Source organism: Massilia sp. AB1 (assembly GCF_018119385.1).
Lineage (GTDB): Bacteria > Pseudomonadota > Gammaproteobacteria > Burkholderiales > Burkholderiaceae_D > Telluria.
The window spans coordinates 1-56,235 of record NZ_JAGKSG010000016.1; the positions used below are offsets into that span (position 1 = coordinate 1).

The 56,235-nt window shown below is 66.3% G+C and carries 53 protein-coding genes (1 of these 53 only partly in view); 32 read left to right on the forward strand and 21 right to left on the reverse strand.

All coding sequences use genetic code 11. The features are described 5' to 3' along the window. Positions 1 to 74 precede the first annotated feature (74 nt). The 3 genes from fusA to rpsL form a co-directional block, all read right to left on the reverse strand. Entirely contained in the window at positions 75 to 2,180 is a 2,106-nt protein-coding gene (gene fusA / locus J8847_RS11315; RefSeq protein WP_211524808.1) for an elongation factor G, read from the reverse strand. Positions 2,181 to 2,293: 113 nt separating this feature from the next. Further along, positions 2,294 to 2,764: a 30S ribosomal protein S7 gene (rpsG, locus tag J8847_RS11320; RefSeq protein ID WP_211524809.1), complete on the reverse strand. Its 471-nt coding sequence runs from the start codon at positions 2,762 to 2,764 to the stop codon at positions 2,294 to 2,296. Positions 2,765 to 2,885: 121 nt separating this feature from the next. Further along, entirely contained in the window at positions 2,886 to 3,269 is a 384-nt protein-coding gene (gene rpsL, locus J8847_RS11325; protein WP_036240557.1) for a 30S ribosomal protein S12, read from the reverse strand. Between the two features lie 374 nt (positions 3,270 to 3,643). Here rpsL and J8847_RS11330 point away from each other — a divergent pair, with 374 nt between their 5' ends. Then, complete coding sequence (locus J8847_RS11330) at positions 3,644 to 5,458, forward strand: phosphoethanolamine transferase (protein ID WP_211524810.1); 1,815 nt, start codon at positions 3,644 to 3,646, stop codon at positions 5,456 to 5,458. Positions 5,459 to 5,467: 9 nt separating this feature from the next. On the opposite strand, the gene J8847_RS11335 is transcribed toward J8847_RS11330, so the two are convergent. Then, positions 5,468 to 6,127, reverse strand: coding sequence for a hypothetical protein (locus J8847_RS11335; protein ID WP_211524811.1), 660 nt, complete (start codon positions 6,125 to 6,127; stop codon positions 5,468 to 5,470). A gap of 105 nt (positions 6,128 to 6,232) precedes the next feature. On the opposite strand from J8847_RS11335, the gene J8847_RS11340 reads away from it, so the two are divergent. Then, on the forward strand, positions 6,233 to 6,967 hold the full coding sequence (locus J8847_RS11340) for a YjjG family noncanonical pyrimidine nucleotidase (RefSeq protein ID WP_229512732.1): 735 nt from the start codon (positions 6,233 to 6,235) through the stop codon (positions 6,965 to 6,967). Positions 6,968 to 6,986: 19 nt separating this feature from the next. On the opposite strand, the gene J8847_RS11345 is transcribed toward J8847_RS11340, so the two are convergent. The 4 genes from J8847_RS11345 to J8847_RS11360 form a co-directional block, all read right to left on the reverse strand. Then, complete coding sequence (locus J8847_RS11345) at positions 6,987 to 7,886, reverse strand: DUF2145 domain-containing protein (RefSeq protein WP_211524812.1); 900 nt, start codon at positions 7,884 to 7,886, stop codon at positions 6,987 to 6,989. After that, on the reverse strand, positions 7,886 to 8,344 hold the full coding sequence (locus J8847_RS11350) for a hypothetical protein (protein WP_211524813.1): 459 nt from the start codon (positions 8,342 to 8,344) through the stop codon (positions 7,886 to 7,888). Before J8847_RS11350 ends, J8847_RS11345 begins: the two co-directional genes overlap by 1 nt. A 98-nt stretch (positions 8,345 to 8,442) precedes the next feature. Beyond that, complete coding sequence (locus J8847_RS11355; protein WP_229429486.1) at positions 8,443 to 8,916, reverse strand: RDD family protein; 474 nt, start codon at positions 8,914 to 8,916, stop codon at positions 8,443 to 8,445. Positions 8,917 to 8,965: 49 nt separating this feature from the next. Continuing rightward, positions 8,966 to 9,847, reverse strand: a complete 882-nt coding sequence (locus tag J8847_RS11360) for a LysR family transcriptional regulator (protein ID WP_211524815.1) — start codon at positions 9,845 to 9,847, stop codon at positions 8,966 to 8,968. Between the two features lie 105 nt (positions 9,848 to 9,952). Here J8847_RS11360 and metE point away from each other — a divergent pair, with 105 nt between their 5' ends. The 3 genes from metE to J8847_RS11375 all read left to right on the forward strand — a co-directional run bounded on the left by metE (position 9,953) and on the right by J8847_RS11375 (position 15,944). Next, positions 9,953 to 12,244, forward strand: coding sequence for a 5-methyltetrahydropteroyltriglutamate--homocysteine S-methyltransferase (gene metE, locus J8847_RS11365; RefSeq protein ID WP_211524816.1), 2,292 nt, complete (start codon positions 9,953 to 9,955; stop codon positions 12,242 to 12,244). 263 nt (positions 12,245 to 12,507) lie between these two features. After that, a complete protein-coding gene (locus tag J8847_RS11370; RefSeq protein WP_211524817.1) occupies positions 12,508 to 15,408 on the forward strand; it encodes a PAS domain S-box protein in 2,901 nt (966 codons plus the stop codon). After that, the gene (locus J8847_RS11375) at positions 15,405 to 15,944 is read left to right on the forward strand and encodes a DUF488 family protein (protein WP_211524818.1); all 540 of its coding nucleotides are present in this window, start codon (positions 15,405 to 15,407) and stop codon (positions 15,942 to 15,944) included. The genes J8847_RS11370 and J8847_RS11375 overlap by 4 nt, the downstream gene beginning before the upstream one ends. Before the next feature lies 1 nt (position 15,945). Here the strand turns inward: J8847_RS11375 and J8847_RS11380 are convergent, their stop codons facing one another. Next, entirely contained in the window at positions 15,946 to 16,845 is a 900-nt protein-coding gene (locus J8847_RS11380) for a LysR family transcriptional regulator (RefSeq protein ID WP_211524819.1), read from the reverse strand. A gap of 112 nt (positions 16,846 to 16,957) precedes the next feature. Between J8847_RS11380 and J8847_RS11385 the strand changes: the two genes are divergently transcribed. From J8847_RS11385 to J8847_RS11395, 3 genes are read left to right on the forward strand one after another with little or no spacing between them, the layout of a single operon-like run. Then, entirely contained in the window at positions 16,958 to 17,503 is a 546-nt protein-coding gene (locus J8847_RS11385; protein ID WP_211524820.1) for a carboxymuconolactone decarboxylase family protein, read from the forward strand. Between the two features lie 25 nt (positions 17,504 to 17,528). Next, a complete protein-coding gene (locus tag J8847_RS11390; protein WP_211524821.1) occupies positions 17,529 to 19,067 on the forward strand; it encodes a 2Fe-2S iron-sulfur cluster-binding protein in 1,539 nt (512 codons plus the stop codon). 17 nt (positions 19,068 to 19,084) lie between these two features. After that, positions 19,085 to 19,564, forward strand: a complete 480-nt coding sequence (locus J8847_RS11395; RefSeq protein WP_211524822.1) for a nuclear transport factor 2 family protein — start codon at positions 19,085 to 19,087, stop codon at positions 19,562 to 19,564. A 620-nt stretch (positions 19,565 to 20,184) separates the two neighbouring features. Here the strand turns inward: J8847_RS11395 and J8847_RS11400 are convergent. The 5 genes from J8847_RS11400 to J8847_RS11420 all read right to left on the reverse strand — a co-directional run bounded on the left by J8847_RS11400 (position 20,185) and on the right by J8847_RS11420 (position 23,733). Next, entirely contained in the window at positions 20,185 to 20,931 is a 747-nt protein-coding gene (locus tag J8847_RS11400; protein ID WP_211524823.1) for an ABC transporter ATP-binding protein, read from the reverse strand. After that, positions 20,921 to 21,679, reverse strand: coding sequence for an ABC transporter permease (locus J8847_RS11405; RefSeq protein WP_211524824.1), 759 nt, complete (start codon positions 21,677 to 21,679; stop codon positions 20,921 to 20,923). The genes J8847_RS11400 and J8847_RS11405 overlap by 11 nt, the downstream gene beginning before the upstream one ends. Then, positions 21,672 to 22,112: a hypothetical protein gene (locus tag J8847_RS11410; RefSeq protein WP_211524825.1), complete on the reverse strand. Its 441-nt coding sequence runs from the start codon at positions 22,110 to 22,112 to the stop codon at positions 21,672 to 21,674. The genes J8847_RS11405 and J8847_RS11410 overlap by 8 nt, the downstream gene beginning before the upstream one ends. A gap of 2 nt (positions 22,113 to 22,114) precedes the next feature. Continuing rightward, positions 22,115 to 22,612 carry an SCO family protein gene (locus tag J8847_RS11415; protein ID WP_373888740.1) on the reverse strand — a complete coding sequence of 166 codons (498 nt, stop codon included), beginning with the start codon at positions 22,610 to 22,612 and terminating at the stop codon, positions 22,115 to 22,117. A 77-nt stretch (positions 22,613 to 22,689) separates the two neighbouring features. Then, complete coding sequence (locus J8847_RS11420; protein WP_211524827.1) at positions 22,690 to 23,733, reverse strand: ABC transporter substrate-binding protein; 1,044 nt, start codon at positions 23,731 to 23,733, stop codon at positions 22,690 to 22,692. A 172-nt stretch (positions 23,734 to 23,905) separates the two neighbouring features. On the opposite strand from J8847_RS11420, the gene J8847_RS11425 reads away from it, so the two are divergent. The 9 genes from J8847_RS11425 (at position 23,906) to J8847_RS11465 (ending at position 32,253) form a co-directional block, all read left to right on the forward strand. Next, positions 23,906 to 24,973, forward strand: a complete 1,068-nt coding sequence (locus J8847_RS11425; protein WP_229512734.1) for a DUF5694 domain-containing protein — start codon at positions 23,906 to 23,908, stop codon at positions 24,971 to 24,973. A 174-nt stretch (positions 24,974 to 25,147) separates the two neighbouring features. Beyond that, complete coding sequence (locus tag J8847_RS11430) at positions 25,148 to 25,909, forward strand: GntR family transcriptional regulator (protein ID WP_211524828.1); 762 nt, start codon at positions 25,148 to 25,150, stop codon at positions 25,907 to 25,909. Position 25,910: 1 nt separating this feature from the next. After that, positions 25,911 to 27,644, forward strand: coding sequence for a fumarate reductase/succinate dehydrogenase flavoprotein subunit (locus tag J8847_RS11435; RefSeq protein WP_211524829.1), 1,734 nt, complete (start codon positions 25,911 to 25,913; stop codon positions 27,642 to 27,644). Positions 27,645 to 27,653: 9 nt separating this feature from the next. Continuing rightward, on the forward strand, positions 27,654 to 27,887 hold the full coding sequence (locus J8847_RS11440; protein WP_211524830.1) for a ferredoxin family protein: 234 nt from the start codon (positions 27,654 to 27,656) through the stop codon (positions 27,885 to 27,887). Between the two features lie 25 nt (positions 27,888 to 27,912). Next, positions 27,913 to 29,313, forward strand: a complete 1,401-nt coding sequence (locus J8847_RS11445; protein WP_211524831.1) for an ABC transporter substrate-binding protein — start codon at positions 27,913 to 27,915, stop codon at positions 29,311 to 29,313. Between the two features lie 14 nt (positions 29,314 to 29,327). Beyond that, a complete protein-coding gene (locus tag J8847_RS11450) occupies positions 29,328 to 30,149 on the forward strand; it encodes an ABC transporter permease (RefSeq protein WP_211524832.1) in 822 nt (273 codons plus the stop codon). Further along, complete coding sequence (locus tag J8847_RS11455) at positions 30,146 to 31,012, forward strand: ABC transporter ATP-binding protein (RefSeq protein ID WP_211524833.1); 867 nt, start codon at positions 30,146 to 30,148, stop codon at positions 31,010 to 31,012. Before J8847_RS11450 ends, J8847_RS11455 begins: the two co-directional genes overlap by 4 nt. Before the next feature lie 9 nt (positions 31,013 to 31,021). Then, positions 31,022 to 31,969: a HEAT repeat domain-containing protein gene (locus J8847_RS11460; protein WP_211524834.1), complete on the forward strand. Its 948-nt coding sequence runs from the start codon at positions 31,022 to 31,024 to the stop codon at positions 31,967 to 31,969. Then, complete coding sequence (locus J8847_RS11465) at positions 31,966 to 32,253, forward strand: DUF971 domain-containing protein (RefSeq protein ID WP_211524835.1); 288 nt, start codon at positions 31,966 to 31,968, stop codon at positions 32,251 to 32,253. Before J8847_RS11460 ends, J8847_RS11465 begins: the two co-directional genes overlap by 4 nt. On the opposite strand, the gene leuD is transcribed toward J8847_RS11465, so the two are convergent. The 3 genes from leuD to J8847_RS11480 are packed head-to-tail and all read right to left on the reverse strand — an operon-like array spanning position 32,250 to position 35,274. Further along, positions 32,250 to 32,891 carry a 3-isopropylmalate dehydratase small subunit gene (leuD, locus tag J8847_RS11470; RefSeq protein ID WP_211524836.1) on the reverse strand — a complete coding sequence of 214 codons (642 nt, stop codon included), beginning with the start codon at positions 32,889 to 32,891 and terminating at the stop codon, positions 32,250 to 32,252. The genes J8847_RS11465 and leuD overlap by 4 nt on opposite strands. Next, complete coding sequence (gene leuC / locus J8847_RS11475; RefSeq protein ID WP_211524837.1) at positions 32,884 to 34,284, reverse strand: 3-isopropylmalate dehydratase large subunit; 1,401 nt, start codon at positions 34,282 to 34,284, stop codon at positions 32,884 to 32,886. Before leuC ends, leuD begins: the two co-directional genes overlap by 8 nt. An 18-nt stretch (positions 34,285 to 34,302) precedes the next feature. Beyond that, on the reverse strand, positions 34,303 to 35,274 hold the full coding sequence (locus tag J8847_RS11480) for a tripartite tricarboxylate transporter substrate binding protein (RefSeq protein WP_211524838.1): 972 nt from the start codon (positions 35,272 to 35,274) through the stop codon (positions 34,303 to 34,305). 108 nt (positions 35,275 to 35,382) lie between these two features. Here J8847_RS11480 and J8847_RS11485 point away from each other — a divergent pair, with 108 nt between their 5' ends. Further along, complete coding sequence (locus J8847_RS11485) at positions 35,383 to 36,318, forward strand: LysR family transcriptional regulator (RefSeq protein ID WP_211524839.1); 936 nt, start codon at positions 35,383 to 35,385, stop codon at positions 36,316 to 36,318. 85 nt (positions 36,319 to 36,403) lie between these two features. Here the strand turns inward: J8847_RS11485 and J8847_RS11490 are convergent, their stop codons facing one another. Continuing rightward, a complete protein-coding gene (locus J8847_RS11490) occupies positions 36,404 to 37,327 on the reverse strand; it encodes a LysR family transcriptional regulator (protein WP_211524840.1) in 924 nt (307 codons plus the stop codon). An 86-nt stretch (positions 37,328 to 37,413) separates the two neighbouring features. Between J8847_RS11490 and J8847_RS11495 the strand changes: the two genes are divergently transcribed. Continuing rightward, positions 37,414 to 38,580: a mandelate racemase/muconate lactonizing enzyme family protein gene (locus tag J8847_RS11495; RefSeq protein ID WP_211524841.1), complete on the forward strand. Its 1,167-nt coding sequence runs from the start codon at positions 37,414 to 37,416 to the stop codon at positions 38,578 to 38,580. On the opposite strand, the gene J8847_RS11500 is transcribed toward J8847_RS11495, so the two are convergent. Continuing rightward, positions 38,550 to 40,211 (reverse strand): hypothetical protein, encoded by a 1,662-nt coding sequence (locus tag J8847_RS11500; RefSeq protein ID WP_229512736.1) that lies wholly within the window; start codon positions 40,209 to 40,211, stop codon positions 38,550 to 38,552. The genes J8847_RS11495 and J8847_RS11500 overlap by 31 nt on opposite strands. Positions 40,212 to 40,393: 182 nt before the next feature. Here J8847_RS11500 and J8847_RS11505 point away from each other — a divergent pair, with 182 nt between their 5' ends. From J8847_RS11505 to J8847_RS11540, 8 genes are all read left to right on the forward strand, one after another. After that, positions 40,394 to 41,662, forward strand: a complete 1,269-nt coding sequence (locus J8847_RS11505; protein ID WP_211524842.1) for an efflux RND transporter periplasmic adaptor subunit — start codon at positions 40,394 to 40,396, stop codon at positions 41,660 to 41,662. Positions 41,663 to 41,690: 28 nt separating this feature from the next. After that, complete coding sequence (locus J8847_RS11510; protein WP_211524843.1) at positions 41,691 to 42,410, forward strand: ABC transporter ATP-binding protein; 720 nt, start codon at positions 41,691 to 41,693, stop codon at positions 42,408 to 42,410. 9 nt (positions 42,411 to 42,419) lie between these two features. Then, entirely contained in the window at positions 42,420 to 43,727 is a 1,308-nt protein-coding gene (locus tag J8847_RS11515) for an ABC transporter permease (RefSeq protein WP_211524844.1), read from the forward strand. 19 nt (positions 43,728 to 43,746) lie between these two features. Beyond that, entirely contained in the window at positions 43,747 to 44,979 is a 1,233-nt protein-coding gene (locus tag J8847_RS11520; RefSeq protein WP_211524845.1) for an ABC transporter permease, read from the forward strand. A 41-nt stretch (positions 44,980 to 45,020) separates the two neighbouring features. Further along, positions 45,021 to 46,355: a sigma-54 dependent transcriptional regulator gene (locus J8847_RS11525; RefSeq protein ID WP_211524846.1), complete on the forward strand. Its 1,335-nt coding sequence runs from the start codon at positions 45,021 to 45,023 to the stop codon at positions 46,353 to 46,355. Between the two features lie 7 nt (positions 46,356 to 46,362). After that, complete coding sequence (locus J8847_RS11530; RefSeq protein WP_211524847.1) at positions 46,363 to 47,724, forward strand: PAS domain-containing sensor histidine kinase; 1,362 nt, start codon at positions 46,363 to 46,365, stop codon at positions 47,722 to 47,724. After that, positions 47,718 to 48,317, forward strand: coding sequence for a glutathione S-transferase N-terminal domain-containing protein (locus J8847_RS11535; protein WP_211524848.1), 600 nt, complete (start codon positions 47,718 to 47,720; stop codon positions 48,315 to 48,317). The genes J8847_RS11530 and J8847_RS11535 overlap by 7 nt, the downstream gene beginning before the upstream one ends. Before the next feature lie 98 nt (positions 48,318 to 48,415). Next, complete coding sequence (locus tag J8847_RS11540) at positions 48,416 to 49,195, forward strand: spermidine synthase (RefSeq protein ID WP_211524849.1); 780 nt, start codon at positions 48,416 to 48,418, stop codon at positions 49,193 to 49,195. Here the strand turns inward: J8847_RS11540 and J8847_RS11545 are convergent. Further along, complete coding sequence (locus J8847_RS11545; RefSeq protein WP_211524850.1) at positions 49,155 to 49,706, reverse strand: hypothetical protein; 552 nt, start codon at positions 49,704 to 49,706, stop codon at positions 49,155 to 49,157. The genes J8847_RS11540 and J8847_RS11545 overlap by 41 nt on opposite strands. Before the next feature lie 3 nt (positions 49,707 to 49,709). After that, positions 49,710 to 50,036, reverse strand: a complete 327-nt coding sequence (locus J8847_RS11550) for a hypothetical protein (protein ID WP_211524851.1) — start codon at positions 50,034 to 50,036, stop codon at positions 49,710 to 49,712. Between the two features lie 297 nt (positions 50,037 to 50,333). On the opposite strand from J8847_RS11550, the gene J8847_RS11555 reads away from it, so the two are divergent. The 5 genes from J8847_RS11555 to J8847_RS11575 form a co-directional block, all read left to right on the forward strand. Continuing rightward, complete coding sequence (locus J8847_RS11555) at positions 50,334 to 52,754, forward strand: TonB-dependent siderophore receptor (protein ID WP_211524852.1); 2,421 nt, start codon at positions 50,334 to 50,336, stop codon at positions 52,752 to 52,754. A gap of 192 nt (positions 52,755 to 52,946) precedes the next feature. Further along, a complete protein-coding gene (locus J8847_RS11560) occupies positions 52,947 to 53,507 on the forward strand; it encodes a hypothetical protein (protein ID WP_229429484.1) in 561 nt (186 codons plus the stop codon). 17 nt (positions 53,508 to 53,524) lie between these two features. Next, entirely contained in the window at positions 53,525 to 53,920 is a 396-nt protein-coding gene (locus J8847_RS11565; protein WP_211524853.1) for a GFA family protein, read from the forward strand. Between the two features lie 128 nt (positions 53,921 to 54,048). Further along, positions 54,049 to 55,473, forward strand: coding sequence for an FAD-binding oxidoreductase (locus J8847_RS11570; RefSeq protein ID WP_211524854.1), 1,425 nt, complete (start codon positions 54,049 to 54,051; stop codon positions 55,471 to 55,473). After that, positions 55,470 to 56,235 carry the 5' portion of a class I SAM-dependent methyltransferase gene (locus J8847_RS11575; protein WP_211524855.1) on the forward strand. It continues 95 nt past the right edge of the window, so only the first 766 of its 861 coding nucleotides appear in the window; it begins with the start codon at positions 55,470 to 55,472; its stop codon lies off the right edge, out of view. Before J8847_RS11570 ends, J8847_RS11575 begins: the two co-directional genes overlap by 4 nt.

The window sequence follows — 56,235 nt, forward strand, 5'->3', positions numbered from 1 at the left end:
CTATTTTCCTTAAAAAGAAACGATTGTTTTTTTGATTGCGGGGGACAAGCTCATGCTTGCCCCCATTCTTTTAATTACTTGGCTTTCGCGGTGACGATGGCGTCGATCACATGCTTCGGTGCTTCAGCATAGTGCTTGAATTCCATCGTGTAGGTCGCACGGCCCTGGGTTGCCGAACGCAGCGAGGTCGAGTAACCGAACATTTCCGACAGCGGAACTTCGGCCTTGATGATCTTGCCGCCGCCGCCCGGGATTTCGTCCATGCCCTGCACCATACCGCGGCGGGACGACAGGTCGCCCATCACGGTACCGGCGTAGTCTTCCGGGGTCTCGACTTCCACGGCCATCATCGGCTCGAGGATGACCGGGTTGGCTTTACGGCAGCCATCCTTGAACGCCATCGAACCTGCCATGCGGAACGCGTTTTCGTTCGAGTCCACGTCGTGGTACGAACCGAAGGTCAGGGTGACCTTGACGTCCACGACCGGGTAGCCAGCCAGCACGCCGGTGGTCAGGGTCTCGCGCACACCCTTCTCGACTGCCGGGATGTATTCGCGCGGAACCACGCCGCCCTTGATGGCGTCGACGAATTCGAAGCCCTTGCCCGGCTCTTGCGGTTCGATCGACAGAACAGCGTGACCGTACTGACCGCGGCCGCCCGACTGCTTGACGAACTTGCCTTCGACGTCGGTGACTGCCTTGCGGATGGTTTCGCGGTAGGCAACCTGCGGCTTGCCGACGGTTGCTTCCACGCCGAATTCGCGCTTCATGCGGTCAACGATAATTTCCAGGTGCAGCTCGCCCATACCACCGATGATGGTCTGGCCCGATTCTTCGTCGGTACGCACGCGGAACGACGGGTCTTCCTGAGCCAGACGGTTCAGTGCCAGGCCCATCTTTTCCTGGTCAGCCTTGGTCTTCGGCTCGACAGCCTGCTGGATGACCGGCTCCGGGAACACCATCTTTTCGAGGATGATCGGTGCCGACGGATCGCACAGGGTTTCGCCGGTGGTCGCTTCCTTCAGGCCGACAGCAGCGGCGATGTCGCCTGCGCGGACTTCCTTGATCTCTTCGCGCTGGTTCGCGTGCATCTGCAGAATACGGCCGACGCGTTCCTTCTTGCCCTTGATCGGGTTGTAGACGGTGTCGCCCGAATTGATGACGCCCGAGTACACGCGGAAGAAGATCAGCTGGCCGACGAACGGGTCGGTCATGATCTTGAATGCCAGCGCAGCGAATTTCTCGTTGTCGTCGGCCTTACGGGTGACCGGCTGGTCGTCTTCGTCGGTGCCACCAACCGGCGGAATGTCGATCGGCGACGGCAGGTATTCGATGACCGCGTCCAGCATTGCCTGCACGCCCTTGTTCTTGAATGCGGTGCCGCACATCATCGGGACGATTTCGCCGTTGATGGTGCGATCGCGCAGCGCCTTCTTGATCTCGGCTTCCGACAGTTCGCCTTCTTCGAGGTACTTGTTCATCAGGTCTTCCGACGCTTCAGCGGCGGTTTCGACCAGCTTCTCGCGCCACTCGTTGGCCTGGTCCTGCAGTTCGGCCGGCACGTCGCGGTATTCGAACTTCATGCCCTGGGACGCGTCGTCCCAGAAGATCGCCTGCATCTTGACCAGGTCGACCACGCCCTTGAAGTTGTCTTCGGCGCCGATCGGGATCTGGATCGGGATCGGGTTGGCCTTCAGGCGAGCGCGCATCTGCTCGTAGACCTTGAAGAAGTTCGCACCGGTACGGTCCATCTTGTTGACGAAGGCCAGACGCGGAACCTTGTACTTGTTAGCCTGACGCCACACGGTTTCCGACTGCGGCTGCACGCCGCCCACTGCGCAGTAGACCATGCAAGCGCCGTCCAGGACGCGCATCGAACGCTCCACCTCGATGGTGAAGTCGACGTGGCCCGGGGTGTCGATGATGTTGAAGCGGTGCGGCTCGAAGTTGTTGGCCATACCCTTCCAGAAGCAGGTGGTCGCTGCCGAGGTAATGGTAATGCCGCGCTCTTGCTCCTGCTCCATCCAGTCCATGGTAGCGGCGCCGTCGTGCACTTCACCAATCTTGTGGTTCACGCCCGTGTAGAACAGGATACGCTCGGTGGTGGTGGTCTTGCCGGCGTCGATGTGAGCGGAAATACCGATATTGCGGTAGCGCTCAATGGGGGTAGTGCGTGCCATAATTTTTCCTAAATCTTTGAATGGACAAAACCGAGCAGCATTTTGAAATCAAAATGTGCCCGGCCTGAACAACGGATACTTGGCCGCACCCCCTTCGAGGTTTGGCCACTTGCTTAGAAGCGGAAGTGCGAGAACGCCTTGTTCGCTTCAGCCATGCGGTGCACTTCGTCACGGCGCTTCATCGCGCCGCCGCGGCCTTCCGCCGCTTCCATCAGTTCACCACCCAGGCGTTGCGGCATGGATTTTTCGCTGCGCTTGTTTGCGGCTTCGCGCAACCAACGCATGGACAGCGCCATACGACGAACCGGACGGACTTCCACTGGCACCTGGTAGTTGGCGCCGCCGACACGGCGGGATTTCACCTCGACCATCGGCTTGCAGTTGGCGATCGCGGTCGCGAACACTTCCAGCGGGTCCTTGCCCGACTTGGTCTGGATGTATTCGAACGCACCGTAGATGATGTTTTCTGCGACCGACTTCTTGCCGGACAGCATCAGAACGTTGACGAACTTGGCGACATCGGTGTTGCCGAATTTTGGATCCGGCAGAATCTCGCGCTTAGGTACTTCACGACGACGTGGCATTTCAATTCCTTCCTGTCTTCAGTTGAGTGCTTGTCGCACTCGCGAAAGGCCCTCATGACCCTTCACTTACTCGGCCTTCCGGCCGGCTCAACTTATCTAGTAAATGTGACTGGCTGATGAATTACTTCTTGGCAGCCTTGGCACGCTTGGCACCGTACTTCGAACGGGCCTGCTTACGGTCTTTCACGCCCTGGGTATCCAGTGCACCGCGGACCATGTGGTAACGCACACCCGGCAAGTCTTTCACACGGCCGCCGCGAATCAGCACGACCGAGTGTTCTTGCAGGTTGTGGCCTTCACCGCCGATGTACGAAATGACTTCGAAACCGTTGGTCAGGCGCACCTTGGCGACTTTACGAAGTGCCGAGTTCGGCTTCTTCGGCGTGGTGGTGTACACACGGGTGCACACGCCGCGCTTTTGCGGGCAGTTTTCCAGTGCCGGCGACTTGCTCTTCACAACCGCGGCTTCACGCGGCTTGCGAATCAGTTGATTGATGGTTGGCATCGTTCTTAATCCAACAAAGTACTACTACGTTGACGACCCGGGCCGGCACAAACTTGGCCCGGGGACTAAAACCTAGTCCCGTATCCTACAGACTGCAGAGGCGACGAAAGCCACTCACCGAAGGAGCGGCTGCGAATGCGTATACGATGTGCAGAATAAATTCGAGAACTCGCGAGTATAGACCCGATGGTCAAGCGGGTCAACCAATTTGCCGTCCCGCCAACCCGGCGGCGGCCCGCTGGGCGGTAAACCGTGGCAAATGTGGCATGCCAGCGACAAAGGGCTGTCGGCGTGGCATCAGGCTTGTCCGGTGGACATAGCCTTCCAAGAGATAAAGAAAGCATAATAGCCGACTTTCCGGCCTTTTCCAGTCGATGCGAACCCTGCTGCGCCCCGCTATTGTTTATCTGCTGCTGAGCTATACGGCGCTCTCGGCCGTGCCTTTTATCGCGCCGCTGATGGGCGCCCCGCTCGACGATCCCTGGCGCGTGGCCGGGATCGGCGTGTTCGGCTGGATCGCCGCCTGGGCCCTGTTCAAGCGGCCGGCTTACTTCCACTGGCTGCTGCTGCCGGCCTTCCTGGCCCTGCCGACCGAGCTCTACCTGCTGACCTATTACGGCCAGGGGATCTCGACCCACCACCTGGGCATCATCGCCGAGACCAGCCCCAGCGAAGCCTCGGAATTCCTGGGCGGCCAGGTGTGGCTGCTGGGCGCGGCGCTGCTGGCGGTGCTGGCCTGGTGGATCTCCACCTGGATAGTGGCCTGGCGCACCCGCGCGCTGGACTGGAACGACCGCTCGCGCTGGGCGGCGCTGGCGGTGCTGGGCGCCGGGCTGGGCGTGCTGGTCTACAGCTACAAGTATGGCGTGGCGCCGCCCACGCCTGCGCAATCGCCCGCCTCCGTCCAGGTGGCCAGCGCCGGCGCGCGCCTGGCGAAGGCGGCGTCGGCCTCCCCTGCCCTGCCGCCGCTGCCCCACTGGGCCAAACTGCCCTTCGATCTGCGCGCCACGGCCCAGTCCTGGCCTTTCGGCCTGGCCGCGCGCGGGGTCGATTTCTACCGCGAGCGCGTCCACCTGGCCGAGCTGAACCAGCGCAGCGCCGCCTTCCGCTTCGGCGCGCACCAGCTGGGCGACACGCATGCGCCGCAAATCGTGGTCATGGTGCTGGGCGAATCCTCGCGCTTCGACCGCTGGAGCCTGAACGGCTACGCGCGCGAGACCAATCCGCTGCTGTCGAAAGAGGCGAACCTGGTGACCCTGCCGGACGTGATCACGCCGGTGTCGGCCACCCGCCTGTCGGTGCCGGTCATCATCTCGCGCAAGCCCGCCATGCAGAGCCTGAAGGACGGCTTCTACGAGAAATCCTTCCTGTCGGCCTTCAAGGAGGCGGGCTTCAAGACCTTCTGGCTGTCGAACCAGGTTTCCTTCGGCAAGTTCGATACGCCCGTGTCGGTGTTCGCCAAGGAGGCGGACCAGGTGGAATTCCTGAACCTGGGCGGCTTCAGCGACAGCGCCAGCTACGACGCGGTGCTGCTCGACCCGCTGCGGCGCGCGGTGCGCGATCCGGCGCAGAAGGTGCTGATCGTGCTGCACACCCTGGGCAGCCACTGGAACTACGCGCACCGCTACCCGAAGGAATTCGACCGCTGGCAGCCTTCGCTGGCCGGCATCGACAAGCCGGACGTCACCGACAAGTCGCTGCGGCCGAAGATGAGCAACAGCTACGACAGCGCGATCCTCTATACCGACTGGTTCCTGGCCAACGTGATCGGGGTGCTGAAGGAATCCGGCCTGCCGTCCTCGCTGCTGTACGTGGCCGACCATGGGCAGACTTTATATGACAAGTCCTGCACCATCGCCTTCCACGGGCATAACACCCAGTATGAATTCCATGTGCCGGCCTTCGTCTGGTATTCGGATGCGTATGCGGAGCGCTTCCCGTCCAAGATCGCGCAGCTGCGGCGCCACCGCAAGGCCAAGCTGTCGACCGAGAACATGTTCCACACGGTGCTCGACATGGCGGACATCCGCTATCCGGACGAGCGCCTGGAGCGCAGCTTCCTGAACCCGGCGTTCAAGCGCCACAAGCGCTACGTGGACAGTTGGGGCTGGACCGACTACGACGACGCCACCATGAAAGGCGACTGCCGCGAAGTGATCGCGCGCGGCAAGCCGCTGCCGCGCAGTTAAGCCTGCCCGCTATGCCTGGGGGACCGGAGGTTTCGTCACCTTCATGCGCTCCCCGGGATGATCGAAATACGGGAGAAAGTGGCTCGCGACCAGCCAGGACACCCCGAACAGCGCGAGGCCGATCGCTTCGCCATTGAAGGTGACGTTAAACGCCGGCCACAGTCCGAAGAACTTGTGTGCGGCGATCAGCCCCATCATGGCAAGGATGCCGATTCCGCAGATCCCGTACACGATCTTGCGCCTTGCCGCGTACTCCGGATGCGGCTTGGTCCCCGCGCGCCGGTAGAACGACCAGCAGAACCAGGCGAGAATCGCAAAGACGGCGGCGGCGAACAGGAAATGCCAGGTCGATGCGACATCGTCCCTGCAGGAGGTAGGCACCAAGGCGACGCCGAGCGCCGACACGGCCGCGAGCCTGCTCGCCACTTTTTCGCAGTCGTCGGCGCCGTTGTGTGCGCTCATGATGGCGGCGATCGCGAACAGGAAGCCGACGAAGATGTCTCGCGACATGCCGTCCGCGCAATAGGCGTGGCTGATCGACGCCAGCGGCCCTTCGGCGAAATACAGCGTCAACCCGCTGAGGGTCAGGGAGATCGCCGCCACCATCAGCTTCATGGTCCTGTAGTCGATCTCGTGCTTGTCCTCGTCTCGCTTTTTGCACTCCAGCATGATCCTCTCCCGGCTGCACAGCTGAGTACATATTAGCCATATGACAAGGATGTTTCAAGCAGGCACAGGCCGGGCTTCGCTCGCCTGCGGGGTTGCCGTGCTACCATGCAGACCCGCCACCGCCTGGCAAGCGCCATGAAATACACGCTGTTCCTCTTCGACCTGGACGACACCCTGCTCGACTTCCGGGCTTCCGAACAACTCTCCTTCACCCGCACCATGCGCGAGCTCGGCCTGCACGAACCCGGCGCGGCGCTGTTCCCGGACTACCAGGCCATCAACCTGGATTTGTGGAAGCGCTTCGAGCAAGGCACGGTGACGAAGGACTTTCTGAAAGTGGAGCGCTTCCGCCAGACCTTCGCCGCGCACAGGCTGGAGCTGGACGCCGAAGCCGCCAGCCGCCTGTACCTGGAATCGCTGTCGGAGACCGTGGTGCTGATCGACGGCGCCCTGCGCCTGTGCGAATCGCTCGCCGCCTGCGGCGAAATCGGGATCATCACGAACGGCGTCGACCACATCCAGCGGCGCCGCATCGCCAGCTCCGGGCTGGGCGGGTACATCTCCTTCATCGCGACCTCGGAAGCCTGCGGCCATGCCAAGCCGGACAGCCGCTTCTTCGAGTACACGACGCGCATGGCGCGCAGCTTTTCCCACGCCGAGACGGTGATCGTCGGCGACCGGCTGGATGCGGATATTCTTGGGGCGAACCGCTACGGCATCGACAGCTGCTGGTTCAATCCCGGCAGACTGGCCAATGCTTCGCAGGCGCTGCCCACCTGCGAAGTCCACCGGCTGGACCAGGTCCACGCCTCGCTCGCAGGGCTGGCGCGCGCCGCCTGAGCGACGACAGCGCGCCGCTTCAGGGCGCGATGGCGGTCACCTCGTCACCGGGCATCGGCGTACAGGCCGCATCGAGCGGCTCCCCGCTGCGGCGCACGACGATGCGCTGCTCGTCGTGGCAGACCTCGACCCGGCGCGTCTGCGGCGCCTGGCGGCGCACGAAGGCTTCGATCGAGGCCGGCACGCTCACGTGCAGCGCCAGCGCGTGGATATCTTCCACCGGGTGGTCGTTCAGGTGCACCAGGGGCACGAACTGCCCGGCGAACATCAACAGGTGCGAAGGGATTTTCACGGGACCTGCGGCGTAGCCCTGCTCGCGCAGCCAGGCTTGCGCCTGTTCGCGCGGCGCTTGCTGTCCATCGAGCCGTCCCCACGCGCTGGCGAGCAGCTCCGCCACCCACTGGTTGCAGTTCTGGTAACGCGTGCCGTAAGCATAGGCGTTGGCGCTGTACTTCCCGGCCAGCAGGGCCAGCGCCAGGGGCTTGTCCAGTGCCGCCTGCTCGAGCAGGCGTTCTTCCTCGTCGGGCAGGAACAGCAGCGACATGTGGCCCCGCAGCGGCGCATCCGCGCCGAGCGCGAAGCCCGGCACGCCCTGGTCGAACAGGCGCGGACGCGATTCGTCGCAGGCGTAATACAGCTGGCGCACGGCCCAGGGGCTGCCGGGATTGTCCTTGAGGGCGATCCCGGCGTGCGAATACAGCAGGCCGAAGCGGCTCAGGTCCGTGCCCGCGCGCGCGATCAGGGCGGCGCGCGCGCCGGAGCGCTCCAGCTCCTGCTTCACCACGCCGGCGAAACGCAGCACGCGGTCCTGCTCTTCGGCTGTGATGTCCTGCGCGCGCTCGCAGAACGTGGGCAGGCCGGCCCAGGCGCCCGCGCTCGCCGACAGGCCGAGCGCGGCGAGGGCCAATCTGGCGAACATCAGCCGGTGACTTTGCGCGATTGCAGTTCGCGGTACCAGTCGTCCTGCAGCGCCAGGAAGAACGGACGCTGGGTGTCGCCGTAGGCGAATTCGAAGCCGTACACACGCGCCTTCACTTCCACCAGTTCGCCCGCGTTCACGCGGCGCTGGGCCAGGGCGCGATCGGGCACGTCGAGGTGGAACTCGCGCGCGCCGGCGACCGCGCGCAGGGTCATGCGGGTGGTGTCCGCCTTGCCCGGCGCCTGGGCGACGTTGATCACGCGGTACTGGCCGGCGGCCACGCGGTCTTCGCCGCTCGAGCTGTTGCTGGAGCCGCTGATCGAATCGGAAATGCTGGCCGAGGATGCCGAGCCCGCGCTGGAAGCGGAGGAAGTGAAGCTGTCGGCGTGGACCGGCGCGGCGCAGGCGGCGGCGAAGGTGGCGAGGCAAAGCGCGCGGGAAAGCGTGGTGAAGGTCATGAAGGTCTTTCGTCGAACTAAATGGCTGACATGTTACAAGGCTGGCGCACTACTGAGAAGGCAGGCGCCACCGCATAGTTTGTAACAATGTTTGGCGCTCAGCGGCCCGGCTGCTCGAAACGCACCGGCTCGGCCGCGCCTCCCTTGCGCCGGACGACTACCGTTCCCGCCATCTTGTCGTGCCAGCCCTGCTTGCGCGCATCGAATCCGACCCAGATGTAGCCCAGGAGCAGAGGCAGCACCGAGACATAGTAGCCGAGGTAGCGGATGACGAATTGACGGGTCGTCGGCTTGCCACCCGTGCGCGCATCGACGATGGTGGCGCCGATCGCCATCTTTCCCGGCGTGGTCGACATCCTTGCCCACAGCAGCACGACGATCACCGCCGGGAGCACATAGGAAATCAGGAAATCGGCCGGGCCGGCAATGAAGGCTTCGTTGCCGAAGTAGGCGACGCCGTACACCCCCACCAGCAAGGGAAGCGTGAGGATGCACAGCAGGATGGTATCGATCAGCGTCGCCCCCACGCGCGCCCAGAAGCCTACATATTCCAGTTCGGATGCCTGTTCCAACACGTTCTCCTTCCAATGAATGTTCGATGCACCATCAACCATAACAAGCTCAGGTCTCCCGCGCCAGCACCACGAAGGCCTCCAGGTAGTCGAGGCCCGCGTCTTCGTCGCGCGTGCCCAGGAAGATCTGCTTGGCGATGCCCTCCCGGCCCAGGCGCACCGGCGCCACCGGCATGCGCGCCCCATATTCCTGCACCAGCCAGCCCGGCAGCGCCGCCACGCCGCGACCGCCGGCCACCATCTGCACCATGATGTCGGTGGTCTCGATGGTCTTGCGCTCGCGCGGCGCGCAGCCGGCCGGCACGAAGAACTGGTTGTAGATGTCGAGCCGCTCGATGTCGACCGGATAAGTAATCAATACTTCATCCGACAGGTCGCAGGGCTCGACGAACTCGCGCCCGGCCAGCGGGTGATGGCGGCCCACCACCAGCATCTGCTCGTAGTCGAACACCGGCACGAAGCGCAGGCCCGGCTTGAACAAAGGATCGGGCGTGACCAGCAGGTCGACCTCGTAGGTGGACAGCGCCTGCAGGCCGCCGAACTGGAATTTCTGCTTGACGTCGACATCCACCTCCGGCCAGCTGGCCAGGTAGGGCGCGACCACCCGGAGCAGCCACTGGTAGCAGGGATGGCATTCCATCCCGATGCGCAGGGTGCCGCGCTGGCCCTGGGCGTACTGCTGCATCTGGCGCTCGGCGTGTTCGAGCTGGGGCAGCACGCGCCTGGCCAGCCCGAGAAGAGACTCGCCGGCCTGGGTCAGGCGCAGCGCGCGGCCTTCGCGCGTCCAGACTTCGGTGCCCAGCTGCTGCTCCAGCTTGCGGATGGTGTGGCTGAGCGCCGACTGGGTCAGGAACAGCACTTCGGCAGCCGCGGTCAGGGAGCCGCGGCGGTCGACTTCGCGAATGATGGAGAGGTGGATGCGTTCGAGCATGGCTGAACTATGAAAGAAATTAATAGATTCATGAAATCATACCAATTTTATTCATGAGTCGCCTCCCCTATGATGGGCTTATTCACCTACTAACGAATGAGCATCATGACCATCACGCACAATCTCGGCTTCCCGCGCATCGGCGCCCAGCGCGAACTCAAGTTCGCCCTGGAGCGCCACTGGAAAGGCGACACCTCCGCCCAGGAACTGGCGGCACTCAGCGCCGAGCTGCGCGCGCGCCACTGGCAGCAGCAGGCCAGGCTCGACTTCGCCCCGGTGGGCGACTTCTCGCTCTACGACCAGGTGCTGGACATGAGCTTCACGCTCGGGAACGTGCCTCAGCGCGCCCATGCGCACGCTTTTGAGGGCAGCGGCGAGCTGGAAGCCTACTTCCGCATCGCGCGCGGCCGCGCGGACAGCCACGACTGCGGCTGCGTGCAGGCGGGCGAGATGACCAAGTGGTTCGACACCAACTACCACTACATCGTCCCCGAGTTCAGCGCCGCCACCCGTTTCAAGCTCAATACCGGCCGTCTGGCGGAACAGCTGGCGCAGGCGCGGACGCTGAAGGTGAAGGCCAAGCCGGTCGTCATCGGTCCCCTCACCTATCTCTGGCTCGGGAAGGCGAAGGACAACATCGATCGCCTGTCCCTGCTGCCGCAACTGCTGGCGGTGTACGCCGAGCTGCTGGCCTGGTTCGCAGCGGAAGGCGTCGAATGGGTGCAGGTCGACGAGCCGGCCCTGGTCACGGAACTGGACCAGGCCTGGCGCGACGCCTACGCCGGCGCCTACGAGCGCCTGCGCGGCAGCGGCGTCAAGCTGCTGCTGGCCACCTATTTCGGCCCGCTGGAAGAAAACCTGCCGCTGGCCTGCGCGCTGCCGGTCGACGGCCTGCACCTGGACGCGATCCAGGCGCCGGGCGAAGTCGGCCTGGCCATCGACGCGCTGGGCGAAGACAAGGTGCTGTCGCTGGGCGTGGTCGACGGCCGCAACGTCTGGAAGACCGACCTGCACGCCACCCTGGCCTGGCTGGAACCGGTGCAGCGCCGCATCGGCGAGCGCCTGTGGATCGCGCCTTCCTGCTCGCTGCTGCACGTGCCGGTCGACCTGCGCAGCGAGGAAGCGCTGGATCCGGAGATCCGCTCCTGGCTCGCCTTCGCCGTGCAGAAGCTGCTCGAACTGCAGATCCTGGCCACCGCCCTCGACCAGGGCCGCAGCCGGGTGCAGGAAGCCCTGGTGGAAAACGCCGCCGCCGTCGACCGCCGCCGCGCCTCGCCGCGCGTCGCCAGGCCGGAGGTCGCCGCCGCGCTGGCCGCCATCACCCCGGCCATGGGCCAGCGCCGGAGCGGCCACGAAGCGCGCAGCGCGCGCCAGGCGGCGCTGCTCCAGCTGCCGGCCTACCCGACCACCACCATCGGCTCCTTCCCGCAGACGACCGACATCCGCCAGGCGCGCCGCCAGTTCAAGCGCGGGGAGCTCGACGCCCCCGGCTACGAGGCCGCGATGCGCGCCGAGATCGCCCGCTGCGTGCGCGAGCAGGAAGCGCTGGGACTGGACGTGCTGGTGCACGGCGAGGCCGAGCGCAACGACATGGTCGAATACTTCGGCGAGCAGCTCGACGGCTATGCCTTCACCGGGAACGGCTGGGTGCAGTCCTACGGCTCGCGCTGCGTCAAGCCGCCCATCCTGTACGGCGACATCCAGCGCCCGCGCCCGATGACAGTGGCCTGGACCGCCTACGCCCAGTCGCTGACCGGCAAGCCGATGAAGGGCATGCTGACCGGCCCGGTGACCATGCTGAACTGGTCCTTCGTGCGCGACGACCAGACGCGCGCCCTCACCTGCCGCCAGCTGGCGCTGGCCATCCGCGCCGAGGTGCTGGACCTGGAGCGGGCCGGCGTGCGCGTGATCCAGATCGACGAGGCGGCCCTGCGCGAAGGCCTGCCGCTGCGCCGCGCGAATTGGGACGCCTACCTGGCGTGGGCGGTGGACGCCTTCCGCATCGCCGCCAACGGCGTGCGCGACGAGACCCAGATCCACACCCACATGTGTTATTCGGAGTTCAACGACATCCTCGCCGCGATCGCGGAGATGGATGCGGACGTGATCACGATCGAGACCTCGCGCTCGAACATGGAGCTGCTGGCGGCCTTCGACGACTTCCGCTACCCGAACGAGATCGGCCCGGGCGTATATGACATCCATTCGCCCAACATCCCAAGCCAGGAGCAGATCGTAGGGCTGATGCACCAGGCGGCTGCGCGCATCCCGGCGCAGCGCCTGTGGATCAACCCGGACTGCGGCCTGAAAACCCGCAGCTGGGAAGAGGTGCGGCCGGCCCTCGCCAATATGGTGGCGGCGGCCCGGACCCTGCGCCAGACCAGCGAAGTCTACTAGAGATATATCAAAAACTAATTTAGGACATCACAACATATCATTGGATTTATATTTTGCGACGCAGCATACTGCACCTGTCTCCACTATTTCTCCTCCAAGAAAATAGTCTTCAAGCCCGCGCAATGCGGGCTTTTTTTTTGGCTGCCTCGCCGAGCGCCATGAAAACGTCCGCAGTGCTAGAGTCGGCACTCCCCATCCGGACATGAACCGTGAGCGCACGAGAACTTTCGACACCGCGGCAAGCCAGGGTGGAAGACGTGTCGATGGGAGAAGCCTCCCTGCTCGATGCCCTCCCCGCCGCCGCCTTCATCTGTTCCGCCCAGCGCGAGCTGACCGCTGCAAACGACCTGTTTGCCGAGCTGCTCGGCCATGCCGCGCCCCAGCTTCAGGGGCTCCCGCTCGCCCAGCTCGGCGAGGCGACGCTGGCCGGGGGCGATGCGATGGATGCGGTGCTGGCCGGACAACTGCGCGCCTGTTCGTTCGGCATGCGTTTCCTGCGCGCCGACCAGCAGCTGGTCTGGTGCGCGGTGTCCATGCGGCAGGTGGATGCGGGGGGCAGTGCCGCGCTGCTGGCGCTGGTGCGCGACGCCAGTGCGGACCAGGTCGGCGAGATGGTCCTGCAAACCGTCGACGAGGGCTTCATCCTGCTCGACGAGCAGTTCCGCATCCTGCAGATCAACGCCGAGGCGCTGCGCATCGACGGCCGGCCGCGCGAACAGATCCTCGGCCGCCCCCATTGGGAGGTGTGGCCCGGGTCGGAAGACCTGCAGATCGGCGCCGCCTACCGCAAGGCCATGACGGAACGCGCCCACGTCCGCATCGAGCAGGTCTATCCCCACCTGGGGCAGGACATCTGGGTGGAAGCGCGGGCCTATCCCTTCCAGGACAAGCTCGCCGTGTTCTACCGCGACATCACGGAACGCAAGCGCGCGGAGCGGGCGCTCGCCGAAAGCGAAGCCAGTTTCAGGACCATCACGAAGGCCATGCCGCAGATCGTGTGGCCGACCCTGCCGAACGGCTATCACGACTACTTCAACGAGCGCTGGTACGAATACACCGGCTGGTCGGCAGGCTCGGGCGACGGCAACGCGTGGATCGGGCTGTACCACCCCGATGACATCGAGCGCACCATGCGCCGCTGGCGCTACAGCCTGGACACCGGCGAGCCTTGCGAGATCGAATACCGGATGCGCCACCATTCCGGCGAATACCGCTGGAACCTGGGACGCGCCCTGCCGCTGCGCGACCATACCGGCGCCATCATCCGCTGGATGGGCACCTGCACCGATATCCACGAGCAGGTGACCATCAAGGCCGCCCTGCAGGACACCCAGTCGCGCCTGACGGTCGCGCTGGAGGCGGCGCAGATCGGCACCTGGCGCTGGGATATCGCGGCCGGCACGATCAGGGGCGACCGCAACTTCACGAGCATGCTGGTCCTGCCGGACGAGGAGACGCAGCCCTTCGTGCGGATGCTGGCCTCGCTCCATCCGGACGACAGCGCCGCCGTCAAGGCCACCATCTCCAGCTCGATCGCGACCGGCGAACCCTACCTGCAGGTGTTCCGGGTGCTGCGTCCCGACGGCATGGTGCGGCACATCCAGGGGCGCGCGACGGTACAGCTGGATGCGGGCGCCAGGCCGGTCTCGATGTCCGGCGCCGTGGTCGACATCACGCAGCAGGTGGCGGCGGAAGAAGCGCGCCGGCTCAGCGAATCGCGCTTCCGCACCATCGTCGATTCGGACCTGATCGGCATCATCGAATTCCGCCACGACGGCACGCTGATCAAGGCCAACGACGCCTTCCTGAAGATGGTGGGCCTGACGCGCGAGGATTTCGACGCGCACGGGCTGTCGTGGCGCGACGCGACGCCGCCGGAGTGGCTGCCGCTCGACTGGGCGGCCCTGGAGAGCCTGAAGCTGACCGGCATCATGCAGCCCTTCGAGAAGGAGTACTTCCGCCGCGACGGCAGCCGCGTGCCGGTCTTCATCGGCGCCACCAGCTTCCAGGGCACGTATTCGGAGGGCATCGCCTACATCCTCGACATCAGCGAATTGAAGAAGGCGCAGCGCGCGCTCGAAGCCAGCGAGCAGACCTTCCGCACCCTGGCCGACAACATCCCGCAGCTGGCCTGGATGGCCGGCCCCGACGGCAACATCTACTGGTACAACAGAAGCTGGTTCGACTACACCGGCACCACGCTCGAGCAGGTGCAAGGCTATGGCTGGGAAAGCGTGCATCATCCCGACCATGTCGAGCGGGTCAAGGCGCACTATCACCAGGCCATCGTGGTCGAACAGCGCGTGTGGGAAGACACCTTCCCCCTGCGTGGCGCGAACGGCGAATACCGCTGGTTCCTGTCGCGCGCGGTGCCGGTGCGCGACCACGAGGGGCACATCCTGCGCTGGCTGGGCACCAACACCGACGTCACCGTGCAGCGCGAAGCCGAGGAAGCGCTGAAGAACGCCGACCGCAGGAAGGACGATTTCCTGGCGCTGCTCGCGCACGAGCTGCGTAATCCGCTCGCCCCGATCAGCACCGCGGCGCAGCTGCTCAAGCTGGGCGCCCAGAACCCGGACAACATCCGTCGCTCGAGCGAGATCATCGACCGCCAGGTCAAGCACATGCGCGACCTGGTCAACGACATCATGGATGTGTCGCGCGTGACCCGCGGCCTGGCCTCGGTCAACAAGGAAGAAGTGGACGTCGGCTCGGTGCTCGACAGCGCCATCGAGCCGACCCGCCCCCTGATCGATTCCAGGAAGCATACGCTGCACACCAGCATGCCGGCGCGCGGCGCGCTGGTGCTGGGCGACCGCACGCGCCTGGTGCAGGTGGTGGCCAACCTGCTGAACAACTCCGCCAAGTACACGCCGCCGGGCGGCACGATCCGGCTGACGGCGGAAGCGGATGCAGGCAGCGTGCGCATCGCCGTGGCGGACAATGGCCAGGGCATGGACGAGAACTTGCTGCCGCGCGTGTTCGAACTGTTCGCGCAGGCCGAACGCACGCCCGACCGGGCCGAAGGCGGGCTGGGACTGGGGCTCGCGCTGGTCAAGAGCATCGTGGAGCTGCACGACGGGACCATCAGCGCGCACAGCGAGGGCCCCGGCACGGGCAGCAGCTTCGTGATGACCCTGCCGCTGCTGCGCGAGACGCCATGACGGAAGTGGTCTGCACCATCGGCCACTCCAACCGCTCGATCGAGGAATTCATCGAGCTGCTGCAGACCCATGGCGTCGGGTGCGTGCTCGACATCCGCACCGTGCCCAAGTCGCGCCGCAATCCGCAGTTCGGCCAGGACAGCCTGCCGGCATCGCTGGCGCGGGCCGGCATCGGCTACCGCTACCTGGCCGGCCTGGGCGGCCTGCGCCGTCCGCGCAAGGATTCTCCCAACGCCGGCTGGCGCAACGAATCCTTCCGCGGCTACGCCGACTACATGCAGAGCGAGGAATTCGCGGAGAACGTGGACGTGGTGGCGCAGCTGGCCAAGGACGAGCGCTGCGCCCTCATGTGCGCCGAAGCCGTGCCCTGGCGCTGCCACCGCTCGATGGTGGCCGATGCGCTGACGGTGCGCCAGGTGCAGGTCGAGCACATCCTGGGCAAACAGGCGCGCCGACCGCACAAGCTCACGCCCTTCGCCCACGTGGAGGGTACGCGGATCACCTATCCTCCCAAGGCAGAGGGCGAGTCCGACTGACTCAGTTGAGCGAGCCGTCGGCGCGCAGCCGCTCGACCACCATGTCGACGAAGCTGCGCACCTTGGCGGCCGAGTGCCTGCCCTCGCGGTGGATCACGTGGATGGGCAAGGGCGGCGCCTCGTAGTCGCCCAGCACGATCTGCATCTCCCCCGCCGCCAGCTGGGACGCGACCTGGTAGGACAGCAGGCGCGCGATACCGAAGCCGCGCAGCGCCGCCTCGATCGCCGCATCGTTGGTGGTGACCGTCAGGCGCGGGCTGATCTTCAGGCTGAATGCTTCGCCGTCGCGCACGAACTTCCATTCCGAGGTCGGCGACAGGCCGCTGGCGGCGATCAGCACGTGCTCGCGCAAGTCCTCCGGCGAATGCGGCAATCCCCTCTCCTTCAGGTAGGCCGGCGAGGCACACAGCACGCTGCGCACCTGTCCCACGCGGATCGCCTGCAGGCTGGAATCCGGCAGGTGGCCGATACGGATGCCGGCGTCCAGTCCCTCTTCCACCAGGTGCACCACGCGGTCCAGGAACAGGGCCGACACCGTCACGTCGGGATAGCGCCGCAGGTAGTCGACCACCACCGGCGCCACGTACATGCGGCCGAACAGCACCGGCGCGGTGATCGCCAGGCGTCCGCGCGGGGTGGCGTTGACGCCGCCCGCCGCTTCGTCCGCTTCGTCGACCTCGGCGAGGATGCGGCGCGCATCCTCCAGGTAGCGCAAACCGGCCTCGGTGGCGCGCACGAAGCGCGTGGTGCGGGTCAGCAAGCGTACGCCCAGGCGCTGCTCGAGCGCGGAGACGGCGCGCGTCACCGCCGGCGCCGACATGCCCAGGCGGCGCGCGGCGGCGGAAAAGCTTTCGCTCTCGGCGACGGCGACGAAAACGCTCATCAGGTGCAGGCGGTCCATTCCATTATTCCGATAGATGAAAGAGTGTTGTTCATTCTACGGATATTCTTTTGCTGCGGTAAAGAGCGCAAGATTCTCCTTGCCGAAAGACTCACCAATCAAGGAGAACAGCATGAGCCGCATCACCGTCGTCACCAATGAATCCGCCAGCGCAGAACAGCGCGCCCTGCTGGACGCCATCCACGGCCAGCTGGGCATGGTGCCCAACTTCCTGAAGGTGCTGGCCAACTCGCCCGCCGCGCTGAAGGCCTTCCTGGGCCTGCACGGCATCGCCGGCGCAGGAAGCCTGAGCCTGCAGACCCGCGAGCGGATCGCCCTCGCCCTGGCCGAGCAGAACTCCTGCGAATACTGCCTGTCGGCCCACAGCGCCTTCGGCGGCCAGGCAGGCCTGAACGGCGACGAGATCCTGGCCAACCGCGCCGGCTCCAGCCAGGACGCCAAGGCCGCAGTGGCGGTGCGCTTCGCCCGCTCGCTGGCCGAGCACAAGGGCGAGGTCACCACGGCCGAACTGGTCGAGATGCGCGAGGCCGGCTACAGCGATGCCGACATCGTCGAGGTGATCACCCACGTGGGCATGAACATCCTGACCAATATTTTGGGCAAGGCCAGCCGCGTCGAGATCGACTTCCCGAAAGTGGCGCTGCAACGCGCCGCCTGACCAATCACGCACGAAGGAGCCGGCCATGGCACGCGCATTCTCCAGCATCGCCTACACGCCCTCGGTGCGCCGGGCGCAGGAACGCTACGGCAGCCGGGCCGCCAACGCCGGCTTCGATATCGACCCGAATACGCGCGACCGCGTCAGCGAGCGCGACGCCGCCTTCATCGAACGCGTCGAGACCTTCTTCATGGCCAGCAGCGGCGAGAACGGCTGGCCCTACGTCCAGCACCGCGGCGGTCCGCGCGGCTTCCTCAAGGTGCTGGACGAGCGCACCATCGGCTTCGCCGACTTTGCCGGCAACCGCCAGTACATCTCGGCCGGGAACCTGGAACACGACGCGCGCGTGATGCTGATCCTGATGGACTTCGCCACCCGCGGCCGGCTCAAGATCTGGGGCCGCGCCCGCATCGTGCACGAGCGCGACGAGCCGGAACTGGTGGCGAAGCTGGAAGTGCCGGCCTACCGCGCCCGCATCGAGCGCGCCTACGTGATCACGGTCGAAGCCTTCGACTTCAACTGCCCGCAGCACATCGTGCAGCGCTTCTCGGAAGAGGAGCTGGTGGAGATGGCGGCCGAGCCGGCGGGCCGAGCCATGCTGGGCAAGCTGCTCAAGCTGGCGCCCGACGCGCCGGCAAGCCTGGGCAGCGGGCCCTTATCGCTGGTGGTGAGCGGCATGCGCCAGCTCACGCCGCTGGTGCGCGCCTACAGCTTGGCGAGCGCCGACGGCGCTCCACTGCCGGAAGTCGCGCCCGGCGCCCACCTGGCGCTGCCGGTGCGTCTGCAGGATGGCCGCGAGGAAGTGCGCCACTACTCCATCGTCTCGGCAGCCCGTGCCGGCAAGGACTGGGAAGTCGCCGTGCTGCGCCGGGACGAGGACGGCGGGTCGGCCGCCGTGCAGCGCAATTATCAATTGGGCACGGTGCTGCATTGCGCCCTGCCCCGCAACGACTTCGTCCTGCACACGGACGCGCGGCCGGCGGTGCTGATCGCCGGCGGCATCGGCATCACGCCGCTGCTGCCGATGTGCGAAGCGCTGGCCGCGCGCGGCACGCCCTGGCAGCTGCACTATGCGGGCCGCACCCGTGCGCAGCTGGCTTACCGTGGCGAGCTGCCGCCCGGCGCACGCATCTATGCCGATGGAGAGCGGCTGGAGCTGAAGCGCATCGTGGCCGATGCGCCGCCAGATGCCGTGTTCTACGTTTGCGGCCCGGAACGGCTGCTCGCGGCGGTGCAGGCTTCCGGCATCGATCCCGCCCGCCTGCGTTTCGAACGCTTCGATGCCCCGGCAGGGGGCCAGGCCGTCGAACTGGTGCTGCGCCGCTCTGGCGTGACGGTACAGGTGCCGTCCGCCCAAAGCCTGCTCGACGCCATCCGCGCTGCCGGTATCGATGCGCCTTCCGACTGCCGCCTCGGCAACTGCGGCGCCTGCGCAGTGAAAGTGCTGGAAGGTGTGCCGGAGCACCGCGATGCTGTCCTCACCCGCAGCGAGCGCGAACTGGCCGGCCTGATGTGCCCCTGCGTCTCGCGCGCCCGCAGCGAACGCCTTGTCCTCGATCTTTGATAGTGAAGGAATCCACCATGAACGACAGCATCCAAGCCCGCCCACCATTTCCGCCCTTCACCCGCGAGAGCGCCATCGAGAAGGTCCGCCTGGCCGAAGACGGCTGGAACTCGCGCGATCCGGAGCGCGTCAGCCTGGCCTACACGCCGGACAGCCGCTGGCGCAACCGCGCCGAATTCGCGACGGGGCGTGCCGAGATCGTGCAATTCCTGAGCCGCAAATGGGCGAAGGAGCTCGACTACCGGCTGATCAAGGAGTTGTGGGCCTACGAAGGCAACCGCATCGCCGTGCGCTATGCCTACGAATGGCACGACGATTCGGGCAACTGGTTCCGTTCCTACGGCAACGAGAACTGGGAGTTCGACGAACAAGGCCTGATGCAGCGGCGGTTTGCCTGCATCAACGATCTGCCGATCAAGGAATCGGAGCGCAAGTTCCACTGGCCGCTGGGCCGTCGGCCTGACGGGCATCTTGGGCTAAGTGAGCTTGGACTATAGGGCGACGAACAAAACCTCACCACGCATTGTCGGTACGTCTGCTATCGCCTGTGCATTCAATCGGTGCTCGCAACACATTGGTTGAATCCTCAGAGTTGTCCTCAAACCCAAGTAAGCGCATGGTTGAGGCCTGCTTCAAGGTCTACAAGGGAAAACCTTGCTGAAGGAAGCACTACTGCAGTTAAAGCCACGCAGTCTATCTCTACACTCAACTGTTCCGGACGATGGTTTCCGGGAAATTTGCGTAGAGATAAGCGAACAGTTGCCTCGCTGAGCCAATCGCTCGAATCAACTGACCAAGATTCGTCGTCGAATGAAAGCAACCGACACTCTCGTTCTAGATCCCAAATGCTCGGGCTGTAAACCCATAATGAATTTCTAGCTTCCCATATGTCAACCCGCAACTGAAAACGCTGGCTTGGCGAAGTCGAAATTATTTCCATGTTTTTTACAGTTATTGGCTGGAGAGACTAGTCCGCTTCTGTCGATCTCAGCCGTTCCGTGAACGATAGCTTCGCTAAGCCGCTGTGCTGACGTTTTGTAGTCGGCGTCTTCCGTGGGCGCTCGTTCAGCAGCCCCGCCAACTAGTCGAAATTCTCCTTATACGGGACGCAGATTAACTACACCGTCAGCCCAAGTTCGCCCAGGATCGCGTCCTTCATCTGCTGCAGCTCCGGACTCGACACCTTGCGCGGGTGCGGCTGGGTGACAGCGAAGCTGGCCTGCACCCTGGTCGGCCGCGGCGCCAGCACCACGATGCGGTCGGCGAGATAAAGCGCTTCCTCGACATCATGGGTGATCAGGACCACGGTATGACGCTCTTCCTGCAGGATGCGCAGCAGTTCGTTCCGCATGCGCAGGTTCATCAGCGCGTCGAGCGCCGAGAAAGGTTCGTCCATATAGAGGATCTCGGGCTTGACCACCAGCGCCCGCGCGATCTCCACGCGCTTTAACATGCCGCCCGAGAGCTCACGCGGGTACGCGTTCTCGAAGCCTTTCAGCCCCACCATCTCGGCATAGTGATCGGCCAGCCGCGCCTTCCCGGCGCGCTCGCCTTCGTTCAGGCCGAACATCAGGTTCTCCTGCACCGTCAGCCAGGGGAACACGGAACCGTGCTGCGAGATCACGATCCCTTTCGGCCCCGGGCGCACCAGGCGCTCGCCATCGATCCTCACTGCGCCGCTGTCCGGCTGCTCGAAGCCCGAGATCATTTTCATCAGGGTCGACTTGCCGCAGCCCGACGGACCGACGATGGCGACGAATTCGCCGTCCTCGATCTCGAGCGAGATCCCGCCCACCACCGGCAGGGTCGTGCCGCCCTTGTTGAAGCTCTTGCGGATATCGTCGATGACGATCTTAACGGCCATAGCGCCACCTTACCGAGTTGAGTCCTTCCAGCCTGCGCATGACGGCGTCGAGCAGCAGCCCGATGACGCCGATGATCACCATGCCCGCCACCACCAGGTCGTAGCGGTTGCCGGCATTGCGCGCGTCGATGATCAGGTAGCCCAGTCCCGAGTTCCGCACGATCATCTCGGCCGCCACCACCACCAGCCAGGCCACGCCCAGGCCGATGCGCATGCCCACTACGATATCCGGCAGGACCGCCGGCACGATCACCTGGTGGAACATCTTCTGGCGCGAGACCCCGAAGTTCATGGCCGCGTGCAGGTAGCGCTGTTCGATGGTGTGCACGCCGTTCGCGGTCTGCACGATCATCGGGAACACGGCCGCCAGGAAGATCAGGAAGACCGGCGCCACGTCGCCCACGCCGAACCACAGGATGGCCAGCGGAATCCAGGCGATCGGCGAGATCGGCCGCAGGATCTGGAACAGCGGATTGAGCGTGTGGTAGACGCGGTCCACGCGTCCCATCCACAGGCCCACCGGCACGGCCACCGCGACCGCCAGCAAGAAGCCGACCGTCACCCGCATCAGGGACGCGCCGATGTGCTGCCACAGGGTGCCGTCGCGCGCCAGTTCGGCGGCGCCGGCCAGCACCTGGCCGGGGGTCGGGAAGATCAGGCTCTGGCTCTGCACGACGGACAGGTGCCACAGCAACACCAGTGCCACGATCAGCAGCAGCGCGGGCCAGCCGCGTTTGAGTTTATCCACGGGTGTTGCTTTCCTTGGTCAAGTGGGCGAGGCGCCAGCGCAGGCGCGCCAGGCCGGCTTCAGGAGCCGGTTCGACGATCACCTTCATCGAGCCGCTGGCATGAGCGGTGCAGTTGAATTCATTTTCGGAGACGGTCTCGAAAGGCATGCGGAAATCCTGGCCGGGCATGATCAGGACCGGCCCGAACATCTGCGGCACCTTGTCCTTGTTGCGCAGCAGGAGTACATCCTGCACGCCCAGGGTCAGGCGGATGGTCGAGGGCAGGATGTCGCGCTTGTCCCCCGCCATGCGGCGCTCCCAGGTGCCGGCCGGGATCTCGAACAGCTTGTCGCGGCTGTCCAGGTGAAGGGGCGCGAACATGGCCCAGCCCAGCACGCCCGCGATGCAGGCAAGCGTCAGCCAGAGGAGCCACAAGCGGTGAAGGATCCTCATGCCTACTTCTTCAACAGGATCGCGAGGTCATGCGCGATATCGGCGGCCGGGCGGCCGAAGGGCATCAGCGCGCGCAGCATGCCGCGCCGGTCGATGAAATACAAATACGAGGAATGGCCCAGCTGGTAGTCCGCCTTGCCCTCGATGACCTGTTTCGTCACGCTGATGCCGTAGTCGCGCAGCACGTCCTGGATCTGCTCCGGCGTACCGCTGATGCCGATGAAGCTCGGATCGAACTTGGCCAGGTAAGTGCGCAGGTGGCTGGCGGTGTCGCGCTCGGGGTCGACCGTGACGAACACTACCTGGACGTCGGCGGCGGCCGCGCCGAGCTGGGTGCGCGCCTGGGCCAGCGACGCCAGCGATACCGGGCAGACGTAGGGACAATGGGTATAGCCGAATTCCAGCACCACCACCTTGCCGCGCAGGCTGGAGAGCTTGAAGGGCTTGCCGGTCGACGCGGGGAGCGCGATCTCCGGCGCGGCGCGCGGCGGCTCGAACACGCCGGATTTCAGGTTCTGGGCCTGAGTTTGGCTGAGACTAAGTCCACAGCACAGCAGCAATGACAAAAGAAAGGTCTTCACAGCGGAATCGGCACCGGTTTGATGTTCCTGTAAAAGCTCTCGTCGACGTAGCGCTCGTAGGCCACCGGGCGCTTGAGCGTGCCCGCCTCGACCGACAGCTGCATCAGTTCGTCGAACTCGGCGCGGATCATGCGCAGGTCGCCATAGGTCACGCGGTCTTCCGGATTGTCCATCACGAACTTGATGATCTTCGGGTCCTGGCCAAAGTAGGTGCGGCTGGCGGCGATGTGGGCCGCCTTGTCGCGATTCGCCGGTCCCTTGTCCAGCCAGTCGCCGGCCGACTGGATGTGGTTGACCAGGTCCTGCACCAGCGGCCGGTCGGTCCGGATCAGGTCTTCGCGCACCGTGAGCACGCAGCAGATGTAGTTGCGCCACTCGTCGCGCGTCATCGCCAGCGGCCGCGCATAGCCGGCGCGCTGGGCGGCCGCGCCGAAAGGCTCGCCGGTGCAGTAGGCGTCCACGGCGCGCGCGTACAGCGCGGCCGGCATGTCCGGCGGCGCCATCTCGATCAGCGTGATGTCCTTGGGCGTCATGCCGGCGCGCGCCAGCATCTTGCGTAGGAAAAGGAAGTCGACCGCGAAGCGGCTGGGGATGGCGATGCTCTTGCCGCGCAGGTCGCGGAAAGTGCGCGCCGGCGAATCGGTGCGCACCATGATCACCGCGCCCGAGCGGTGGCCGAGCGAGACGATCTTGAGCGGGATGCGGCTGTCGACCAGGTCCATGACCAGCGGCGCGAGCATGTAGGCGGCCTGGATGCGGCCGGTCATCAGCGATTCCTTGACCTCGGGCCAGCCGCTGAACTTGGCGTAGGCGAAGGGCGATGGCCCGGCGCCGCGCTGCGCGTTGAGGCGGGTGCGCGCCTGGCAGGCGATCGGCAGGGTCAGGTTGCAGGTCACCGGCAAGCCGCCGACGATCAGCGGCTTCGCCGCGGCTGCCTGCAGCGGCGCCGGCAGCATCAGGGGTGCGGCGGCGGCCACGGCGCTTTTGAGCACCTGCCGGCGGCGCAGCGCGTGGAGTGTGGCAAGCTCGTCAGGCATCATGGCTAAGACCAAAGCGGGAGGAAAAACGTTTCCAGATTGTACAACAGCTGTCCTGGCGCTAGTACGACCGCATAATCGCCGGCATCGGCCGTCATGCATATCCAATTTATGCAGCCACCGGCAGTGGCGTCATGTAATCTTGCCAATGACCTCACATCCACAGGAGACTGTCTTGCTGCGCCTGCCATTCACCCTGCTCCTCGCTGTCACGATCAATGCCGGCGCTGCCGACTTCGAACCCGGCAAGCTGAAAGGCCCGAAGAACGGCCCGCAGAATGAAGTGCTGGTCCTCGGCACGCCCCACCTGTCCCAGCTGCCGGCCAACTTCGCGCCGGCCGGGCTGGGCACGCTGAACGAGCGCCTTGCCGCATGGCGCCCGCAGGCGATCGCCATCGAAGCCCTGTCGGGCACGCAGTGCGCCTTCATGCGCCAGTTCCCGCACCGCTACCAGGACTCGATCGACTCCTACTGCTGGGACCCGGCGCCCGCACGCGCCGCCACCCTGCTGGACGTACCGGCCGCCACCCGGCAGGTAGAAACCATGCTGGCGTCCTGGCCTTCCGCGCCGAGCGCCGCGCAACGGCGGCGCCTCGCGGCGCTGTTCCTGGCGGCGGGCGAGCCGGCATCGGCCGTGGTCCAGTGGCTGCGCCTGCCCGAAGCGGAGCGCAAGAGCGGCGACGGCCTGAGCGCAAAACTGGTGAGCACCTTGAACACGCTGCGTGGGAAGCGCAACGAAACCTATCTGATCGCCGCCCCGCTGGCAGCGCGCCTGGGCCTCGAGCGCCTGCATGCCTTCGACGACCATACCGCCGACCAGCCGATGAAGGACGAAGCGGACCACAAGCGCTATGGCGCGGCGCTCATGAAGGCCTGGGACAACCCCGCCGGCGCGAAGCGCAAGCAACAGGACGAGGCGATCTACGCGCGCATCGGCAGCCCGGAAGGCGTGCTGGCCATGTACCAGGCCCTGAACGCGCCCGACCAGTGGCAGCTTGTGTTCGACAACGATTTCGGCGCGGCCCTGGAAGAGCCCTCGCCCCAGCGCTATGGACGCGACTACGTCGGCTACTGGGAAACCCGCAACCTGCGCATGGCCGCCAATATCCGCGAACTCATGAACGTGCGCATCGGCGGCCGGATCCTGGTGCTGGTGGGCGCATCGCACAAAGGCTACCTCGACGCCTATCTCGACCAGATGCACGACCTGCGCCTCGCCGACGCGCAGCAAGTCCTCAAATAAGCCTCCCTCCCCCGGACAACGCCTGAGCCGCTGCGCACATATCGATATACGCTGAGCGACTCAGGCGTTTTTCGCATGTGCTAGCGCGAAGAGATTCGTTCTCTTCGCTCGAGCCCATCGATACCATCTTCGCAACGTCATCACCTGTCATGACAGGTCAACCAGGACTTGCGAATGCCCTCTTTCCGTGCCATCGAACCCTCTCCCGTGCCGCTGTACTCGCAGGTGCGCGAGCGCCTGCGCGAACGCATCCTCGACGGCACCTACGGCCAGGACACGCGCCTGCCGGCCGAAAGCGAGATCGGCGCGATCTTCGGCGTCAGCCGCATCACGGTGCGCCAGGCCCTGGGCGACCTGCAGAACGAAGGCCTGATCGTCAAGGTTCCAGGCAAGGGATCGTTCGTGGCGCGCAGCCGCCCGAGCCAGGACCTGAGCCGCCTGGAGGGCTTCGGCGAAGCGATGTCGCGCCAGGGCCACCGCATCGTCAATCGCGTCGTATCGCACCTGGACCTGCCGGCGCCGCCCGCGGTCGCCGCACGCCTGGACCTGGCTCCCGGTGCGCTGGTCACCGAGATCCGGCGCGTGCGCTTCCTCGACCACGCCCCGGTCTCCTTCGAAGTGAGCTACCTGCCGCTGGAAGTCGGCCGCCGCCTGCGCCGCGAGAACCTGGCCGAGCGCGACATCTTCCTGATCCTGGAAAGCGACTACGGCATCGGCCTGGCCCATGCGGACATCCAGATCGGCGCCATCAACGCCGACGCCGCGCTGGCGGCGGCGCTCTCGATGGCGCCGGGCGCGGCCCTGCTGCGCATCGAGCGCCTGACCTGGAGCCTCGATGGCGCGCCCCTCGATTTCGAATACCTGTACGTGCGCGGCGAGGCCTTCCAGTACGCCCTGCGCCTGCCCCGCCACCCTCACTCAATTCAAGGAAGCTGATATGGAAACACATGTGCGAACCGTCGACGTCCTGGTGATCGGCGGCGGCACCGCCGGCCCGATGGCCGCGGTCAAGGCCAAGGAAGCCGACCCGGGCCTGCGCGTCCTGCTGCTGGAAAAGGCCAACGTGAAACGCAGCGGCGCCATCTCGATGGGCATGGACGGCTTGAACAACGCCGTGGTGCCGGGCTTCGCCACGCCCGAGCAGTACGTCAAGGAGATCACCATCGCCAACGACGGCATCGTCAACCAGAAGACGGTGATGGCCTATGCGCAAAACAGCTACGCCATGATCGAGGAACTGGACAGCTGGGGCGTCAAGTTCGAGAAGGACGAAACCGGCGACTACGCCATGCGCAAGGTGCACCACATGGGCACCTATGTGCTGCCGATGCCGGAAGGGCACGACATCAAGAAGGTGCTGTACCGGCGCCTGAAGCGCGCCCGCGTGGAGATCACCAACCGCCTGGTCGCCACCCGCCTGCTCACCGCGCCGGACGGCGCCATCGCCGGGGCGATGGCCTTCGACTGCCGCAGCGGCGACTTCCACGTGATCCGCGCCAAGTCGGTGGTGCTGGCCACCGGCGCCGCCGGGCGTCTCGGCCTGCCCGCCTCGGGCTACCTGTTCGGCACCTACGAGAACCCCACCAATGCCGGCGACGGCTACAGCATGGCCTACCACGCGGGCGCCGAGCTGTCCGGCATCGAATGCTTCCAGATCAATCCCCTGATCAAGGACTACAACGGCCCGGCCTGCGCCTACGTCACCGGTCCCTTCGGCGGCCACACCACCAACAGCCGCGGCGAGCGCTTCATCGAGTGCGATTACTGGAGCGGCCAGATGATGCAGGAATTCTACAACGAGCTCCAGGGCGGCAACGGGCCGGTGTTCCTGAAGATGAACCACCTGGCCGAGGAAACCATCCAGACCATCGAGACCATCCTGCACACCAACGAGCGCCCCAGCCGCGGGCGCTTCCACGAAGGCCGCGGTACCGACTACCGCAGCCAGATGGTGGAGATGCACATCTCCGAGATCGGCCTGTGCAGCGGCCACTCGGCCTCCGGCGTCTGGGTCGACGAGCAGGCGCGCACCACGGTGCCTGGCCTGCACGCGGCCGGCGACCTGGCCTGCGTGCCGCACAACTACATGCTGGGCGCCTTCGTCTATGGCCGCCTGGCCGGCGAGAGCGCGGCCCGCTGGTGCGCGCAGAACGGCCTTCCCCCGCTGGACGAGGAACAGGTGGAGTGCGAGCGCGCCCGCGTCTGGGCGCCGCTGGCGCGCCAGGACGGCCTGCCGCCCAACCAGGTGGAATACAAGCTGCGCCGCATGGTCAACGACTACCTGCAGCCGCCCAAAGTCACGCGCAAGATGGAGATCGGCCTGCAGCGCTTCGAGGCGATCCGCGCCGACCTGGACCGGATCCAGGCCCGCAATCCGCACGAACTGATGCGCGCAATGGAAGTGCATGCGATCCGCGACTGCGCCGAGATGGCCGCGCGCGCCTCGCTCTACCGCACCGAGAGCCGCTGGGGCCTGTACCACAACCGCGTCGACTACCCGGGCCGCAACGACGCCGAGTGGTTCGTCCACGTGCAACTGAAGAAGGAAGACGGCCACATGCGCTGCTTCAAGCGCCCGGTCGATCCCTACATCGTGCCGCTCGACGACCAGGAAAAGAACGCCTACCGCCAGCTGCGCGTGCAGCCGGCGCCCCAACCCATCGCCGCCTGAGGAGTACCCATGCCGACCACGATCAACATCACCAGCGTCCCCGTCACCGTGGACGAGGACAACTGCATCGCCCACAAGGGCTGCACGGTCTGCGTCGACGTCTGCCCGCTCGACGTGCTGGCCATCGACCTGAGCAAGGGGAAGGCCTACATGAAGTTCGACGAATGCTGGTACTGCATGCCCTGCGAGAAGGACTGCCCGACCGGCGCCGTCCACGTCGACATCCCCTATCTGCTGCGCTGAACGAACCCACCATAAGGAGAACACAATGAAGCTGCGCCTCCCCATCACCGCCCTTGCCTTGCTGCTTGCCCTCGGCAGCGCCAACGCCGCCGAGACCATCCGGGTCGCCATCGGCACCCAGGACACCACCATCAACTGCGCCACCGGCGGCCTCCTGATCCGCGAACTCGGCCTGCTGGAGAAATACCTGCCGCGCGACGGCAAGTACAAGGACGTCAAGTACGACATCCAGTGGAAGAACTTCACCTCGGGCGCGCCGCTGACCAACGAGATGGTCGCGGGCAAGCTGGACATCGGGGCGATGGCCGATTTCCCCGGTTCCTTCAACGGCGCGGCCCACGCCAAGGCCGGCAAGAAGAGCCTGTTCATCAGCGTCCTGTCGGGCAGCACCCAGGGCTCGGGCAACGGCATCGTGGTGCCCAAGGCGTCAAGCGTGCAGTCGCTGGCGGAACTGAAGGGCAGGACCATCTCGGTGCCCTTCGCCTCGACCGCCCACGGCATGCTGCTGCGCGCCGTCAAGGCGCAGGGATGGGACCCTGAACGCGACGTCAACATCACCACCCAGGCGCCGGAAGTCGCCGGTTCCGCCCTGCAGAGCAACAAGGTCGAGGCGCACGCCGACTTCGTGCCCTTCGCCGAGCTGTTCCCGCACCGCGGCTTCGCCCGCAAGATCTTCGACGGCTCGCAGGCCAAGGCGCCCACCCTGCACGGCAGCCTGGTCGACGCCGAGTATGCGAAGAAGTACCCGGAAGTCGTCACCGCCTACCTGCGCGCGGCCGTCGAAGCGGACCGCCTGATCGCCGCCGAGCCGGAAAAGTACAGTGAGCTGATCGCCAAGGTCACCGGCATCGAGGCCGAGGTGAACTACCTGTTCCACGGCCCGCTCGGCCTGCAGACGCGCGACTTCAGCTGGAAGCCCGAGTACCGCCAGGCGGTCAAGACCTCGATCGAGACCCTGCGCCTGCTCAAGCGTACCGAGAGCGACATCGATGCGGACAGTTTCATCAACGACAGCTATATCCGCGCCGCCTACAAGCAGGCCGGCCTGGACTACGACAAGCAGCTGAAGAACTACGCCAAGCTGCCGCTCACGGCCAAGGATGCGCTCACCGGCAAGCCGATTCTCGATGCCAAGCGCCTGACCCAGATCTGGGTGCAGGGCGAGCCGCTGGTGCGCCACTACGGCAGCGCTTCCGCCGCTTTCGCCGAGCTGCGCAAGCTGGAAGCGGCCGGCAGGAAGATCCGCACCGTGTACGCCCACGACCAGGATTCCGGCCTGAAGCTGCTGGCCGGCGACGCCTGGTTCGTTGTCAGCGGCAAGGAGATCAGCGCCTTCCTGCTCAAGGCCGACGCCGACGCCCACGCGCACAAGACCAAGGGCAAGGTGGTCGACTTCGACGCCCTCAAGGCCGGCAAGTCCGTCTAAGCCGCGGAGCCGCCATGCAAGCGATCGCCACGACGCTTTTCGACCCCGCCGCGCTGCGCAGGCTGGGGCGCGTACTGCTGCGCGTCCTGTCGGTGCTGGCCTGCATCGCGGCCTGGCAATGGGCCGCATCGCGCCACCTCGACCTGGGCCTGGTCACCTTCCAGAACGTGCCCTCGCCGCGCGACGTGATCGAGGCCGCCCTGGCGCTGATCGAGTCGCCCAAGCTGGAGCAGCACCTGAAGGCCAGCGTCTACCGCGTGTTCGCTGGCTTCGCCGGGGCGCTGGTGGTGGGCATCGCGCTCGGCCTCGTCATCGGCCGTTCGCGCCTGCTGGAAGACGTGCTGCTGCCGCCGCTGGAAGTGCTGCGGCCGATTCCGGCGGTGGCCTGGATTCCGCTAGCGATCCTGATGTTTCCCTCGTCCGAGATGTCGATGGTCTACATTACCTTCATCGGCGCCCTGTTCCCGATCCTGCTCAACACCATCCACGGCGTGGAAGGGGTCGATCCGCGCCTGATCGCCTCCTCGCGCAGCCTGGGCGCGGGACGCTGGACCATTTTCACGGAAGTGATCCTGCCGGCCGCCGCACCCAGCATCGTCACCGGCCTGTCGATCGGCATGGGCACGGCCTGGTTCTGCCTGGTGACGGCGGAAATGATCTCCGGCCAGTTCGGGATCGGCTACTACACCTGGGCCTCGTACACGATCCAGAACTATCCCGAGATCGTGGTCGGCATGCTGTTCATCGGCGTGATCGGCATGGGCAGCAGCATCCTGGTGAAGCGCATCGGCAACCTGTTCCTGCCGTGGTACCTCATGCAAAGGAAGAAGCGATGAACCAGACCACCTCCGTGGAACACCGCCGCCTGGCCGAAGGCCTGGGCGGCATCGAGATCGAACGCCTGTCGATCCGCCTGGGCGAAGGCCGGCAGGCATTCGACGCGGTGCAGGATGTGTCGCTTTCCATCGCGCCCGGCGAATTCGTGTGCGTGCTCGGCCCCTCGGGCTGCGGCAAGTCGACCCTGCTGGGCGCCCTGGCCGGCCACTGGCAGCCCAGCGCCGGCGCGATCCGGGTCGACGGCGAGGCGGTGGCCGGGCCGCACCCCGAGCGCGGCCTGGTATTCCAGCACCACACCCTCTTCCCCTGGAAGAAGGTGCTCGACAACGTCGCCTTCGGTCTCAAGATGCAGGGCGTGGGCCGGCGCGCACGCCACGAGCGGGCGCGCGAGCTGCTGCGCCTGGTGGGGCTGGAAGGCTTCGAGGACCGCTATCCCATCCAGCTCTCGGGCGGCATGCAGCAGCGCGTGGAGATCGCGCGCGTGCTGATCAACCAGCCGCGCGTCATGCTGATGGACGAGCCCTTCGGCGCGCTCGACGCCCAGACCCGCCTCAAGATGCAGGAACTGCTGCTCGAGGTCTGGGCCAGGGTGAAGACCACGGTCGTCTTCATCACCCACGATATCGACGAAGCGCTGTTCCTGGCGGACCGCATCCTGGTGATGAGCCCCCGGCCGGGCCGCATCATCGACGAGATCCGGCTGGATTTCGAGCGCCCGCGCCACCCGGACCTGATGACCTCGCCGCATTTCACCCAGCTCAAGCGCCATTGCCTGTCGCTGCTGCATCCGCAGGCCAGCGTGAATCCGCTGGCGCGGCTCAGCGCCCTGGGCCCGCAGACGGCATCCATTCACAACGTATAAGGACTCCCCGTGACCAACGCATTATTCGACGCCCTCCTTGCGCGCCTGCAGGACACTGACGCCACCGTGCGCCGCATCGCGGTGCTGGACCTGGCCGACCTGGACGGCGAGGCCCATGTGCCGCTCCTGATCCAGGCGTTGGACGACCCGGAAGCATCCGTCCGCGCCGAAGCGGCGCGCGCCCTGGAAGCTTTCGAGTCCCCGGCCAGCGTGCAGAACCTGGCCCGCCTGCTGTCGGATACCGACGAGGAAGTGCGAGCGGCGGCCGCGCAAAGCCTGTCCGAGCTCAAGCAGCCCGCCTCGGCGGCCTACCTGGTTCCCTATATCGGCGGCAGCGAGAGCTTCGTGCGCGCGGCGGCCCTGCGCGGCGTACGCGAGCTGCGGGTGGCTGCGAGCTTAGCGCCCGCCCTGGACGCGCTGGGCGATGCGGACCCGCTGGTGCGGCGCGAAGCGGTCGCCGTGCTCGGCTACCTCAAGCATCCCGAAGCCCTGCCGGCGCTGACGCGCATCCTGGCCGACGACGCCTCCTTCGAGGTGCGCCGCGCGGCGGCCGGTGCGCTCGGCTATGCGGACGGTGCGCAAGTGGGTCCCGCCCTGCTGGCGGCGCTGAAGGATGGGGCCTGGCAGGTGCGCGAAGAAGCCGCCACCACGCTCGGCAAGCTGCGCCTGGCGCATACCCCTGGCGCGCTGGTGGCGGCGCTGGACGATCCCTTCTGGCAGGTGCGCCTGCGCGCCGCGCGCAGCCTGGGCCGGCTGCGCAGCCATGACGCGCTGCCCGGCCTGATGGCGGCGCTGGAACACACGATCAGCAACCTGCGCAAGGAAGCGGCCCTGGCCCTGGGCGAGATCGGCGCGCCGGCCGCACTGGGCGCCCTGCAAGCGGCCGCCAACGACCCGGATCCGGAAGTACGCAAGTCGGTGCGCCTGGCCATCGGCCAGATCGGAGCGGCGGCATGAGCGCGCTGCCCGAGGCGATCGACAACCATGCCGGCCAGGGCGTGCTGGCCCTGCGCTGGGCCGACGGCCGCACGGTGCGCTGGACCCACGCGGACCTGCGCGTGGCCTGTCCCTGCGCGGAGTGCCGGGCGCGGCGCCGTGCGGGCCAGGCCGTGGAGGCAGCGGCGGAGCTGCGCATCGCCGCCATCGAACCGGTGGGCGCCTATGCGCTCAACCTGGCCTTCGCCGACGGGCATCGGCGCGGCATCTATCCCTTCGAGATGCTGGCGGGCTCGCCGAACTAAGCGGCTATCCTGGCGCGGGCTGCGGAAGCGACGTTCTTCAGCCAGGGATTGGCCGCATGCCAGCGCTCCGCGAAGGCCTGGATCGCCGGCAGGTGCTGGAGCGACGCCCCCAGCATGTCCAGCCCGTCCATGAACATCCGCTGGTGGCGGCCGCTCAGGGTGAAGCTGGCCGTACCCGTCGCGCTGATCACTTCCAGGCGTTCGACGTCGATGCGCACCTGCATCGGCGCGCCGGACGCCGCCTCCGCGAACAGGCGCTCGGCGTCTTGTTCCGACACGGTGGCCAGCATCAGGCCATTGTTCATGGCGTTGGAGTAGAAAATCTCGCCGAAGCTCGAGGCGATCACCGCGCGCACGCCGAACTGCTGGAGTCCCCAGACCGCGTGTTCGCGGCTCGAACCGCAGCCGAAATTCGCGCCGCCCAGGAGGATGGACGCGTCGGCGTAGACCGGCTGGTTCAGGACGAAGTCCGGGCGCGCCTGGCCGTGGCCGTCGAAGCGCAGGTCGTACAGGACGCCGCGGTCCAGTCCCGCCTTGTCAATGCCGCGCAAGAACTGCTTGGGCATGATCTGGTCGGTGTCGAGATTGGCGATCGGAAGCGGCGCGGCGACGCCCTCGATGATGGTGTGCTTATTCATGGTGTGCCAGCAGCTTTCGTACGTCGGTGATCTGGCCGGTGACCGCGGCGGCGGCGGCCATGGCGGGGCTCATCAGGTGGGTGATCGCACCGCGTCCCTGGCGGCCTTCGAAGTTGCGGTTGGTGGTGGACGCGCAGCGCGTGCCCGGCGCCAGCACGTCGTCGTTCATGGCCAGGCACATCGAGCAGCCCGGCTTGCGCCATTCGAATCCGGCCGCGACCAGCCTGGCGGCGATGCCTTCGCGCTCGGCCTGGTCCCGCACCGCGCCCGATCCGGGCACCACCATGGCGCGCACGCCGGGCGCCACCTTGCGCTCGCCGATCACGTCGACCACGGCGCGCAGGTCTTCGATGCGGCCATTGGTGCAGGAGCCGATGAATACGTGCTGGATCGCGAGACCTTCCAACGGCATGCCGCTGCTGAGGCCCGTGTACTGCAGCGCCCGCGCATCCGAGGCGCTCAAGGGCGCCGGGATGGGACTAGTCACCGGCAAGGCCTGGTCCGGGCTGGTGCCCCAGGTGACGGTCGGGGCCAGCCCGGCGGTGCTGAAACGGTGCTCGGCGTCGAAGCGCGCGTCCGGATCGCTTGCGAGCAGGCGCCATTGTTCCAGCGCGCGCTGTTTCATGTCGGCGTCGCCGGCCAGGTCCGGGCAATGGGCGAGCACGTAGTCGATGGCCGTCTCGTCGGGCGCGATCAGCGCGCCGCGCGCACCTGCTTCGACTGCCATGTTGCAGAGCGTGAAGCGCGCTTCGGTGCTGAGGGCGTCGATCGCGCTGCCGCAGAACTCGACCACATAGCCGCGGGCTCCTTGAGCGCCGATGCGGGCGATGACCATCAGGATCATGTCCTTGGCGGTGGTGCCGGCCGGGAGCTTCCCATCGATCCGGATGCGCATGTCCTTCGCCAGGCGGTAGACCAGAGTCTGGGTGGCCAGCAGGTGCTCGACCTCGGTGGTGCCGATGCCGAAGCCCAGGGCGCCAAGGGCGCCGTAGGTGGTGGTGTGGCTGTCGCCGCAGATCACGACCATGCCCGGCCTGATCATGCCATGCTCGGGAGCGATCACGTGCTCGATGCCCTGCCAGCGGTCGTTGGTATCGAACAGCGGAATGGCCTGCCGGTCGCAGTTGCGCTTGAGGTTGGTGGCCTGCAGCGCGGAATCGGCATCCTCGATGATGCGGAACTTGTCCGCCTTCGTGGGAATGATATGGCTGACGGTGGCGACGTTCTGCCCCGGGTACAGGGTCTTCAGGCCGCGTGCGTCCAGGCCGGCGAAGGCCTGGGGGCTGGTGTACTCGTTCATCAGGTGCAGGTCGGCGTACAGCAGGACGTTGTCGTCGTCCAGCTGGGCGACCGTGTGCGAGTCCACCAGTTTTCGGTAAAGAGTCTTGCTCATTGTCTCAGGCTTGTTGGTTTATTCAGCGGTAATGCCGCGTTCCTTGATCAGCTTGGCCCACAGCGGCAGTTCCTGCGCCAGCCGCGCCTGGGCCTGGGCCGGGGTCGACGGCGACGGATCGAAGCCGTCCTTGACCAGCTTGTCCTTCAGCTCGGGCGAATTGAGCGCCTTGTTGAGCGAGGCATTGAGCTTGTCGATGACCGGCTTGGGCGTATTCGCTGGGGCGAAGACCATGAACCAGGTTTCGAAGTTGTAGCCGGTGGCGCCCGATTCCTGCAGGGTCGGCACGTCGGGCAGCAGCGGGGAACGCTTTGGCCCGGTGACGCCGATCGCACGCAGTTTGCCGGCGCGGACGTGGGGCACGGCCGCGGACAGCACCGGGAAGCTCATGTCGACCATGCCGGCCATCGTGTCGAGCAGCGCCGGGCCGCCGCCCTTGTAGGGCACGTGGGTGATGTCGGTGTGGGTGACGTCCTTGAACAGTTCGGCCGCCATGTGGAAGGTGCTGCCCGGCCCGGCCGAGCCGTAGTTGAACTTGCCCGGCTTGGACTGGGCGGCGGCCAGCAGCGCCTTGGTGTCCTTGCCCGGGAAGGCCGGATTGACGACCAGGACGTGCTGGGACGAGGCGACCATGCCGATCGGCGCCAGATCCTTGAGGGTGTTGTAGGGAAGCTTGGGGAAGAGCGCCGGGTTGATGGCCAGCGAGACCGTCTGCAAGCCGATGGTGTAGCCGTCCGGGTCGGACTTGGCCACCGCGTCGACGCCGATGTTGCCGCCCGCGCCGGCCTTGTTCTCCACATAGATGCTGCCGCCGGCCGCCTTGGCCCACTCGTCCACGATGCGCCGGGCCACGATGTCCGCGCTGCCGCCGGGTGCATAGGGCACGACCAGGCGGATCGGACGGGTCGGATAGTTCTGGGCGGATGCGGCAGTCGATGCCGCAGTCGATGCAACGGCCGCTGCGGCGAGCAGCGCGAGTTTCAGCTTCATGGGTCTCCTCCGGTGTTTGTCTGGTTTTTTACTACCGGACCATCATATTCAAAAAAACGATCTATATAATTCACCTTCCGGCATTTCATTAGGTCGCACAGGTTACGAATGGACGGAATATCCGATTTGTCGTTCTTCTCGCTGCTGGTACGCCAGGGCAGCCTTGCCGCGGCGGCCCAGGAACTGGGCATCACGCCGCCCGCGGTGAGCAAGCGGCTGGCGGCCATCGAGGCGCGGCTGCGGGTGCGGCTGCTCAACCGGACCACGCGCCGCATGAGCCTGACGCCGGAGGGCGAAACCTACCTGGCGGAAGGTGAACGCCTGGTGCTCGAGCTGGAAGCGCTGGAGCGCAAGATCTCCGGTGGCAGCGTCGTTCCCCAGGGACTGCTGCGGGTCAGCGCCACCCTGGGCTTCGGCCGCCGGCATGTGACGCCGCAGCTGTCGCGCTTCGCGGTCGAGTATCCCGAAGTCGAGGTGCAGCTGCACCTGACCGACCGCCCGGTGAACCTGGTGGAGCAAGGCTTCGACCTGGCCTTCCGTTTCGGCGAGCAGCCGGACGCGCGTCTGACGGCGCGCAAGCTGGCCGACAACCGGCGCTTCCTGTGCGCCGCGCCCTCCTACATCGCCGCGCGGGGCATGCCGGCCTCGCCGCGCGACCTGCACAACCACAGCTGCATCGTCCTGCGCGAGAGCGACGAGATCTTCGGGCAATGGCATTTCCGCTCGGGGGCGAAGCAGGAGACGGTCAAGGTCAGGGGCCAGCTGAGCACCAACGATGGCGAGGCGGCGCTCGCGTGGGCGCTCGACGGGCACGGCATCGTGCTGCGCTCGGAATGGGATGTCGCGCCCTATTTGCGTTCCGGGCGGCTGCGCCCCGTGCTGACGGACTGGGTAACGCCGCCGGCCGACATCTACATGCTGTTCCCGACCAAGAGCCATCTGCAGGCCAAGACCAGGGCGATGGTCGATTTCATGCTCGAAGCGTTCGCGGACAAGCGCAGGACCGAGCGGTCAGCCAGAAGCGATAGCGAATTGCTTTGGTGATCCCGGCTGTGGCCATGTACATCCTCAAGGCCTCAAGCAAGTTATCCAGCGCTAACCAAGAAAGACCCGCACTGCTTAGCAGCTCTTAAGCCTTTTGGGATGGCGCCCGGACCTTCCCACGCTGAAAATGCTCCGCCAGGAAATCAATGAACGCCCGCGCGCGAATGGTCTGGTTACGCTGGCTCGGATAGTAGACGAACAGGTCGGCCGAGGGCAGCGTGAACTCCGGCAGCACGATCCTCAGCCTGCCGCTGTCGAGATACTTGGCCAGGTCCCATTCCGAGCGGATCAGGATGCCCTGGCCATCCAGCGCCCAGCCGAGAACGATGTCGCCGTCGTTGCTCGACAGGTTGCCGTGCACCTTGACGACTTCGGTATGGTCTTGGTACTGGAAGCGCCAGATGCCGTAGGCGTCGTCGTTCTGCCGGTGGATGATGCAGCGGTGGCTGGCCAGGTCCGCCAGCGTCCTGGGCGCACCATGGCGTTCGAGATAACCCGGCGACGCGCACAAGAAGCGCCGGTTCGACATGATGCGGCGCGCATTCAGGCGCTTGTCCGGCAGCGCCCCGAAGCGGATCGCCAGGTCGAAGCCGCTCTCGACCAGGTCGATCGGCTTGTCGGTCACCTCCATCTGCACTTCCACATCGGGATAGCGCGCCGAAAAGCGCGAGACCAGCGGCGCGATGGTCGTGCGGCCAAAACCCAGGGTGGCGTTCACGCGCAGCAGCCCTTTGGGCGTGGAGCGCCCCTGCGCTACCGCGTCTTCCATGTCCCTGATGTCGTCCAGGATGCGCGCCGCGTACTGGAGATAGGTCTCGCCCTCGCTGGTGAGACTAACGCTGCGCGTGGTCCGGTTGAGCAGGCGCACGCCCAGGCGGGCTTCGAGCGCCGCCAGGCGCTTGGTGGCCGCCGGCGGCGTCAGGTCCATCGCCCGCGCGGCGGCAGCCAGGCTGCCGAGCCGGGCGACCAGGACGAAGAACTGCATGTCGGAAGTAGGCTCAGTCTTCACTTCTACTCAATACATAATTGAATCCAGGAGAATTATAGGCCACTTCCGGGCGCGTAAGCTAGGGACTTTCCAGTCAGGAGTCCATTGTGAGAATCGTCGAAATCCGCGAAAAAACCGTCCCGATCAGCTCGCCCATCCGCAACGCCTACATCGACTTCAGCAAGATGACCCTGAGCCTGGTCGCCGTGGTCACCGACGTGATCCGCGACGGCAAGCCGGTGGTCGGCTACGGCTTCAACTCCAACGGCCGCTACGGCCAGGGCACCCTGATGCGCGAGCGCTTCATTCCGCGCATCCTGGAAGCCGACCCGAGCTCGCTGCTCGACGACAGCGGCGCAAACCTGGACCCGCACAAGGTCTGGAACTGCATGTTCACCAACGAGAAGCCCGGCGGCCATGGCGAGCGCTCGGTGGCGATCGGCACCATCGATATGGCGATCTGGGATGCGGTGGCGAAGATCGAAGGCAAGCCCCTGTTCCAGCTGCTGGCCGACCGTTACGGCAACGGCCAGCCTGACCGCAAGATCTTCGTCTACGCGGCCGGCGGCTACTACTACCCGGGCCAGGACCACGAGAAGCTGAAGGACGAGATGCGCAGCTACATCGACCGCGGCTACACGGTGGTCAAGAAGAAGATCGGCGGCGCTTCGCTGGACGAGGACCTGCGCCGCATCGACTCCATCCTGTCGGTGCTGCAGGACGGCCAGAAGCTGGCCGTGGACGCCAACGGCCGCTTCGATCTCGACACCGCCATCAAGTACGCCAAGGCGCTGTCGCAGTACGACCTGTTCTGGTACGAGGAAGCGGGCGACCCGCTCGACTTCGAACTGCAGGCCACCCTGCGCAACTACTACAAGAACCCGATGGCGACCGGCGAGAACCTGTTCTCGATGCAGGACGCGCGCAACCTGATCCGCTACGGCGGCATGCGCGCGGACCGCGACTGGCTGCAGTTCGACTGTGCGCTCTCGTACGGCCTGGTCGAGTACCTGCGCACCCTCGACATGCTGCGCGAGCACGGCTGGTCGCCGAGCCGCTGCATCCCGCACGGCGGCCACCAGATGTCGCTGAACATCGCGGCGGGCCTGGGCCTAGGCGGCAACGAGTCCTATCCCGACCTGTTCCAGCCCTACGGCGGCTTCCCGGACGGCGTCCGGGTCGACAAGGGCTACATCACGATGCCGGACCTGCCGGGCATCGGCTTCGAAGGCAAGGCCGACCTCTACGCCGAGATGCGCAAATTATCTGACTGAGATTCAGCCGACTGAGGTTCCGCCAGGTGGCCGCTCAGCCAGCGCGCCACCTCCGCCGCCCGGTTCTCTATCCGGGCGCCGAAGCCCTGGGTGGCGAGCAGTGCGATGCCGTTCGGGTTGCGCAGCACGCCCGCGGCCAGCGCCGGCCTGCCGCTCGCGGTATCGATGAAGAAGGCGTCCAGCCGCTCGCGCAGCAGCGGCGCCAGCACCAGGTTGTGCGAGGACACCAGCACCAGGTCGCGCTCGCTCAGCTGCTCCAGAACGGCCGCGGCGGCCGACACCGATTCCAGGTGATTGGTGCCGCGGAATACCTCATCGACCAGGCAGACGCCGGGCGTCTTCGCGTCGAGCAGTTCGCGTGCACGGCGCAGTTCCGACATGTACAGGCTCTCGCCGCCCAGCAGCGAATCCTCGTTCTGCATGCTGGCGCGCACCGGCAGCGCAGGCACGCGGGCTTGCTGCGCATAGCAGAAGCCGAAGGCGCGCGCCGCCACCAGGTTCAGGCCCACCATGCGCAGGAAGGTGCTCTTGCCGGACGCGTTCTGGCCGGAGACGAAGGCGCCGCACCCCTGCAGCTTGAGCGACAAGGCCGCCGGCCGGTGCATCAGCGGATGCACGCCCTCTTCCAGCACCAGGGAGCGTGCATCCGAGCGCTCGGCCCAGCACCAGCGCTCGCTGGCCAGCAGGTGCCGCGCCAGCGCCACGTCCGCCTCCAGGTTCGCGCACAGTAGATAGCACTCGCGCAGCAGCTTGCGCTCGGCGGCGACCAGGCGCACCGTCTTGAAGTAGCGGCCCACATTGGCGGCGCCGAACCAGTCGGCGTACTGCTTCCCGCCCGGGATCATGCGTACCAGGAGCGAGCGCACCAGCCGTACGTGCAGGCGCGCGGCGGGCCGGCGCAGGTCGACGAAGGCCGCGGTGAGGGTGCTGTCTTCCTGTCCCAGCCTGGCGACCGCCGCCAGCAGCGCGTGCAGGGCGCGGATGGCGGCGTCCCAGGACTCGACCCGGCGGTGGTAATGGATCTGCAGGGCCATCAGCGGCGCCAGCGCCGCCAGGACGGCGATCCAGCCCAGCGGCAGGGTGATGGTCGCGGCGACCGCCAGCAGCAAGGCCACCGGCAAAATCCACAGCCACCTGCCCCACCATGGCGTGGGCGGCATGTCCGCGCCGAACAGCAGGCCGGCCACTTCGCTGTCCGCATGGCGCAGGACGCGCAGGTCGGCATGCATGCGTTCCAGGCGCAGCGGGTCCGCCATCAATGTGCGCAAGCGTTCGCGCCCTGCGGCGCAGCCGGCGTCGTCCAGCCCCGCGCGCAGGCGCTGGTGGATCACCTGGCGCCCGAAAATGCTGACCTCCTGCGTCAGCTGCTCTTCATAGGAACCGAGCAGCAGGTCGTCCCAGGTCTGCTGGTCCAGGTCGGACGCGCTGTCCGCGCGTGTCCGGTGCAGGCGTCCGATCTCTTCAAGCGTGAAGAAATGGCGGGACGGTTCCTGGCTCGCGCTCGGCAGCATGCCGCGCGACAGGTCTTTCAGGTAGACGAACAGCGACAAGGTGGGGGCTTTCGTGGTGCCGGCCCATGCCGGCGCGTGATGGAAAGTGCGGCCGATCACGGCAACTTGCAAGATCCGCAAGGCCATGTCCGCACGATTACCCGAGGCGGGTAGACGCTGTCCGTCCGCTGTCCGGCACCGTCTTTACGGACAGGCCGGACACCGGTCTCTGCAAAGGCAGTTCCAACAAAATCAAGTACTTAACTAACTGGCATGATTCCTGCAATGGATGGGGCCATACCTGCCCTCACCAGAACAAGACCATGATCCGCGATACCTCACAACAAGACGCCGTCATCGCCCCGCCGCCGGCGCAGAAACTCAAGCGCCGCGCCCTGATCGGCGGCGCCGCAGCCGCCGTCGTCGCCGTCAGCGCCCTGCTCCTGTCCGCCTGGAACAGCAGCGAACACTCGGTCTCCGCCGAGCGCCTGCGCATCGCCGAAGTCGGCCGCGGCACCTTGGTGCGCGACGCCTCGGTCAACGGCCGCGTGGTGGCCGCCGTCAGCCCCACCCTGTACTCGACCTCCCCGGCCACAGTCAACCTGAAGGTCGCCGCCGGCGACACCGTCAAGAAGGGCGATGTCCTGGCCGTGCTGGAGTCGCCCGACCTGACCGATGAACTCAAGCGCGAAGTGTCGAGCTACGAGCAGCTCAAGGCCGAGGTGGCGCGCCAGCAGATCCTGGCGCGCAAGCAAAAGCTGCTGGCCCAGCGCGAAGCCGACACTGCCGAGATCGACCGCCTGTCGGCCCAGCGCACCCTCGAGCGCTACGAGAGCGTGGCCCAGGTGGGCATCATCGCCAAGATCGACTACCAGAAGGCCAAGGACGCGCTGAACTCGGCCCAGATCCGCGCCCGCCACGCTTCGCAAGCCGCGGCCCTGGAAGGCGACGACGTGCAGCTGGCCCTCAAGACCAAGGTCAACGAACTGGAACGCCAGCGCCTGTCGCTCGCCAACGCCCAGCGCCGCGTGGACGAGCTGACCGTGCGTGCGCCGGTCGACGGCTTCATCGGCACGCTCAACGTCCAGAACCGCATGGTGGTGGCCGCCAACGCGCCGCTCATGACCCTGGTCGACCTCTCCAAGCTCGAGGTCGAGATCGAAGTGCCGGAAACCTATGTGGCCGACCTGGGCTTGGGCATGAACGCCGAGATCACCCTGCCGAGCGGGAAAGCCACCGGCAAGCTGTCCGCCCTGTCGCCGGAAGTGGTCAAGAACCAGGTGCTGGCGCGGGTGCGCTTCGACGGCGAGCAGCCCAAGGGCCTGCGCCAGAGCCAGCGCGTCACCGCGCGCCTGCTGATCGAGGAAAAGCCGAACGTCCTGATGCTGCCGCGCGGTCCTTTCGTCGAGAACGAAGGCGGACGCCAGGCCTACGTGGTGCAGGACGGCGTGGCCGTGCGCACCCCGATCCAGCTGGGCGCCACCAGCATCTCGGCCGTCGAGATCCTGTCCGGCCTGAAGCCGGGCGACAAGGTCGTCATTTCCGGCACCGATACTTTCAACAACGCGAACCGCGTTTCGATCAACCGCTGAACGAACAAGACTAACAAAGGAGAATCCCATGCTGCGCATGACCAACCTGAGCAAGGTGTACCGCACCCACATGATCGAAACCCACGCGCTGCGCGGCTTCGAGATCGAAGTCAAGCAGGGCGAGTTCGTGACCGTCACCGGCCCTTCCGGCTCGGGCAAGACCAGCTTCCTGAACATCGCCGGCCTGCTGGAGGAATTCACCTCGGGCGAGTACATCCTCGACGGCGTCAACGTGAAGGGGCTGGACGACACCGCCCGCTCGCGCCTGCGCAACGAGAAGCTCGGCTTCATCTTCCAGGGCTTCAACCTGATTCCCGACCTGAACCTGTTCGACAACGTCGACGTGCCGCTGCGCTACCGCGGCTTCAACGCCAAGGAGCGCAAGGAGCGCATCGAGGACGCCCTGGCCAAGGTCGGCCTGGCTTCGCGCATGAAGCACTACCCGGCCGAACTGTCGGGCGGCCAGCAGCAGCGCGTCGCGATCGCGCGCGCCCTGGCCGGCTCGCCCAAGCTGCTGCTGGCCGACGAACCGACCGGCAACCTGGACACCCAGATGGCGCGCGGCGTGATGGAACTGCTGGAAGAGATCAACGCGGCCGGCACCACCATCCTGATGGTGACCCACGACCCGGAACTGGCGGTGCGCACCACCCGCAACGTGCACATCATCGACGGCCAGGTCTCGGACCTGGTGCGCAAGGGCCCGACCCTGGTCGACACCAAGGCCGCCAGCGCCGCCAACGCATAAGGACCGGCCATGTTCTCCTATTACTTCAAGCTCGGCGTGCGCAGCCTGCGCCGCAACCCCGCGCTGACGGCGCTGATGGTGCTGACCCTGGCGGTCGGCGTGGCCGCCAGCATTTCCACGCTCACCATCCTGAACATGATGTCGGGCGACCCGATTCCCGAGAAGAGCGACCGCCTGTTCGTGCCGCACGTGGACAACGGCCCGCTCGAAGGCTGGGTGCCCAGCGACGGCCCCAACGACGACCAGCTGAGCTACCCGGACACCATCAACCTGCTCAAGAGCGGCCAGGGCGAGCGCCGCACCGCCATGTACGGCGTCGAAGTGCCGATCGAGCCGCCGCGCTCCGACATCCCGGCCTTCAACGCCACCGGCCTGGCGCCGACCCGCGACTTCTTCGCCATGTTCAACGTGCCCTTCCTGCACGGCCAGGCCTGGACCGAGGGCGACGACGCCCGGGGCGCCGATGTCGTGGTGCTGGGCCGCGCCACCGCCGAGAAGCTGTTCGGCGACGCCAACCCGGTCGGCAAGCAGCTGCGCATGCTGGGCGCCCCCTTCACCGTGGTGGGCGTGACCGACACCTGGGCGCCGGTGCCGCGCTACTACAAGCTGATCGGCGGACGCTTCAGCAACGGCGAGGAATTCTTCATCCCCTTCGCCAGCGCGATCCGTCACGAGATCGGCCACAGCGGCAGCATGAACTGCAGCGCCAACCGCGATCCGGGCTGGGCCAACCTCCTGATTTCGGAATGCACCTGGCTCCAGTTCTGGTTCGAGACCCGTTCCGCCGCCGACCGCGCGGACCTGCAGAACTGGCTGGACAGCTATGCCAGCGAACAGCGCAAGCTGGGCCGCCTCAAGCGCAACGCCCCGAACAAGCTGTACAACGTGATGGAATGGATGGAGCAGCTCAAGGTGGTCGGCAAGGACAGCAAGCTGTCGGCCTGGCTGGCCTTCGGCTTCCTGATCCTGTGCCTGGTGAACACCGTCGGCCTGCTGCTGGCCAAGTTTTCGGTGCGCGCTACCGAAGTCGGCATCCGGCGCGCCCTGGGCGCCTCGCGCAGCGATATCTTCCGCCAGTTCCTGATCGAGTCGAGCGTGATCGGCCTGGTGGGCGGCGTGCTGGGACTGGTGCTGGCCTTCGGCGCCCTGGGCCTGATCGGCATGCAGAGCAAGGGCATGGCGATGGTCGCCCGCATGGACTGGCAGATGCTGATGCTGACCTTCATCATGTCCGTCACCGCCGCGATCGTGGCCGGCCTGCTGCCGACCTGGCGCGCCTGCCAGGTGACGCCGGCCATCCAACTCAAATCGCAATAAGAGACTGAGAGAGACCATCATGGAAATCCGTCCGATTTTTTCCGCCCTGCTGCGCAACAAGACCGGCCCTATCCTGGTCGCGCTGCAGGTGGCGCTGAGCCTGGGCATCCTGGCCAACGCCCTGCACATCGTGAACGAACGGCGCGAAGTGGTTGCGCGCCCTTCCGGCCTGTCCGACGAAGCCTCGACCTTCTACTTCACGGTCCGTAACCTGAACACCGACGGCCCGGAGCAGCAGCTGGCCACCATGAAGCGCGAGGCCGACGTGCTGCGCGCCGTACCGGGCGTGGTGGCGGTCGCCAACGTAACCCAGATGCCGCTGTCGCGCAGCGGCAGCAACAGCAGCGTCGCCCTGGACCAGCGCCAGGAACGCGAAAGCGCGATCGCCTCGCAGTACGTGTCGGGCGATTCGCTCGTCAAGGCCTACGGTCTCAAGATCGTCGACGGCCGCGACTTCGTGCCCAGCGAGTACGTCGAGATCAACGAGAACCAGCAGCGCGAGCTGCCCAAGCAGATCGTGATCTCCAAGCCCCTGGCCGACAAGCTGTGGCCGGGCCAGTCGGCGGTCGGCAAGACCATGTACTTCGGCACCGGAGAAGGCTCGCAGGGCACGCAAGTGGTGGGCGTGGTCGAGCGCCTGCAGTCGGCCCACGCAGAGGTGGGCGAGCGCGGCGACTTCGCGGTGCACATCCCGGCGCGCCTGTACGGCAACCCGGGCGCGCTGTACGCCGTGCGCACCGAGCCGGGCCAGCGCGACCGCGTGATCAAGGACGCCGAGGAAGCGCTGCGCAAGTCCTCGGCCACCCCGATGATCCTGGACGTCAAGACGGTCGAGGAAGACCGCAAGAACCGCTACCGCGGCGACATGGCCCTGTCTTGGATGCTGATCACGGTCAGCGTGCTGCTGCTCCTGATCACCTGCTCGGGCATCGTCGGCATGGCCAGCCTGTGGGTCACCCAGCGCCGCAAGCAGATCGGCGTGCGCCGCGCCCTCGGCGCCCGCAAGCTCGACATCCTGCGCTACTTCATCATGGAGAACTTCCTGATCACCAGCACCGGCGTGTTCGGCGGCCTGCTGTTCGGGGTCGGCCTGAACCATCTGATGGTGAGCAAGCTGGAGATGGCGCGCCTGCCGATTCCCTACCTGGTGGGCGGCGCGATCGTGTTCTGGGCGCTCGGCATCCTGGCGGCCTACGGCCCGGCCTGGCGCGCGGCCAGCATCTCGCCGGCGATGGCCACCCGCAGTGTCTGAGCCAGTGTCCACCACCCTGCGTCAATGCTATGCTAGCGGCCATGCCTACAGTTCTCATCATTGACGACAACGCCGCCGTCGCGATCGCGCTCGAAGTGCTGTTCTCGCTGCACGACATCGCGGCGCTGCGCGCGGCCTCGCCCGAGGAAGGGCTGGCGGTCCTGGCCCGCCAGCCGGTGGACCTGGTGATCCAGGACATGAACTTCAGCGCCGACACCACCTCGGGCGAGGAAGGCGTAGCGCTGTTCCGCGAAATCCGCCAGCGCCATCCCGACCTGCCGGTAATCCTGCTGACCGCCTGGACCCACCTGGACGCGGCGGTCGACCTGGTCAAGGCGGGGGCGGCCGACTATCTCTCCAAGCCCTGGAACGACGAGCGCCTGCTGGCCACCGTCACCAACCTGATCGAGCTGGGCCAGGCCAACCGCGCGCTCACGTCGCGCCTGCAGCGCGAGCGCCGCGCCAAGCGCGAACTGGAACAGAACTTCGACCTGCGCGGCCTGGTGTGGCAAGACCCGGCCACGGAGCGCGTGCTGCACCTGGCCTGCCAGGTGGCGCGTGCCGACGTGCCGGTCCTGATCACCGGCCCGAACGGCACCGGCAAGGAACGCATCGCCGAGATCATCCAGGCCAATTCCCAGGTACCCGACGGCCCCTTCGTGGTGCTCAATTGCGGCGCCCTGCCCTCCGAGCTGATCGAGGCCGAACTGTTCGGCGCCGACGCCGGCGCCTATACCGGCGCCTCGAAAGCGCGCGAAGGCAAGTTCGAAGCGGCCGACGGCGGCACCCTCTTCCTCGACGAGATCGGCAACCTGCCGCTGGCCGGCCAGATGAAACTGCTGCGCGTGCTGGAGACCGGCCGCTTCGAGCGGCTGGGCTCGAACCGCGAACGCCAGGTGAACGTGCGGGTGATCAGCGCCACCAACGCCGACCTGGGCGCCATGATCCGGGCCGGCAGCTTCCGTGAAGACCTGTTCTACCGCCTGAACGTGATCGAGCTGCGCCTGCCGCCGCTGGCCGCGCGTCCGGGCGACATCCTGCCGCTGGCGCTGTCCTTCCTCCCGCGCGGCAAGCGCCTGCACGCCTCGGCCGAGGCGGCCCTGCTGGCCCACACCTGGCCCGGCAATGTGCGCGAACTGAAGAACGTGATGGCGCGCGCCAGCCTCCTGGCCCAGGGCGAGGTCATCATGGTGGCCGACCTCGGCCTGCCGGCCGTGCACGTGGCCGCCAACGACACGGAACCCGACCGCGACGCCATCGCCCAAGCCCTGGCGCGCGCCGGCGGCGTGGTGGCCCAGGCCGCCGCGGAGCTGGGCCTGTCGCGCCAGGCGCTGTACCGCCGCATGGAGCGGCTGGGCATCGCCAGGTCGGCATGAGCGCTGCATGAGCACCACCAGGCGCGGCAAGCGCTTCCGCCTGTCGCTGGTCACGCGCTGGTCGGCCCTGGTCGGCACCCTGCTGGCGCTGGGCATCCTGATCGCCATCGGCCTCGACAGTCTGTTCCCCGACAGTCCGCTGCTGGTGTTCTCGGTCTGCCTGCTGGCGGTGGTGCCGATTTCGATCATCACCATCCGCTCGCAGATCCAGCCCATCCTGTCGCTGTTCCGCGCGCTGGAGGGCACGGTGGCCAGCTACCGCGACGGCGACTTTTCCTTCAGCCTGCACTGGCCGAACAACGACGAGCTGGCCGACCTGATCGCCGCTCACAACGACCTGGGCCAGGTGCTGCGCGAACAGCGCCTCGGCCTGGTGCAGCGCGAACTGCTGCTCGACACCATGGTCCAGAACACGCCGGTGGCGATGCTGCTGGTAGCCGATTCGGCCGGCAACCGCGGCACCATCGTCTACGCCAACGTGGCGGCGCGCCAGCTGCTGTCCAGCGGCCGCAAGCTGGAGGGCCACCAGGTCAAGGACATCCTGGACGGCGCCGCGCCGGCGCTGAGGGAAGCCGTGGCGCGCGGCGGCGACGGCCTGTTCACGGCCGGCGAGGCCGAGGACGAAGAGGTCTACCACCTGGCGCGCAGCGCCTTCACCCTGAATGGCCGCAAGCACGAGCTGCTGCTGCTGCGCCACCTGACGACCGAACTGCGGCGCCAGGAAGTGCAGACCTGGAAGAAGGTGATCCGCGTGATCAGCCATGAGCTGAACAATTCGCTGGCGCCGCTGGCCTCCCTCGCCCACTCGGGCGCGGAGCTGGTGCGGCGGGGCCAGACCGAGCGCCTGCCGCAGATTTTGGAAACCATCGGCGAGCGCACCCGTCACCTGGAGAGCTTCATCCTCGGCTACGCGCGCTTCGCCAAGCTGCCCACGCCGCGCCTGGAAGCCATCCCCTGGCCGGCCATGGTGGCGCGCCTGCGCGACCAGGTGGTGTTCCGTGTCGGGGGCGAGCTGCCGCCGGAGCCGGCCTGGATCGACGCGGCCCAGATGGAGCAAAGCCTGCTCAACCTGCTGAAGAACGCCCACGAATCGGGCTCGGCGCCGGAAGACGTGGAGCTGCAGGTGCGCCGGGTGCAGGACCTGCTGCGCATCGATGTGCTCGACCGCGGCAGCGGCATGAGCGACGCCGTGCTGACCAATGCCCTGGTGCCCTTCTACTCGACCAAGCGCAGCGGCACCGGCCTGGGCCTGGCGCTGGCGCGCGAAATCGCCGAGGCGCACGGCGGGCGCATCACCCTGGCCAACCGCGAAGGCGGCGGCCTGGCCGTGACGCTCATCCTTCCCGCCCTGCCGGAGAGGACATGCTGACCATCATCGGCAAGGCGAGCTCGATCAATGTGCGCAAGGTGCTGTGGACCTGCGCGGTCCTGGGGCTGGAAGTCCGGCGCGAGGAATGGCGCGAGGAGCATGCGGCGCTCAATCCCAACCGGATGGTGCCGGTGCTGGTCGACGGCGGGTTCGTGCTGTGGGAGTCGAATACGATCTGCCGTTACCTGGCGGCGCGTGATGGCGGCGATGCCTTGCTGCCGCGTGAGCCGCAGGCGCGCGCAGGGGTCGAGCAGTGGATGGACTGGCAGGCGACTGAACTCAACACGGCCTGGCGCTATGCCTTCATGTCGCTGGTGCGCGGCAGCGCGGCGCACCGGGATCCGGCACAGGTCGCGGCCAGCATCGCCAGCTGGAACCGCCTGGTCGGGCTGCTGGATGTGCGGCTCGGCCAGACCGGGGCGTATGTGGCGGGTGGGAGCTTCACGCTGGCCGATATCGTGCTGGGCGTGTCTGTCAACCGCTGGCGGATGACGCCGATGGACCGGCCGGTCTATCCGCAGGTGGACGCGTGGTATGCGCGGCTGGCGGAGCATGCGGGGTTTGCCGAGCATTGCGCTAACGGTACGCCATAGCCGCTTGAACTTGGGTTCCGGCCTTCGCCGGAACCCAAGTTTGCACGCGTACCGTGACCTCCGAGCTGTGAACGACCGTCTGGTAAGATCGCTTCACCATGCCCAAGTACCTGCAACCCGTCGATCCCCGCTTCTCCCAGCCCGGCCACCCACCCGCCACCATCGATGAATTCGAAGGCGTGCGCTTCCTGCACCTCGGCAGCTCCTGGGTCCAGGGCGCGATGCGCCTCTCCAAGCCGGATGCGATCGAGCTCGAATACGTGCAGATGATGATGATGTGGACCCTGTTCCTGCAGGCGCCGCGCCACATCGTGCAGCTGGGCCTGGGCAGCGCGGCCCTCACCAAGTTCTGCTACCAGCGCTTCCCCGACGCCCGCGTCACCGCGGTGGAACTGAACCCCAACGTGATCGCGATCTGCCGCGCCCTGTTCGGGCTGCCGGAAGACGACGCGCGCCTGAAGGTGCGCGAAATGAACGCCCTCGACTTCGTGCTCGACCGCGCCAACCACGGCACGGCCGACGTGCTGCAGGTCGACCTGTACGACCAGGATGCGCGCGGCCCGGTGCTGGACACGCCGGAGTTTTACCAGGGCTGCCATGACTGCCTGAAGGAAGGCGGCATCATGACCGCCAATGTGTTCGGCGACGTCAGCAACTACGACAAGAACCTGCTGGCGATGCAGGATGTGTTCGACGCGGTGGTGTGGCTGCCCGAGGTGCACGACGCGAACATCGTGGTGCTCGCGTTCAAGAACGCGCCGCAGCTCGACTTCTCGGTGCTGTACGAGCGCGCCGCCGAGATCAAGCGGCGCTGGAACCTGCCGGCCAAGAACTGGGTCAATGGGCTGAAGGAGTGGATGCGCGACCACCAGGGCTAGCGGAAGGGCGGGCGCCGACACCGGCGTTCACGCCCGCGCGGGCGGCGGCGCTCAGCGACGGACGTCCGCGCCGCGACAGCGAGGGCGCGCCCAGCTCCGAGGCCGGCACTGGCAGGCCGAGCACGGCGTAGATGTCGCCGCCCGGCTCGCGCTCCAGCGCCAGCACCGGGAATACACGCTCCAGGTTGGCGTACTTGGCCCAGGCGCCCGCGCCGCGCTGCCTGGAAGGCCGCACCGACATCGCCGCGTAGCCCTTGGCGCCGTTCTCGACGGCCGCGATGCTCCAGGCCCGGCCCTGGTAAGCCTGCGCGCCCGCCTCCCTGTGGTCCGCACTGTCGAAGCACAGCACGCGCAGGTGGGCGCCGGGCAGCGCATGCTCTTGCAGGCGCTGGTTTGGCCCATGCCACAACTGCATCAGCACGATGCCGGAAGGGCCGAAGGCATCCCAGGCATCTTCCAGGTTGCCGTAATGCTCGAGACCATAGCGTTTGCAGAGCTGAGTGATATTCATGTGCTAGTCGTTTCTCCGCTGTTGGCGCCGCTCCTTGCTGCGACGGGCTCCGGGATCCTGCAAGGCGCGCAGGAGGATCTCCCGGGAGACGTTGCAGCTGTCGAGGTACACCATGCCCGCGCTGATCCCGCGTGTCTCGGCCAGAAACAACGCATATTCGGTGGCAAGCGCGCTGCGCTCGTCTGTTCGTCGCTGAGTCATGATGTGGCTGCAAAAAACAAATACTGCCGATGTCGTCCGTCCAGGCGGCACGACGGCAAATCCAGGGCGGCGGAGCAATGCCCCGCCTGGCCGGATACCCCCCGATTTCGGTACCGGCTTGTTGTTCATCGTATATCCTTCTTTTCGCGCACTATTGAGAGAGTTGTTAGCGAACGTAACAAGTCCTTGTGCACCTACCCACCTTACCGCCACGAAATTTTTGTTGGCCTCCTTCCATTCCCACGGCATAAATCAGCGCTAAGGCCCCCGATACGTGGCTTTTGCGCTACATCTATGCAAGGAAGAGACATTTGTACTTACCACTTTGGATAACAAAAGCTTTCTTTCGTATAACTCGTTGTTAATATTAAATTGCGTCTTAGTAATCTGGACGAGAAAACAAAACACAACGCAAAAGGATTGAGGATGACGAAGAAGAAACTGCCACAACGCGCCCTGTTGGCGTCCGCCCTCATGGCGGCACTGGCACCTGTAGCTGCGCAGCAAACCGAAGAAAACGTGGCCCAGGTCGTGGTGCTGGGTTCGCGTACCCAGGCCAAGACCGCGCTCGACACGGCGGTGCCGGTGGGCCTGATCAATTCCAAGGATCTGCAGTCGGCGGGTTCGCTGGAACTCGGCAAGATCCTGCAGGACCTCGATCCTTCGTTCAACTTCACCTCGACTTTCATCAGCGACGGCACCGACATCATCCGTCCGGCGACCCTGCGCGGCCTGGGGCCGGACCAGCTGCTGGTGCTCGTCAACGGCAAGCGCCGCCACCAGCAGGCGCTGGTGAACGTGCAGCAAACCATCGGCCGCGGCTCGGCCGGTACCGACATCAACGCCATCCCGCTGTCGGCGATCCAGTCGATCGAAGTGCTGCGCGACGGCGCGGCCGCGCAGTACGGCTCGGACGCGATCTCGGGCGTGATCAACATCATCCTCAAGAAGGGCAACCAGGGCGCCATCAGCGCCAGCGCCGGCACCACCGACGAGGGCGACGGCGACACCATCTCGCTGAGCGCGCACAAGGGCTTCGCGCTCGGCGCCGACGGCGGCTACCTGAACCTGTCGGCCGAAGCGCGCGACCGCGAGGAAACCAATCGCGCCGGCGTGGACAGCCTGCGCGTGAACCCGCCGCGCGTGACCCAGCGCATCGGCGACTCGGACGCCAAGGATTACTACCTGTGGATGAACGCCGCCCTGCCGGTGGCCGGCGGCGAGTTCTACACCTTCGGCGGCGCCTCCAAGCGCAAGGGCGATTCCTCGGGCTTCTACCGCTCGGCGGGCGACGACCGCAACGTGCCGGCGGTCTACCCGAATGGCTTCCTGCCGAACATCATCACCACCGTCAAGGACGCCTCGATCTCGGCCGGCTACCGCCACGACCTGGCCGGCGACTGGAGCGCCGACATCAGCCTGACCCACGGCCGCAGCCAGCTCCAGTTCCACGAGCGGAACTCGATCAACGTCAGCTATTACTACGAGAACGGTTCCTCGCCCACCGAGGCCGACACCGGCACCCTGAAGTTCGACCAGACCACCTTCAACCTCGACTTCAAGGGTTCGGTGGACGTCATGGGCGGCCCGCTGTACGTGGGCACCGGCTTCGAATGGCGCCAGGATAACTACGAGATCGAAGCGGGCGACCCGGTCTCCTACCAGTATGGCCGCACCAACAACCCGGCCGTCACCATCCTCAACCAGAACGGCGGCATCGCCGCTTCGGGCATCCAGGGCTTCCCTGGCTACACCCCGGGCACCGCCGTGGACGACGGCCGTCACAACACCGCGCTCTACCTCGACCTGGAGCGCAAGTGGGGCGACACCTTCTCGGCCGGCGCCGCCGTGCGCCACGAGCGCTACTCGGACTTCGGCAGCACCACCACCGGCAAGCTGAGCGCACGCTGGGATCCGAGCCGCACCCTCGGCCTGCGCGGTTCGCTGTCCTCCGGCTTCCGTGCGCCTGGCGTGCAGCAGAAGTTCTACAGCTCGGTCTCGACCAACCTGAACGCCGCCGGCGTGCTGACCGAGACCCTGACCGCGCGCGAGAACAGCGCCGTCACCCGCGCCTTCGGCATCGAGCCGTTGAAGGAAGAGACCTCGAAGAGCATGAGCTTCGGCGCGATCCTGCGCCCAGCCCAGGGCCTGTCGGTGACCGCCGACGTCTACCGCATCAAGATCGACGACCGCATCGTCTTCTCCAGCAACATCTCGCCGGAGACAGGCGCCTGCGCGACCGCTGCGGCCTGCCCGATCAAGGCGATCCTGGATCCGCTGCGCGTGGGCCAGGCGCAGTTCTTCACCAACGCGATCGACACCACCACCACCGGCTTCGACCTGGTGGCCCAGCAGACCCTCAAGTTCCAGGGCTCGACCCTGGTGCTGTCCGGCCAGCTCGGCTTCAACAAGACCGAAGTGGACGACCGCCACTCGCAGTCGCCGGTGCTGAGCGGCACCCAGCTGTTCGACGACACCCAGGTGACCCTGATCGAGCGCGGCCAGCCGCGCAAGCACCACGTGCTGGCGGCCGACTACACCACCGGCCCATGGAACGTGACCGCACGCGCCAACTACTTCGGCGAAGTGCAGGGCCAGGGCTTCACCCCGGGCTTCATCCAGACCTGGGATGCGAAGTGGATCGTCGACCTGACCGGCCGCTACGCGTTCAACAAGAACCTGAGCCTGAGCGCCGGCGTGAACAACCTGTTCGACACCTACCCGACCAAGTGGGATCCGGTCAAGGCGGCGCCGTTCCCGCAGCTGGGCTTCACCCACTGCTGGGAAACCTGCCCGTTCGGCATCAACGGCCGTTCGTTCTACGTGAAGGCCGACTACACCTTCTGATCGAACCGGCTTAGCCGCGATGCCCGCGCTGCCGCCTGCCGGCAGCGCGGGCTTTTTTCATCGCACCGCACGCAGCCTGGCGGTGCCGCCAAGGGCTTGCCGTGAGAACAAGCTGGCCCTACACTGAGGCCGGCAGAGCCAGGTCCTGGGGCCGAAGCTGCCGGGTAGCTCATCAACGCAACAGAGGCAGGAATGAAGCAGCCGATGTCACAGCTCCGCATCAGTCTTTATATGATCGTGGGGACGATCTTCCTCCATGGCGCCGTGATGGTGCTGAACGAATTGTTCTTCCGCCGCGCGGAGTTTTTGCAGGGCATCGGCTGGATTTATATTCCCGCCGGGACCCGCCTGCTGTGCACCCTGCTGTTCGGCTGGGCCGGGGCGGTCGGTTTGCTGATCACCGGCTGGTTTGCATGCTATTGGTATTACTTTCCTGGCGACGTCGCGCGCGCATTCGCCGGGACGATCGCGGGCGCCGCCGGGCCCTATCTGGTGTACCTGATCGCGCAGCGGGAATACGGGCTCCAGTCTTCGCTGCGGAACCTGACCCCAGCGCGCTTGCTGGTCTGCGCCCTTGGCTGCGCGATCGCCAGTCCCGCGCTTCACCATATCTGGTTCATCCTGCAGAATAAGGACGAACTGCTGCTGGGCTTCTTTGTCATGTGCGTCGGCGACCTGGCGGGTGCGCTGATCGTGCTGTACATCGCCAAGGCCCTGCTGACATTCAGGGACAGCCGGCTGCGGGCAATATGAGAACCACGGAGGACCAATTGGAAACTCGACTTGCAGCTTGCAGTTGCGGCCAGCTTTCGGCGCGCGTCACGGGCGAACCTGTTCGCATCTCGATCTGTCACTGCCTGGCTTGCCAGCGCCGCACCGGCAGCGTCTTCGGACAGCAGGCCAGGTTCCTGCGTGAGCACCTGACCGTCAGCGGCCAATCGACGGCCTACACCCGCGTTGGCGACGAAGGCCCGGGCGCCACCTTCCACTTCTGTCCGCAATGCGGCGCGACCGTCTACTATGACATCAGGGGAATGGATGGCTATGTGGGGATTCCGGTCGGCGCGTTTGCCGATCCCGACTTCCCTGCCCCGACGGTTTCCGTCTATGAGGAGCGCATGCACCGGTGGGTGGTTCCGCCTCCGGATGCCGAGCACTTTCGCTGACCTACGGCGGGTATTCGAGGGCAGTTGGCGATACCTCCGGTGGCATCGAACGCTACCCGCAAGAATGCGCTAACGCAGGACAGCGGGCCTGCCAATAATGGCTGTACTCCCACCTCTGGAGACATGCCATGTGCTCACTTCGATCCTCCTCACTCGTCAACGACATTCACTCCGCGCTGAACGCAACCCGCGTGGCGCACATCCACCAGCCTCGCAGCGTGGCCGAGATCCGCACCCTCGTCGCAGATGCCGCGCGCCAGGGCCTGCCGCTGGCGATCTGCGGCGGGCGGCATGCCATGGGGGGCCAGCAATTCGCCGCCGACGCCGTGCAGCTCGACATGCGGCAGATGCGCCGCGTGCTGGCTTTCGACGCCGCCGCCGGACTGATCGAAGCGGAAGCCGGCATCGAGTGGCCCGAACTGATCGACTATCTCGACAGCGCAGCGGCGCCGCATGGGCGGCACTGGAGTATTCGCCAGAAGCAGACCGGGGCGGACCGCTTGTCGCTGGGCGGCTGCCTTTCCGCCAACATCCATGGACGCGGCCTGCGCATGCGTCCCTTCATCGACGACGTGGAAGCCTTTACCCTGGTCGATGCGAACGGCGAGGTCCGGCACTGCAGCCGCACCAGCAATGGCGAACTGTTCGCCCTGGCGATCGGCGGTTATGGCCTGTTTGGCGTCATCGCCAGCGTGACCCTTCGTCTTGCGCCAAGCCAGACAATGCGGCGCGACGTGACGCTGCTGGAACTGGACGAGCTGATGCCGGCATTCGCGGAACGCATCGCCGGCGGCCATGCATTCGGCGACTTCCAGTTCGCCATCGATCCGGAAAGCAGCGACTTCATGCAGCGCGGCGTGTTCTCGTGCTATGTGCCGGTCGGTGTAGCGACGCCGCCCGACAGTGCGAACAGGGAACTGTCGGAACAGGACTGGCGCCATCTGCTGCAGCTGGCGCACACCGACAAGAGCACGGCGTTCGAGTGCTACGCGCGCCACTACCTGGCGACGGACGGCCAGCTTTACCGCAGCGACCGGCTGCAGCAAAGCACCTATCTGGACGGCTACCACCTCGACCTCGACGCGCGACTGGGACATTGCGGCTCCGAGATGATCGGCGAGATCTATGTGCCTCGCGATCGCCTGGTGGACTTCATGCGCGAGGCCGCGCGCGACTTCCGGCAGCACGGCGTCGACCTCATTTACGGGACCATACGCCTGATCGAGCGCGACACCGAGAGCTTCCTCCCGTGGGCGCGCCAGGATTACGCCTGCGTCATCTTCAACCTGCACACGCCGCACACCGCGGACGGCGTCGATGCGACCCATGCCGCCTTCCGCCGGCTGATCGACATGGCCATCGCACGCGACGGCAGCTTTTACCTCACCTACTCGCGGGCCGCCAGGGCGGACCAGGTGCACGCCTGCTATCCGCAGTTCGCGCAGTTTCTCGATGCGAAACGGCGCTACGACCCGCATCAGCGCTTCCAGAGCAACTGGTACCGGCATTATTCCGCCTTGTTTGCCTGCGCACCGGAGGACCTGGCGGCATGAAGACAGGGAAGCCAAGCAATACGGCGCTGATTGTCGCGGCGGGACTTCAGCTGGCCACACCACCTTCCGATGCGAAGCACTTCGGCGAACGCCTGCTGCGCCGCACGCATCCGCGCCTGTCCGGCCTGCTGCACCGGCCATGGTTTCGGCGCCTGTGCAGGCTGTTCGAGCGCCTAACCCTCCCGGGTGTTTTCCTGCACTATGCGCTGCGCAAACAGATCCTGCGCCAGCACGCGCAGGCCGCCCTGGCTGCGGGGTGTACGCAAGTGGTCGTCCTCTGCGCCGGGTTCGACACCTTGTGCATGGAGCTGAAGGCGGCGCGCCCGGACCTGTGCTGCATCGAAATCGATCACCCTGCCACGCAGCCGGCAAAGCGCAAGGCCGCCCGAGGCAGCGGCATCGGTTTCGTCGCGGCCGACCTGGCGCAGCAGGAACTTGCTCCCCTGTTGAAAGCCCATCCAGGATTCCGCGAAGGCGCTTTCACCTTGTTCGTTGCGGAAGGGCTGCTGATGTACATGCCGCTCGAGGCCGTGCGTGCGCTGTTTGCGCAGCTGGCCGCGGCCGCGCCGCACAGCCAGGTGGCGTTCACCTGGTTCGAGCCGCTTGCGGACGGGCGCCCCGGATTCCGCCGGCAAGGCCGCCTGGTCGACGCCTGGCTGAGATGGCGGGGCGAACCCTTCCTCTCGGGCATGGCGGGCCCGAAGCTGGCAGGCTTTCTGTCCGGCCTTGGCTTCGCGCTCCAGCGCCTGGATGCCAGCAGTA

Bases quoted from the DNA above. Each gene is read 5' to 3' on its own strand.
- fusA (WP_211524808.1), bottom strand. From the start codon at position 2,180: ATGGCACGCACTACCCCCATTGAGCGCTACCGCAATATCGGTATTTCC.
- rpsG (WP_211524809.1), bottom strand. From the start codon at position 2,764: ATGCCACGTCGTCGTGAAGTACCTAAGCGCGAGATTCTGCCGGATCCA.
- rpsL (WP_036240557.1), bottom strand. From the start codon at position 3,269: ATGCCAACCATCAATCAACTGATTCGCAAGCCGCGTGAAGCCGCGGTT.
- J8847_RS11330 (WP_211524810.1), top strand. From the start codon at position 3,644: ATGCGAACCCTGCTGCGCCCCGCTATTGTTTATCTGCTGCTGAGCTAT.
- J8847_RS11335 (WP_211524811.1), bottom strand. From the start codon at position 6,127: ATGCTGGAGTGCAAAAAGCGAGACGAGGACAAGCACGAGATCGACTAC.
- J8847_RS11340 (WP_229512732.1), top strand. From the start codon at position 6,233: ATGCAGACCCGCCACCGCCTGGCAAGCGCCATGAAATACACGCTGTTC.
- J8847_RS11345 (WP_211524812.1), bottom strand. From the start codon at position 7,886: ATGTTCGCCAGATTGGCCCTCGCCGCGCTCGGCCTGTCGGCGAGCGCG.
- J8847_RS11350 (WP_211524813.1), bottom strand. From the start codon at position 8,344: ATGACCTTCACCACGCTTTCCCGCGCGCTTTGCCTCGCCACCTTCGCC.
- J8847_RS11360 (WP_211524815.1), bottom strand. From the start codon at position 9,847: ATGCTCGAACGCATCCACCTCTCCATCATTCGCGAAGTCGACCGCCGC.
- metE (WP_211524816.1), top strand. From the start codon at position 9,953: ATGACCATCACGCACAATCTCGGCTTCCCGCGCATCGGCGCCCAGCGC.
- J8847_RS11370 (WP_211524817.1), top strand. From the start codon at position 12,508: ATGGGAGAAGCCTCCCTGCTCGATGCCCTCCCCGCCGCCGCCTTCATC.
- J8847_RS11375 (WP_211524818.1), top strand. From the start codon at position 15,405: ATGACGGAAGTGGTCTGCACCATCGGCCACTCCAACCGCTCGATCGAG.
- J8847_RS11380 (WP_211524819.1), bottom strand. From the start codon at position 16,845: ATGGACCGCCTGCACCTGATGAGCGTTTTCGTCGCCGTCGCCGAGAGC.
- J8847_RS11385 (WP_211524820.1), top strand. From the start codon at position 16,958: ATGAGCCGCATCACCGTCGTCACCAATGAATCCGCCAGCGCAGAACAG.
- J8847_RS11390 (WP_211524821.1), top strand. From the start codon at position 17,529: ATGGCACGCGCATTCTCCAGCATCGCCTACACGCCCTCGGTGCGCCGG.
- J8847_RS11395 (WP_211524822.1), top strand. From the start codon at position 19,085: ATGAACGACAGCATCCAAGCCCGCCCACCATTTCCGCCCTTCACCCGC.
- J8847_RS11400 (WP_211524823.1), bottom strand. From the start codon at position 20,931: ATGGCCGTTAAGATCGTCATCGACGATATCCGCAAGAGCTTCAACAAG.
- J8847_RS11410 (WP_211524825.1), bottom strand. From the start codon at position 22,112: ATGAGGATCCTTCACCGCTTGTGGCTCCTCTGGCTGACGCTTGCCTGC.
- J8847_RS11420 (WP_211524827.1), bottom strand. From the start codon at position 23,733: ATGATGCCTGACGAGCTTGCCACACTCCACGCGCTGCGCCGCCGGCAG.
- J8847_RS11430 (WP_211524828.1), top strand. From the start codon at position 25,148: ATGCCCTCTTTCCGTGCCATCGAACCCTCTCCCGTGCCGCTGTACTCG.
- J8847_RS11435 (WP_211524829.1), top strand. From the start codon at position 25,911: ATGGAAACACATGTGCGAACCGTCGACGTCCTGGTGATCGGCGGCGGC.
- J8847_RS11440 (WP_211524830.1), top strand. From the start codon at position 27,654: ATGCCGACCACGATCAACATCACCAGCGTCCCCGTCACCGTGGACGAG.
- J8847_RS11445 (WP_211524831.1), top strand. From the start codon at position 27,913: ATGAAGCTGCGCCTCCCCATCACCGCCCTTGCCTTGCTGCTTGCCCTC.
- J8847_RS11450 (WP_211524832.1), top strand. From the start codon at position 29,328: ATGCAAGCGATCGCCACGACGCTTTTCGACCCCGCCGCGCTGCGCAGG.
- J8847_RS11455 (WP_211524833.1), top strand. From the start codon at position 30,146: ATGAACCAGACCACCTCCGTGGAACACCGCCGCCTGGCCGAAGGCCTG.
- J8847_RS11465 (WP_211524835.1), top strand. From the start codon at position 31,966: ATGAGCGCGCTGCCCGAGGCGATCGACAACCATGCCGGCCAGGGCGTG.
- leuD (WP_211524836.1), bottom strand. From the start codon at position 32,891: ATGAATAAGCACACCATCATCGAGGGCGTCGCCGCGCCGCTTCCGATC.
- leuC (WP_211524837.1), bottom strand. From the start codon at position 34,284: ATGAGCAAGACTCTTTACCGAAAACTGGTGGACTCGCACACGGTCGCC.
- J8847_RS11480 (WP_211524838.1), bottom strand. From the start codon at position 35,274: ATGAAGCTGAAACTCGCGCTGCTCGCCGCAGCGGCCGTTGCATCGACT.
- J8847_RS11485 (WP_211524839.1), top strand. From the start codon at position 35,383: ATGGACGGAATATCCGATTTGTCGTTCTTCTCGCTGCTGGTACGCCAG.
- J8847_RS11505 (WP_211524842.1), top strand. From the start codon at position 40,394: ATGATCCGCGATACCTCACAACAAGACGCCGTCATCGCCCCGCCGCCG.
- J8847_RS11510 (WP_211524843.1), top strand. From the start codon at position 41,691: ATGCTGCGCATGACCAACCTGAGCAAGGTGTACCGCACCCACATGATC.
- J8847_RS11515 (WP_211524844.1), top strand. From the start codon at position 42,420: ATGTTCTCCTATTACTTCAAGCTCGGCGTGCGCAGCCTGCGCCGCAAC.
- J8847_RS11520 (WP_211524845.1), top strand. From the start codon at position 43,747: ATGGAAATCCGTCCGATTTTTTCCGCCCTGCTGCGCAACAAGACCGGC.
- J8847_RS11525 (WP_211524846.1), top strand. From the start codon at position 45,021: ATGCCTACAGTTCTCATCATTGACGACAACGCCGCCGTCGCGATCGCG.
- J8847_RS11530 (WP_211524847.1), top strand. From the start codon at position 46,363: ATGAGCACCACCAGGCGCGGCAAGCGCTTCCGCCTGTCGCTGGTCACG.
- J8847_RS11535 (WP_211524848.1), top strand. From the start codon at position 47,718: ATGCTGACCATCATCGGCAAGGCGAGCTCGATCAATGTGCGCAAGGTG.
- J8847_RS11540 (WP_211524849.1), top strand. From the start codon at position 48,416: ATGCCCAAGTACCTGCAACCCGTCGATCCCCGCTTCTCCCAGCCCGGC.
- J8847_RS11545 (WP_211524850.1), bottom strand. From the start codon at position 49,706: ATGAATATCACTCAGCTCTGCAAACGCTATGGTCTCGAGCATTACGGC.
- J8847_RS11550 (WP_211524851.1), bottom strand. From the start codon at position 50,036: ATGAACAACAAGCCGGTACCGAAATCGGGGGGTATCCGGCCAGGCGGG.
- J8847_RS11555 (WP_211524852.1), top strand. From the start codon at position 50,334: ATGACGAAGAAGAAACTGCCACAACGCGCCCTGTTGGCGTCCGCCCTC.
- J8847_RS11560 (WP_229429484.1), top strand. From the start codon at position 52,947: ATGAAGCAGCCGATGTCACAGCTCCGCATCAGTCTTTATATGATCGTG.
- J8847_RS11570 (WP_211524854.1), top strand. From the start codon at position 54,049: ATGTGCTCACTTCGATCCTCCTCACTCGTCAACGACATTCACTCCGCG.